Origin of the sequence: Enhygromyxa salina, from assembly GCF_002994615.1 — a bacterium.
GTDB lineage: Bacteria > Myxococcota_A > Polyangia > Nannocystales > Nannocystaceae > Plesiocystis > Plesiocystis salina_A.
Genome location: NZ_PVNK01000279.1, coordinates 1 through 57,671 on the forward strand (window position 1 = coordinate 1; position 57,671 = coordinate 57,671).

46 protein-coding genes and 1 rRNA gene (1 of these 47 running past the window's edge) are annotated in these 57,671 nt (G+C 69.9%); 26 read left to right on the top strand and 21 right to left on the bottom strand.

Translation table 11 applies throughout. The features are described from left to right. Nucleotides 1-103 (bottom strand): 16S ribosomal RNA (locus ENSA5_RS32295); the annotation flags it as partial. A 589-nt stretch (nt 104-692) separates the two neighbouring features. Between ENSA5_RS32295 and ENSA5_RS38655 the strand changes: the two genes are divergently transcribed. From ENSA5_RS38655 to ENSA5_RS32320, 5 genes are all read left to right on the top strand, one after another. Further along, entirely contained in the window at nt 693-1,598 is a 906-nt protein-coding gene (locus tag ENSA5_RS38655) for a DMT family transporter (RefSeq protein WP_258183090.1), read from the top strand. Between the two features lie 56 nt (nt 1,599-1,654). After that, the gene (locus tag ENSA5_RS38660; RefSeq protein WP_181198380.1) at nt 1,655-2,860 is read left to right on the top strand and encodes an aspartate aminotransferase family protein; all 1,206 of its coding nucleotides are present in this window, start codon (nt 1,655-1,657) and stop codon (nt 2,858-2,860) included. 19 nt (nt 2,861-2,879) lie between these two features. Further along, the gene (locus ENSA5_RS32310) at nt 2,880-3,698 is read left to right on the top strand and encodes a redoxin domain-containing protein (RefSeq protein ID WP_106395578.1); all 819 of its coding nucleotides are present in this window, start codon (nt 2,880-2,882) and stop codon (nt 3,696-3,698) included. A 213-nt stretch (nt 3,699-3,911) separates the two neighbouring features. Further along, a complete protein-coding gene (locus tag ENSA5_RS32315; protein ID WP_106395579.1) occupies nt 3,912-5,342 on the top strand; it encodes an MATE family efflux transporter in 1,431 nt (476 codons plus the stop codon). A gap of 83 nt (nt 5,343-5,425) precedes the next feature. Further along, on the top strand, nt 5,426-6,739 hold the full coding sequence (locus ENSA5_RS32320; protein WP_106395580.1) for a hypothetical protein: 1,314 nt from the start codon (nt 5,426-5,428) through the stop codon (nt 6,737-6,739). 37 nt (nt 6,740-6,776) lie between these two features. Here the strand turns inward: ENSA5_RS32320 and ENSA5_RS32325 are convergent, their stop codons facing one another. Together ENSA5_RS32325 and ENSA5_RS32330 are read right to left on the bottom strand one after the other, a co-directional pair. After that, entirely contained in the window at nt 6,777-7,769 is a 993-nt protein-coding gene (locus ENSA5_RS32325) for a helix-turn-helix transcriptional regulator (protein ID WP_106395581.1), read from the bottom strand. A gap of 130 nt (nt 7,770-7,899) precedes the next feature. Beyond that, nucleotides 7,900-8,739: a metallophosphoesterase gene (locus ENSA5_RS32330; protein ID WP_106395582.1), complete on the bottom strand. Its 840-nt coding sequence runs from the start codon at nt 8,737-8,739 to the stop codon at nt 7,900-7,902. Between the two features lie 334 nt (nt 8,740-9,073). On the opposite strand from ENSA5_RS32330, the gene ENSA5_RS32335 reads away from it, so the two are divergent. The 4 genes from ENSA5_RS32335 (at nt 9,074) to ENSA5_RS32350 (ending at nt 12,912) form a co-directional block, all read left to right on the top strand. Further along, nucleotides 9,074-9,550: a hypothetical protein gene (locus ENSA5_RS32335; protein ID WP_146156347.1), complete on the top strand. Its 477-nt coding sequence runs from the start codon at nt 9,074-9,076 to the stop codon at nt 9,548-9,550. 92 nt (nt 9,551-9,642) lie between these two features. Further along, the gene (locus ENSA5_RS32340) at nt 9,643-10,212 is read left to right on the top strand and encodes a thioredoxin domain-containing protein (RefSeq protein ID WP_106395584.1); all 570 of its coding nucleotides are present in this window, start codon (nt 9,643-9,645) and stop codon (nt 10,210-10,212) included. A gap of 255 nt (nt 10,213-10,467) precedes the next feature. Next, a complete protein-coding gene (gene preA / locus ENSA5_RS32345; protein ID WP_106395585.1) occupies nt 10,468-11,568 on the top strand; it encodes an NAD-dependent dihydropyrimidine dehydrogenase subunit PreA in 1,101 nt (366 codons plus the stop codon). 1,107 nt (nt 11,569-12,675) lie between these two features. Further along, nucleotides 12,676-12,912 (top strand): RNA recognition motif domain-containing protein, encoded by a 237-nt coding sequence (locus ENSA5_RS32350; protein WP_106395586.1) that lies wholly within the window; start codon nt 12,676-12,678, stop codon nt 12,910-12,912. 18 nt (nt 12,913-12,930) lie between these two features. On the opposite strand, the gene ENSA5_RS32355 is transcribed toward ENSA5_RS32350, so the two are convergent. The 4 genes from ENSA5_RS32355 to ENSA5_RS32370 all read right to left on the bottom strand — a co-directional run bounded on the left by ENSA5_RS32355 (nt 12,931) and on the right by ENSA5_RS32370 (nt 19,051). Next, nucleotides 12,931-13,815 carry a hypothetical protein gene (locus ENSA5_RS32355; protein WP_106395587.1) on the bottom strand — a complete coding sequence of 295 codons (885 nt, stop codon included), beginning with the start codon at nt 13,813-13,815 and terminating at the stop codon, nt 12,931-12,933. Continuing rightward, nucleotides 13,815-15,311, bottom strand: a complete 1,497-nt coding sequence (locus ENSA5_RS32360) for a sigma-54-dependent transcriptional regulator (RefSeq protein ID WP_258183091.1) — start codon at nt 15,309-15,311, stop codon at nt 13,815-13,817. The genes ENSA5_RS32355 and ENSA5_RS32360 overlap by 1 nt, the downstream gene beginning before the upstream one ends. Nucleotides 15,312-15,519: 208 nt before the next feature. After that, nucleotides 15,520-16,935, bottom strand: coding sequence for a histidine--tRNA ligase (hisS, locus tag ENSA5_RS32365; RefSeq protein WP_106395588.1), 1,416 nt, complete (start codon nt 16,933-16,935; stop codon nt 15,520-15,522). A 49-nt stretch (nt 16,936-16,984) separates the two neighbouring features. Next, complete coding sequence (locus ENSA5_RS32370; RefSeq protein ID WP_146156348.1) at nt 16,985-19,051, bottom strand: M20/M25/M40 family metallo-hydrolase; 2,067 nt, start codon at nt 19,049-19,051, stop codon at nt 16,985-16,987. A 208-nt stretch (nt 19,052-19,259) separates the two neighbouring features. Between ENSA5_RS32370 and ENSA5_RS32375 the strand changes: the two genes are divergently transcribed. Next, nucleotides 19,260-21,647, top strand: coding sequence for a UvrD-helicase domain-containing protein (locus ENSA5_RS32375; RefSeq protein ID WP_146156349.1), 2,388 nt, complete (start codon nt 19,260-19,262; stop codon nt 21,645-21,647). 22 nt (nt 21,648-21,669) lie between these two features. Here ENSA5_RS32375 and ENSA5_RS32380 read toward each other — a convergent pair whose 3' ends face one another. Beyond that, a complete protein-coding gene (locus tag ENSA5_RS32380) occupies nt 21,670-24,219 on the bottom strand; it encodes a chloride channel protein (RefSeq protein ID WP_106395591.1) in 2,550 nt (849 codons plus the stop codon). Between the two features lie 213 nt (nt 24,220-24,432). Next, a complete protein-coding gene (gene speD / locus ENSA5_RS32385) occupies nt 24,433-25,230 on the bottom strand; it encodes an adenosylmethionine decarboxylase (RefSeq protein ID WP_106395592.1) in 798 nt (265 codons plus the stop codon). A 241-nt stretch (nt 25,231-25,471) separates the two neighbouring features. Here speD and ENSA5_RS32390 point away from each other — a divergent pair, with 241 nt between their 5' ends. Further along, nucleotides 25,472-28,447 (top strand): HTTM domain-containing protein, encoded by a 2,976-nt coding sequence (locus tag ENSA5_RS32390; RefSeq protein WP_106395593.1) that lies wholly within the window; start codon nt 25,472-25,474, stop codon nt 28,445-28,447. Nucleotides 28,448-28,537: 90 nt separating this feature from the next. On the opposite strand, the gene ENSA5_RS32395 is transcribed toward ENSA5_RS32390, so the two are convergent. Continuing rightward, a complete protein-coding gene (locus ENSA5_RS32395) occupies nt 28,538-29,395 on the bottom strand; it encodes a 3'-5' exonuclease (RefSeq protein WP_106395594.1) in 858 nt (285 codons plus the stop codon). Nucleotides 29,396-29,645: 250 nt separating this feature from the next. On the opposite strand from ENSA5_RS32395, the gene ENSA5_RS32400 reads away from it, so the two are divergent. Continuing rightward, nucleotides 29,646-30,722, top strand: coding sequence for a choice-of-anchor L domain-containing protein (locus ENSA5_RS32400; RefSeq protein ID WP_106395595.1), 1,077 nt, complete (start codon nt 29,646-29,648; stop codon nt 30,720-30,722). 188 nt (nt 30,723-30,910) lie between these two features. After that, nucleotides 30,911-31,183 (top strand): hypothetical protein, encoded by a 273-nt coding sequence (locus ENSA5_RS32405; protein ID WP_106395596.1) that lies wholly within the window; start codon nt 30,911-30,913, stop codon nt 31,181-31,183. Here ENSA5_RS32405 and ENSA5_RS32410 read toward each other — a convergent pair whose 3' ends face one another. Beyond that, entirely contained in the window at nt 31,184-32,389 is a 1,206-nt protein-coding gene (locus tag ENSA5_RS32410) for a penicillin-insensitive murein endopeptidase (protein WP_181198382.1), read from the bottom strand. Between the two features lie 31 nt (nt 32,390-32,420). On the opposite strand from ENSA5_RS32410, the gene ENSA5_RS32415 reads away from it, so the two are divergent. Continuing rightward, the gene (locus tag ENSA5_RS32415; RefSeq protein WP_258183092.1) at nt 32,421-33,689 is read left to right on the top strand and encodes an aspartate kinase; all 1,269 of its coding nucleotides are present in this window, start codon (nt 32,421-32,423) and stop codon (nt 33,687-33,689) included. Nucleotides 33,690-33,989: 300 nt separating this feature from the next. Then, on the top strand, nt 33,990-34,505 hold the full coding sequence (locus ENSA5_RS38665; protein ID WP_181198383.1) for a hypothetical protein: 516 nt from the start codon (nt 33,990-33,992) through the stop codon (nt 34,503-34,505). A 95-nt stretch (nt 34,506-34,600) separates the two neighbouring features. Here the strand turns inward: ENSA5_RS38665 and ENSA5_RS32430 are convergent, their stop codons facing one another. Next, on the bottom strand, nt 34,601-35,440 hold the full coding sequence (locus tag ENSA5_RS32430; protein WP_181198384.1) for an esterase/lipase family protein: 840 nt from the start codon (nt 35,438-35,440) through the stop codon (nt 34,601-34,603). 261 nt (nt 35,441-35,701) lie between these two features. Between ENSA5_RS32430 and hemE the strand changes: the two genes are divergently transcribed. Together hemE and ENSA5_RS32440 are read left to right on the top strand one after the other, a co-directional pair. After that, nucleotides 35,702-36,757, top strand: coding sequence for a uroporphyrinogen decarboxylase (hemE, locus tag ENSA5_RS32435; protein ID WP_106395600.1), 1,056 nt, complete (start codon nt 35,702-35,704; stop codon nt 36,755-36,757). Between the two features lies 1 nt (nt 36,758). Next, a complete protein-coding gene (locus ENSA5_RS32440; protein WP_106395601.1) occupies nt 36,759-37,310 on the top strand; it encodes a peroxiredoxin family protein in 552 nt (183 codons plus the stop codon). 345 nt (nt 37,311-37,655) lie between these two features. Here ENSA5_RS32440 and ENSA5_RS32445 read toward each other — a convergent pair whose 3' ends face one another. Then, nucleotides 37,656-38,444 carry a class I SAM-dependent methyltransferase gene (locus ENSA5_RS32445; RefSeq protein ID WP_106395602.1) on the bottom strand — a complete coding sequence of 263 codons (789 nt, stop codon included), beginning with the start codon at nt 38,442-38,444 and terminating at the stop codon, nt 37,656-37,658. A 109-nt stretch (nt 38,445-38,553) separates the two neighbouring features. Here ENSA5_RS32445 and ENSA5_RS32450 point away from each other — a divergent pair, with 109 nt between their 5' ends. Next, nucleotides 38,554-39,303 carry a lytic transglycosylase domain-containing protein gene (locus ENSA5_RS32450; protein ID WP_181198385.1) on the top strand — a complete coding sequence of 250 codons (750 nt, stop codon included), beginning with the start codon at nt 38,554-38,556 and terminating at the stop codon, nt 39,301-39,303. Here ENSA5_RS32450 and ENSA5_RS32455 read toward each other — a convergent pair. After that, nucleotides 39,251-41,956 (bottom strand): TonB family protein, encoded by a 2,706-nt coding sequence (locus ENSA5_RS32455; RefSeq protein WP_258183093.1) that lies wholly within the window; start codon nt 41,954-41,956, stop codon nt 39,251-39,253. The genes ENSA5_RS32450 and ENSA5_RS32455 overlap by 53 nt on opposite strands. A gap of 174 nt (nt 41,957-42,130) precedes the next feature. Between ENSA5_RS32455 and ENSA5_RS32460 the strand changes: the two genes are divergently transcribed. Continuing rightward, entirely contained in the window at nt 42,131-43,642 is a 1,512-nt protein-coding gene (locus ENSA5_RS32460) for a cation:proton antiporter domain-containing protein (protein ID WP_106395605.1), read from the top strand. A 124-nt stretch (nt 43,643-43,766) separates the two neighbouring features. Here the strand turns inward: ENSA5_RS32460 and ENSA5_RS32465 are convergent, their stop codons facing one another. Together ENSA5_RS32465 and ENSA5_RS32470 are read right to left on the bottom strand one after the other, a co-directional pair. Continuing rightward, nucleotides 43,767-45,104: a tetratricopeptide repeat protein gene (locus ENSA5_RS32465; protein WP_106395606.1), complete on the bottom strand. Its 1,338-nt coding sequence runs from the start codon at nt 45,102-45,104 to the stop codon at nt 43,767-43,769. Between the two features lie 160 nt (nt 45,105-45,264). Further along, nucleotides 45,265-46,452 (bottom strand): M20 metallopeptidase family protein, encoded by a 1,188-nt coding sequence (locus ENSA5_RS32470; protein ID WP_146156350.1) that lies wholly within the window; start codon nt 46,450-46,452, stop codon nt 45,265-45,267. Here ENSA5_RS32470 and ENSA5_RS32475 point away from each other — a divergent pair. Continuing rightward, nucleotides 46,451-47,026: a C-GCAxxG-C-C family (seleno)protein gene (locus ENSA5_RS32475; protein ID WP_258183094.1), complete on the top strand. Its 576-nt coding sequence runs from the start codon at nt 46,451-46,453 to the stop codon at nt 47,024-47,026. The two genes, ENSA5_RS32470 and ENSA5_RS32475, sit on opposite strands and share 2 nt — an antisense overlap. Here the strand turns inward: ENSA5_RS32475 and ENSA5_RS32480 are convergent, their stop codons facing one another. Continuing rightward, nucleotides 47,027-47,632, bottom strand: coding sequence for a class I SAM-dependent methyltransferase (locus tag ENSA5_RS32480; protein WP_106395608.1), 606 nt, complete (start codon nt 47,630-47,632; stop codon nt 47,027-47,029). It abuts the gene before it with no gap. A 181-nt stretch (nt 47,633-47,813) separates the two neighbouring features. Here ENSA5_RS32480 and ENSA5_RS32485 point away from each other — a divergent pair, with 181 nt between their 5' ends. From ENSA5_RS32485 to ENSA5_RS32500, 5 genes are all read left to right on the top strand, one after another. Further along, nucleotides 47,814-48,725: a LysR family transcriptional regulator gene (locus ENSA5_RS32485; RefSeq protein ID WP_106395609.1), complete on the top strand. Its 912-nt coding sequence runs from the start codon at nt 47,814-47,816 to the stop codon at nt 48,723-48,725. A 75-nt stretch (nt 48,726-48,800) separates the two neighbouring features. Continuing rightward, nucleotides 48,801-50,648, top strand: coding sequence for a serine/threonine-protein kinase (locus tag ENSA5_RS32490; RefSeq protein WP_181198386.1), 1,848 nt, complete (start codon nt 48,801-48,803; stop codon nt 50,646-50,648). Beyond that, nucleotides 50,645-50,812, top strand: a complete 168-nt coding sequence (locus ENSA5_RS38670; RefSeq protein ID WP_181198387.1) for a hypothetical protein — start codon at nt 50,645-50,647, stop codon at nt 50,810-50,812. Before ENSA5_RS32490 ends, ENSA5_RS38670 begins: the two co-directional genes overlap by 4 nt. A 109-nt stretch (nt 50,813-50,921) precedes the next feature. Beyond that, complete coding sequence (locus tag ENSA5_RS32495; RefSeq protein ID WP_146156352.1) at nt 50,922-53,084, top strand: hypothetical protein; 2,163 nt, start codon at nt 50,922-50,924, stop codon at nt 53,082-53,084. 6 nt (nt 53,085-53,090) lie between these two features. Next, nucleotides 53,091-54,224, top strand: a complete 1,134-nt coding sequence (locus tag ENSA5_RS32500; RefSeq protein ID WP_106395612.1) for a multiheme c-type cytochrome — start codon at nt 53,091-53,093, stop codon at nt 54,222-54,224. On the opposite strand, the gene ENSA5_RS32505 is transcribed toward ENSA5_RS32500, so the two are convergent. Both ENSA5_RS32505 and ENSA5_RS32510 read right to left on the bottom strand, forming a co-directional pair. Next, nucleotides 54,221-54,835 carry an RNA polymerase sigma factor gene (locus ENSA5_RS32505; protein WP_106395613.1) on the bottom strand — a complete coding sequence of 205 codons (615 nt, stop codon included), beginning with the start codon at nt 54,833-54,835 and terminating at the stop codon, nt 54,221-54,223. The genes ENSA5_RS32500 and ENSA5_RS32505 overlap by 4 nt on opposite strands. Beyond that, nucleotides 54,832-55,563 carry a YbhB/YbcL family Raf kinase inhibitor-like protein gene (locus tag ENSA5_RS32510; RefSeq protein WP_106395614.1) on the bottom strand — a complete coding sequence of 244 codons (732 nt, stop codon included), beginning with the start codon at nt 55,561-55,563 and terminating at the stop codon, nt 54,832-54,834. The genes ENSA5_RS32505 and ENSA5_RS32510 overlap by 4 nt, the downstream gene beginning before the upstream one ends. A 205-nt stretch (nt 55,564-55,768) precedes the next feature. Here ENSA5_RS32510 and ENSA5_RS32515 point away from each other — a divergent pair, with 205 nt between their 5' ends. Further along, entirely contained in the window at nt 55,769-56,146 is a 378-nt protein-coding gene (locus ENSA5_RS32515; RefSeq protein ID WP_106395615.1) for a ComEA family DNA-binding protein, read from the top strand. 19 nt (nt 56,147-56,165) lie between these two features. On the opposite strand, the gene ENSA5_RS32520 is transcribed toward ENSA5_RS32515, so the two are convergent. Together ENSA5_RS32520 and ENSA5_RS32525 are read right to left on the bottom strand one after the other, a co-directional pair. Then, nucleotides 56,166-57,005, bottom strand: coding sequence for a phosphatase PAP2 family protein (locus tag ENSA5_RS32520; protein WP_146156353.1), 840 nt, complete (start codon nt 57,003-57,005; stop codon nt 56,166-56,168). 22 nt (nt 57,006-57,027) lie between these two features. Further along, a protein-coding gene (locus tag ENSA5_RS32525; RefSeq protein WP_106395617.1) for an NAD-dependent epimerase/dehydratase family protein crosses the window boundary here: on the bottom strand, nt 57,028-57,671 show its 3' portion. 331 nt of this gene lie beyond the right edge of the window; 644 of the gene's 975 nt are visible here — the last part of the coding sequence; the start codon falls outside the window, past its right edge; its stop codon occupies nt 57,028-57,030.

Here is a 57,671-nt window from a genome sequence, read left to right on the forward strand (position 1 = left end):
CACCCGTGCGCCACTGTCCTCTCCGAAGAGATTCTCGTTCGACTTGCATGTGTTAGGCCCGCCGCAAACGTTCGCTCTGAGCCAGGATCAAACTCTCCAGTTTGATGTTATGAGTGAGCCTCGCGGCTCTCTCGAGCTCGACCTTGCGGCCGAGCCTGGCTGCCCCCTGCGGCTGACAGGAGGACTTTGGATTTGTGTCGTTACGAGGCGCCTAGCCAACCCGAAGGCTGACCGACCATCCTCGCACGACGCGGGGTTGACCATTGCTGATCAACTGCCCCGCGGGCGGTCTCGGTTTATGTACGCGAGCGAGTCGCGCACCCACCGGACCGTGCGGTTTCGTGGTCCGTGTTCCTGCTCTCCAGTTTTCAGGCAGCGTCACCGTGACAGGTGAGAGGACTTGGCGGCGTTTCGCCAGGACTCTCTGTCGCGGGGTTGGGATCTCTAGGCCAGTGGCCCGCTTGGGTCAAGGGGTTTTGAGAAAAAAATCCTGATTCTCGTGAGTGGCCGAATTCGGCGTGCAGGGGACGTTTTGAGACGGGCCCAAGCGGGGGGGTCCCGGGCCTCGGTGCCCGGCGCGAACTGCGGACTGAGCAGTTTCGGGCGGCGGCGCGAGGAGTGTGAGCTGGGTCTGGGATTGGACACACACTGGGGGACTGTGGCTGGCGGGCCTTCGAGAGTACTGAGCAAGAGTGGGGGAGAACGGGCGAGCAGGCGAGGGCGCGGCCCGCGGGCGACTCGGGCTGCTTTTCATGTTGTTGGCGACGATCGCGTTCGCGGGCATGGCCGCGTTCGTCAAGGTCCTGCGTGAGGACGGCCTCACGACGAGCGAGGTGATGTTCTGGCGGATGGCGCCGGGTCTGGTCTGGGTCTCGATCGAGCTGCGCCTGCGCAAACAAAAGCTCCGGCCCAACGCGCCGTGGCCCGTGCTCCTGCGCTCGCTCGCGGGGTTGGCGGCCATGTCGGGCTACTTCTATGCCCTGCGCGCGCTGACGCTGATCGAGAACGCGGTCCTGCACCTGCTCCAACCGGTGTTCGTGGCGGTGCTCGCACCCTTGATCCTCGGCGAGCGGCTGCGGCGTGGGGCGGTGCTCGCGCTGCTCCTCGCGCTGCTCGGCGCGCTGGTCGTGGTTCGGCCCGACCTGGCCTGGCGCGCGAACATCCCGATGCTCCCGCTCGCGGCCGGGGCTGGCGCCGCGCTGTGTTCGGCCCTCGCGCACATCATGGTCCGCAAATCGACGGCCCGGGACTCGCCCGAGCTCGTCGTGTTTTGGTTCACGATCGCGGTCAGCGCAGCGGCGGTGGCGGTCGCCCTCGGCCGCGGGGAGCTCGCCAAGCTCCCCGCGGGGCTCGAGCTCGGCGAGGCCGCGTGGAAGATCACCGCGATGGCCGGCTTCGGTCTCGCCGGACAATTATTGATGACCCGGGCCTACGGGCGGGCGGCGGCGCCCCTGGTCGCGATCGTCGCCTACGCGTCGATCCCGGCCTCGATCGTGCTCGACCTCGCGTGGGGTGTGCGCCCGGGCCTCGACGAGGCCCTCGGCTCGGTCTTGCTGGTCGTGGCTGGCGCGCTCCTAGTTCGGGGTCGAAGCATGTGAGACAACCCGAAGCTGTGGAAGATCTGCGCTGGCCGACCTACCCAGGGCGCGGGATCGTGCTCGACGCCGCTGTCCATGACGAGGCCCGCCGCGGCGGCGCGCTGCGGGTCCGCGACACGAAGGGCAAGATCTACCTCGACGCGATCGCGGGGATCGGCTCGGCGGCGCTCGGCCACGCCCACCCGGACTGGGTCGCCGCGATCCACCGTCAGCTCGAGACCCTCAGCGCGGTCGCCAACACCTTCGGCCACGTGCCCCAGCAGCAGCTCGCGGCCCGCCTCGCCGAGCTCTTCCCGCTCGCGCGGTGTCGCAGCTTCTTCGCCAACAGCGGCGCCGAGGCGACCGAGGCGGCGATCAAGCTGGCCCTGCGCGCGACCGGACGCGAGGTGATCGTGGCCTTCGAGCGGGCCTTTCACGGCCGGACCCTCGGGGCGATCTCGCTGACGGCGAACCCCGCCTACCGCGATCCTTACGTGAGCTGCCTCGGCGAGGACCACGCCCGCTTCGCAACCATGAAGGTGCTGCGCCTGCCCTTCGACGACGCCGCCGCCCTCGACCAGGCCTTCGCCGAGCACGGCGAGCGCATCGCCGCGGTCTTCGTCGAGCCGATCCAGGGCGAGGGCGGCGTCTGGCCGGCGAGCAAGGCCTTCTTGCTCCGCGCGCGGGCGCTTTGCGATCGCCACGGCGCGCTGCTCGGGGTCGACGAGATTCAAAGCGGGTGCGGGCGCTCGGGTGACTGGACCGCGTGGCAGACGATCGTCGGCGACGAGGCCGCGCCCGACATCATCTGGCTGGCCAAGGCCCTCGGCGGCAGCTTCCCGATCGGCGCGTGTCTGACCACCGCCGAGCTCGCGCAGCACATGGGCGCGGGCACCCACGGGACGACCTTCGGCGGCAACCCGGTCGCGTGCGCCGCCGCCCTCGCGACCTTGCAGATCATCGAGAGCGAGGGGCTGCGGGAGCGCGCGGCGGCCCAGCTCGGGACCCTCGAGCAGATCGCCGCGCAGGCACCCAATGAAGAGGTCGTCGAGATCCGTGGCGCGGGTGCCATGATCGGGATCCAGCTCGGCGCCATCGACGAGGGTCGCGCAAAGCAGATCGTTCCGGCGTTGATCGAGGCGGGCGTGCTCGCAACCACGCCCGGCGGTCACACCCTGCGCCTGTTGCTACCCTATGCCGCTGGCGAGGCCGAGCTGCGCGAGATCTGGACCGCCCTGGCCCAGGCCTGCGCGGCCACCCCCAAGTGCGCCGGGACCAGCTGATCGGCTACCATCTGCGGCGATGCTCGACCGCGCCTTTGTTCGTCGCCTCAGCCTCCTGTGTCTGGTCGCCACCTTCGGCTGCACGTCCGACCCGGTCGCGCCAACCACAGACCCCGAGTCGACCCCGGACCCGGGCGGTCCGACGGCCGTGAGCCCTGCACCCACCCAGACCTACGCCGACGCCGACCCCGGTCTGGACCCACGCGAGGCCGCCGTGGTCCAGCCCGACCCCGACGTGAGCGAAACCGAGCCCGAGAGCGCGCCCGAGCCCGAGAGCGCGCCCGAGCCCGAGAGCGCGGCCGAGCCGACCACCGTCGTCGCGGCCCCCAAAGAGACCAAGAAGCGCGAGCCGCTGCCCAAGCCGATCCACAAGCTCAGCGGGGCGACCTGTCAAAAGAGCTTCGCGGTCGGCAACAAGGTCAAGAACTTCCGCCTGCCCAGCGTCGACGGCAAGCGGACCGTCTCGCCCGGCAGCTACCGCAACAAGGTCGTCCTGCTCAACTTCTGGGGTACATGGTGCAAGCCCTGCCTCCAGGAGCTGCCGGAGTTCGACCGCCTCTACCGTAAGTACCGCAAGCACGGCATGAGGTTCATCGCCGTGGCGACCGACGAGGAGCCCGAGGCGGTCCAGGAGTTCATCGACAAGCACAAGCTCCGGGCCAAGGTCGCGCTCGCGGGCGAGGAGGCGGCCGGCGCCTACAACCGCCCGAACTTCCCGATCTCGTTCGTGGTCGACGGCGACGGCAAGATCGTCGCCGCCTACGAGTACATCAACGACAACTGCATGGGTGATCTCGAGCAGGTCATTCGCAACGAGCTCGACAAGCTCGACCCCTGAGGCGGAACGCGGCGTCCACGCGGGCCACGGGCGGGCGCGCGCGCCCGCGGCCCCCAACCTGACGAAGAGCCCGCGAGCGGCGAGATCCTCTCGCGCGGGGGTGATCCAGGTTCGGTGACAGACGCGCGGCCAGGATGCGCTACAACCCATCGGGCGCGGCTGGGGTAAGTCGCGACCGCCGCGGCTGCGTGCGGCCATCGCCCGGAACCCGACTTGGTCAAGCTCACCGACTTCTCCGACGATCCGAGCAGGGGGCTGCGCCTGCTTCCGGAGTGGGCCCTGATCCGCAAGGTCCTCTACCTCGGGTCCTTCGTCATGTTGGCGATGCTGACCCAGTACTTCGTCAACGCGGCCGACAACCTCATGGTCGGGCGCCTCGACGACCCGGCCGAGGCCACGGCCTCGCAGGCGGCCCTCGGCCTCGGCATGCCGCTGTACTGGGCGGTCGGCGGGTTCTTCGCCGCGATCTCCTACGGCGCCCAGGCGATGACCGGGCGCCGCTTCGCCGAGGGCGAAGAAGAGCGGGCCGGGCAGGTCTTGTTCAACGCCGTGTTCGTGGCCCTCATCGCCGGCGCTCTCGGCGGGGCGGTCGGGTGGTTCAGCGGCCCCTACGCCGTCGACTTCCTGGCCGAGGCCAGCGAGGAGCAAAAGCAGCTCGGCACGGTCTACGTCCAGCTGCGCGCGCTGGGGATCGGCGCGATGGTCGTGACCTTCGCGTTCAAGGCCTTCTTCGACGGGATCGGCCGCACCTACGTGCACCTGGTCGCGGCCGTCGTGATGAACCTGTTCAACATCGGGCTCAACTACCTGCTGATCTACGGCAACGAGCCCCTGGGTATCCCGCGCATGGGCATCGCCGGGGCCGGCTGGGCCTCGATGATCGCGACCTATCTCGGCCTCGCGATCATGATCGGCGTGAGCCTGGCGCCGCGCTACAGCCGACGGTTCAAGTTCTTTCAGCTGCGCAATTTCGACCCCAAGGTGATCACCAACATCATCAAGCTGATGCTCCCGGCCGGGTCGGCCAGCTTGATCCTGATGTCGGGCTTTTTGCTCTTCTTCAAGTTCGTCGGCCAGATCGACGCCGACATGGGCACGGGCAACACCTACTCGGCCGCGACCAAGGCGCTGATGGACACGGCCGCGCTGTGCTTCATGCCGCTGCTCGCGTTCGGCACCGCGACCGCGACCGCCGTCAGCCAGAGCCTGGGCGCGGGCAAGCCCAACCTCGCGGCGCGCTACGGCTGGGACTCCGTGCGGATCGGCGTCCTCGCGATGATCCCGATTGGCATCGTGTTTTGGGTCTGGCCCGAGCAGATCATCTCGCTGTGGGCACCCAATGACCCCGCGGTCCCCGCGGCTGGGGCGGCGTCCTTGCGCCTGGTCGCAACCTGCCTGCCGATGCTGGTCGTCGCGATCATCCTGTCGCAGTCGCTCTACGGCGCGGGCGCCAACACCTACGTGATGATCGCCGAGGGCGTGCTCCATGTCGGCTGCCTGGTCCCCCTGAGCTGGTTTCTGGGACCCCACCTGGGCTTTGGCATGGAGGGGATGTGGACCGCGGCGATCATCTACGTCAACGGACTCGGCCTGGCGATGGGCGGCAAGTTCCTGGCCAAGGGCTGGCGCTCGATCGAGCTGTGATCCCCAAGAATTGGGACCAGAAGTTGGGTCTCGCATCGCACCGCTTTTTGCGGTCGAGGGAGCGAGGGGCGTATCATGAGACCATGCGCTTGCCCGTGCTCCCCGTCGCGCTCGCCACGGTCCTGGTCATCCCGGCCGTCGCGGAGGCTAGCCCCTTCGCGGTGCCGCTGACCGCCAACGATCTCAACCTGCTCGTCCACGAGCCCCCGGCGAGCAGCTCCGCGCCGAGCATGGATGGCGAGGACGCGCCCGCTGACGACGCGCCCGCTGACGACGCGCCCGCCGACGACGCGCCCGCTGACGACGCGCCCGCTGACGACGCGCCCGCCGACGCCGAACCGGCCGACGCAACCGAGGACGTCCCGACCGGCGACGAGGACGCGATCGATCCCACGACCGGTGACCCAACCGAGGGCGAGGTCCTCGAGGACGACGAGCTCGACGACGAGCTGTCCGGGCCAACCAAAAAGGGCGACTTCAACGCCAACGCGATCGGCCTGCGCGGAGGGATCCACCTGATCCCGTCCTACTTCCTCAACGCCGCGCTCGCGTCCTACAGCAACTCCCTGTGCCGCAACGAGGTCGGCAGCTGGGGCGAGCAAAACGGGCTGGTCAAGGTCGACGGCTGCAACTTCTATGTCGGCGGCGACTACATCCGCCGGATCTCCCGCGCCTTCGACATCTCGGTCGGGCTCGGCTACCTCCACATCCAGCCGCCCGACTCGCTGTGGCTCGACAACAACGAGTGGGACCGCGACAGCTGCACGACCGACGAGGGCCCCGGCAGCGCCTGTAACCTCGGGGCGGCCGACTACACCGAGATCGACCTGCGGATGTTCACGGTCGAGGTCAACTTCATCGGCCGCGGCACGCTGTATCGCAACGAGGACGTCGAGATCCAGCTCGGCGGCGGCGGCGGTGTCGGCGTCGGCGTGCTGATCGGGGACGGCGTGCGTCGGAGCCCGCTCGGCTCGGACCCCGGCTCGCCCAACGACCCCAACTCGTGTCAGACCCTGGCCGACACCGCCGACTTCCGCAAGTGCACGCCGCGCTACTACGACGACCCCGGCATCGACCAGGACGGCGACGGCATGATCGGCGACGTTTCGCGCGAAGATGTCGACGCGGGCGCCCCCCTGCCCAACGGCTCCACGATCCGGGGCGACAGCTGGGCCGACTGTGGCCGCGACAAGTGCAACGGCTCCGACCTCAACGCCTTCGGCACGGTCGAGGACGACGGGACCTGGCCGGTCTACCCGCTCGTCAACCTCCTCGGCAGCTTCCGCGTGATCGTGAAGGACTCGTTCGGGATCAGCATCGAAGGCGGGATCAAGAACGGCTTCTTCTTCGGCGGCGGGATCCAGTACTACTTCGGCGGCGGCGGAAAAGATAAGTAGTGAGCGCGGCCGCTCGCGGCCGTACGTGACCGGACAGTCAAGCGAGGCGCTCGACCATGGTCTTGGCGTGGTCGAGGACGGCCTCGCGCAGCTCCTGAGGCTCGATCGACTCGAGCGCGGCGCCGAGCGAGAGCAGACGTCGGGCGAGCTCGCGGCATGAGCGATAGGCGACGCGGCGCTCGAGCAGCTCGCCGTCCTCGATCCAGGTGTCGTCCTGGCCGGGGTCCCAGACGTTGTGGGCGACCCAGCGCGCGACGGGGGCGCGGATGCGCAAGATCGCGGTGCCCGGGCGGTCCTCGTCGATCCCGAAGGCTGGGTCGTGGTCGCCCCAGATCTTGTCGAGGGTCGGCATCGACTCGCGCGGCTCGAGCCCCTCGATGACCTCGGCGCCCTCGATCTGCGCGACGCGAAAGCTGCGGGGCTCACGGTGGGTCCGCGAGTAGGCGCGCAGGTACATGTTGCCGTCGTGCAGACGCAGCTGCCACGGCTCGACGTCGTGGATCCGCGAGCCGCCAGCGGCGCTCCACGGGCTGGCATAGCGGATCTGCACGACCCGCTTGCCGATCGCGCCGAACAGCTCCGAGAGGACGCTCGGGTCGGTCCGGCTCCCGGTCGTCAAGGTCGCCACCAAGGTCCCGGGCCGGGCGCCCTCGCTCGGGGCCCGGCCGCGCTCGCGCATCTCCGCGTCCATCTGCTCGGCGAGGCGACGCAGGCGCGCGGTGATCTCCTCGTCGGCGAGCGGGGCCAGCAGCGCCTCGGCGAACAGCACCGCCGAGAGATCCTGGGCGTCGGGATCGGTCAGGGGCAGCGTGAAGTGAGGGTCACGCAGGACCCAGCGCCCGGCCGCGCGGTCGAACTCGACCGGCGAGTCGCAGTGATCCCGCAGCCAGGTGAGCGCGCGCTGGATCGAGGGGTGCGAGACATCCGCGACCTTGGCGAGCTCCTCCTTGGTCGCGCCCCCATGCTCGCGCAGGTGCCGAAGCAGCACGCGCGCGGTCTCCTTGACCAACTCCGACGGCCCGTCGCTCATGCAGCGATGCTACTCGTTTTTGACCCCCGCGGGCGTGGGCGAGCTTGCCACGCGCGGCCGCTCTCGCCCGAAACGGAGCCTTGTCTCGACCCCCGCGGGCGTCGGCGAGCTTGCCACGCGGGCGGACGGCTCAGATGTCGCGGTTGTCGACGCTGACGAACTCGCCCTCGGGGTAGCGCAGGGCGACGAGGGGGCCGCCGCGGCCGGAGCGAAAATCGAGGCAGGCTGCGTTGGCGCCGGGGCCAGTCCACGCCGGGGCGGTTGGGGTGTGCTCGGGCCAGGGGAACCAGTAGTGACCGAAGACGACCCTGGGCGCGTCGGCCGGGTAGCTGTTCCACCACGGGACGCGTCGGGTCTCGCGCCAGTGACCGCCGAAGTCGCGGTAGCGCGGACAGCGTCGCTCCGGACCCTTGATGCACAGCTCGAACGCCGCTTCGAGCTCGCCGCCTGGTGCGCTGGCCTCGAGCAGGTCCGGCCGGTCGAGGCGCTCGGGGAGCTGGGCGATGCCGCCGGGGTCCCAGCACGCGTGCACAACCCGCAGACGCCCCTCGTCGAGGAGCAGGTGCGTCGACTGCGACTCGATGAACGCGCGAGCACGATCCCAGCGCGCAGGATCTGCCTCGATCTGAACCAGCGTCGTTGCGAATTGCGCGCGGTTCTTCTCACTGTGCTCGCGCAGACCCTCGACGTAGTGCAGCGCGTTGAGCTCATGATTACCGAGGACCATGTGTGCGCATCCGTCGGCGGCCAGCGCCGCGACGCGCTCGACACACGCGAGCGGATCGGGGCCCCTGTCAATTAGATCACCAAGCGAGATCAACCTCCGGCCCTCCGCCTGCTGCCAGCGCGTACCGCTCTTGGTGTAACCGAGGCGCTCGAGCATCGCGTCGAGGGTGCGAATCATGCCGTGGACGTCTCCGAGCAGATCGAATGGCCCCACCAGCTTTGAGTTCGCTTCGGACGACTGCATACCCACAGCCAAGTGTACTCGACCTGCACTTTAGGCCAAGGCCCGACGAATCGAGCACCTGCGATCGCGCGTTTGCACCGTGACGTTGCGAGGTATGTCGATTGTTTCACAGGCGCGAAACAGCGCCAGACCTGTCCAAAAGACCATATTTTGGACGTTGGTGCATTCGAGATGTTCGCGGTCGCACGTCCATTGTAGGCTGATCTCCGCCAGGCTGTGCGTGGCGCTACGAAACCGTAATCAGCGCACACTGGTGTCCGATTGGACAGTGCGTATCACAAAAATATGTCGACAAGATGTTCGTATAGTCAATTCATTGTGCTATGGTCGCGTCGTGTCTACTTTTGAACGGGAATTCAACTCCGCGGTGGAAGCGGTCGAGCGCGACGTCTTCATCAACCTCGTGTGCGAGAACCCGCAGCTCACGCTCGCAGAGCTGACCAGGCTCGGAAAAGGCAAGTTCGCCAACCTCTTGAGCACCGTGTCCGTGGGCGACATCATCGAGGCGGGTGGCTCGTCACCCACGGCACCCGACGAGGCCGAGGCCAAGCCCAGCCGGACCAAGAACACCGCCAAGGCCAAGCCCAAGGCCAAACCGGTCAACACGCGCACGCCCGAGGGCCGGCGTGCCTACGACGCGGCCGTGCTCTCGATCGTCGGCGAGGCCGATCGCGCGATCAAGGCGCCAGAGATCACCGCGAAGGTCGGGGGGACCGCGCTGCAGGTCCGCAAGTCGCTCGCCCGGCTGATCGAGCTGGGCAAGGTCACCTGGGAAGGCAAGGCCCGCGGCATGAGGTACAGCGCCGTTTGACCTGTGTCCGAGCGCGTCGCGAAGTTGCTTGGCCACGGCTGCGCGCGGCCCCCGGGTTGCCTCGGCTGCCGCGCTCGCGCTATGCACACTCGATGCTAGCGCCCCGCACCCAGCTCGCGCTGTCGCTGATCCTGGTCGCGCTCGGCGGCGCGGCCTGCGGGCCAGCCGAGCCCCCAACCGAGCGGTCCGAAGACGCGAACGCCGACGCCGAGGTCGAGGCCAACCCGCTCGTCGGCTACGACCTGCGCCGGCTCCGACCGCGCGAGGACGAGCCCCTCGCCGAGATGTTCGAGCGCGTCCGCACCCAGGCGCTCGACGAGCACAAGCGCGTCGCGGTCCTGTTCTCGGCCGACTGGTGCGAGCCCTGTCGCCACCTCGACCTCGAGCTCGGCAACATGCACCCGGCCTCGATGATCGGCGACGTCCGCGTGCTCGAGCTCAAAGAAGACGACTGGAACACCGTCGCGCGCATGAACGAGTTCAACGAGCTGCGCCGCCGCTGGGAGCCGGTCCTCAACACCTATCCGCTGCTGGTCCTGCTCGACCGCGAGGGCGCGCGCATCGAAGAGATGAAGGAAGCCAAGCAGCGGCTCGAAGAGGCGGGGTTGGATCCGACCCTCCCGATGTGGTTCGAAGAGACCCAAGCCCGGGCCGAACCATAGGTTTTTGACAAGAGAAGCGCTCGACCGGCGCGCCGTGGCGACGGTCTGCGCGCCGCGATCGAGGCCTCCACCGCGACGGTATCGGGCGGACGCCGGCCGAGTTCGTGAACCGTCGGGGGCGCCGAGGAGCGCATCGCCGCGGTCCGAGCTCCGCTCCCGACCGCGCTCGGGGTCGCGCGAGGGCGCCGAGCAGCTCGATTGGCGCTTCTGGGCGGTGAGCCCACCCATGAGCCTGGGTTTTGGTTACCCTGGCCCATGGCTCCGAGTCTGAACGTCGTCGTCAACGGCATCGAATTCGACAACCCCTTCCTGCTCGGCTCAGGACCACCGGGAACCAACGCCCGCGTGATCATGAAGTCCTTCGAGCTCGGCTGGGGCGGCAACGTGGCCAAGACGATCAGCCTCGATCACTCGAAGGTCATCAACACCAACCCGCGCTACGCCAAGCTCCGCGACCCCGACGACCGCAAGAAGGTCATCGGGTTCGAGAACATCGAGCTGATCTCCGACCGCCCGTTCGAGACCTGGCTCGAGGAGTTCCGCGAGATCAAGAAGCAGTGGCCCAACAAGGTCCTGGTCGCCTCGATCATGGAGGAGTACCGCAAGGAGGCCTGGGTCGAGATCGTCGAGCGGGTCCAGGAGACCGGGGTCGACGCCTTCGAGATGAACCTCTCGTGCCCCCACGGCCTGCCCGAGCGGCGCATGGGCGCGGCCATGGGCTCGAACCCCGACATCGTCCGCGAGGTCGTCGGCTGGGTGAAGTCGGTGTCGAAGATCCCCGTGTGGGCCAAGATGACGCCCAACGTCAGCGACCCGACGGCCTCGCCCACGGCCGCCGTCGAGGCCGGGGCCGACGGGATCGCGGCGATCAACACGATCTTGTCGGTCGTCGGGATCGACCTCGACACGCTCCGGCCGATGCCCACGGTCGAGGGCTACACCACCCCGGGCGGCTACTCGGGCCTCGCGGCCCGGCCGATCGCCCTGCGCCACGTCATGGAGATCGCCAAGGCCGTGCCCGACACCCCGGTCTCCGGCATGGGCGGGATCTACACGGGCAGCGACGCCGCCCAGTTCATCGCGCTCGGCTGCCACACCGTCCAGGTCTGCACCGGGGCGATGCTGCAGGGCTACAAGGTCATCACCAAGCTGAAGGAGGAGCTCGCGGCCGTGCTCGACAAGCACGGCTTCGACAACCTCGAGCAGCTGCGCGGCGTCGCGATGCCCTACTTCACGACCCACTTCGATCTGGTCGAGCGGCAGCGGGCCGCGAAGAAAGACCTCGGCCTCGAGCGCGACGCCTCGACCTGGAAGGGCGAGATCGACAAAGAGACCGACTCCCTCACGGCGAATTGATTTAGGCCCCCCGCGGCCGCTTTCGCACCTTGCCACGCACGGCCGCTTCGCGGCCGGTCGCTCCGTCGCTTCGCTCCTCCGCTCGGTGGGCTGGTATGAGCTTCGCGATCTGGGTGCGTGGCCCCCCCGGAGGGGGGCTCGTCGAGCTGTGGCTGAGCCTCTGGGTGGGAGCGATGGGTCGAGGCGACTCGTTCGGGCTCGTTGAGCCGTCGGCCGAGAAGCTCATACCAGCGACCGGCCGCCCAGCGGCCGTGCATGGCAAGGTCCGAATACGCCTGCGGGGGTCTAAACGAGCCCCCTTCGAGGGGGCCACGCACCCAGATCGCGAAGCTCATCCCAGCCCATCGAGCGAAGGAGCGAAGCGACGGAGCGACCGGCCGTGCATGGCAAAGTGCGAAATCGCCTGCGGGGTCTAAACCAGCCCCCTTCTAGGGGGCCACGCACCCAGATCGCGAAGCTCATCCCAGCCCATCGAGCGAAGCGACGTAGCGACGTAGCGACCGGCCGTGCATGGCAAAGTGCGAAATCGCCTGCGGGGTCTAAACCAGCCCCCTTCTAGGGGGCCACGCACCCAGATCCATCGAGCGGAGGAGCGAAGCGACGGAGCGACCGGCCGCGAAGCGACGGAGCGACCGGCCGCGCAGCGGCCGTGCATGGCAAAGTGCGAAATCGCCTGCGGGGGTTTAAACGAGCCCCCTTCTAGGGGGCCACGCACCCAGATCGCGAAGCTCATACCAGCCCATCGAGCGGAGGAGCGAAGCGACGGAGCGACCGGCCGCGCAGCGGCCGTGCATGGCAAGGTCCGAATGCGCCTGCGGGGGTCTAAAGAAGCGACGGAGCGACCGGCCGCGCAGCGGCCGTGCATGGCAAAGTCCGAAATCGCCTGCGGGGGTTTAAACGAGCCCCCTTCTAGGGGGCCACGCACCCAGATCGCGAAGCTCATACCAGCCCATCGAGCGAAGGAGCGAAGCGACGTAGCGACCGGCCGCGCAGCGGCCGTGCATGGCAAAGTGCGAAATCGCCTGCGGGGGTCTAAAGAACCCCTCCCCAGCCCTCCTTCTCCCGTGACGGGCGGGGGGTGTAGGATGTAAACTTACAAAGGAGCCCATGGTGACGCTGTACATTGGAGGACTTGGACCCGCGCTCCACGAGAGCCAGCTTCGCGCCTTGTTTGGGGATTTTGGGGAGATCACCGAGGCGCGGCTGGTCACCGATGGCGATGGCCAGTGTCGGGGGTTTGCGTATGTGACCTTCGCCAATGACCTCGCGGCGGCCAAGGCACGGGTCGCGCTCAACGGCAAGGAGATCGACGGGCAGGTGTTGCGCGTCGCGCTTGCGACTTGAGCTGAGCCCCGTCCGGGCTCAACCCGGCTGCTGTTTGGGCTCGGCGTCGGGCAGGCGCAGGGTCGGGACGCCCTGGCTGGCGACGACGAGGACCGAGACCTTGCCGTAGGAGCCAGCGGCGATCTCGTCGAGGATCTTGTCGTAGTCGTAGGCGGGGCCAGAGCTGGGAGCGGGCTGGACCTCGGCCTTGGCGGCGGCGCGCGGGAGCAAGAACGCGTCGGCCTCCAGCTTCGCGGCGAGGTCGATCTCGGTCGCCTCGATCGTGAACGCGGAGCCCTCGTAGCGCAGGAGCAGGCCGGTCTCCTCCCACATGCACACGTTCTGGGCGGCGACGCGCGTCTGGAGGCACGAGACGCCCAGGACCTCGGCCCGATCGCCGCGCGACTCCTCGCGCTGCTCGGCGAGCAGGCGATGCCAGGCGCGGATCGACTCGACGACGGGCGCGCGGGCCTCGGGCTCGAGCCGCATGAACGCGCGGGCGAGCTCGGCGAGGTGGTTGTCGCGGATCTCGCCCGCCTCGCCCTCGTTCGCGGTCCAGATCTGCTCGGCGTTGACGATCGTGGTCCCGGCCGCGCGCAGCTCGGTGTCGCCGGCGGTCGAGCGCAAGACCCAGGCGTCGCGGCGCTTGCCGCCCGCGGTGATCGAGGTCGTCATCTCGCCGCTCAGGGCCGGGCCGGTGATCGCGTAGCGGACCTCGATCGCCTCGCTGTCGCCGGGCAGCGGCACGAGCTCGGCGAGGAACTCAGCCTCGCTCGTGGGCATGGCCGCGGCGGCCTCGACCTTGGGCCCGCCCTCGCTCGACTTGTCGTCGGCCTCGCGCCCGAGCTTGCAGCCGAGGACCAGGGCGACGGCGCAGGCGCAGACGGCCGCGCGCCCCCCGAGCCAGGCCCTCCCCCTGGCCACTATCGGCCCCCCCGTTGAATGCCGAGGATCTTGAGCTTGCGATGCAGGTGGGTGCGCTCGATGCCGAGGACCTCGGCCGTGCGCGAGACGTTCCAGTTGTTGTCGCGCAGGCGCTGGAGAATGAAGGCGCGCTCGACCGCCTCGCGAAAGGCCTTGAGCGGCAGCTCCGACTTCTCGCGCAGGAGCTGGGCGAAGCGATCGTCGTCGACCGCCATCGTCCCGGGCGCGGCCTCGGTCTGCGCGGGGCCCTGGTCCGCGCGAAGCTCGGGCGGGACGTCGTCGAGCTCGAGGTCGCCGTCGGACAGCACGACCATCCGCTCGATCACGTTGCGCAGCTCGCGAACGTTGCCCGGCCAGTCGTGGCGGGCGAGGGCGGCGAGGGCCTCGGGGTCGATCTCGCGCCGGGCGAGGCCGTTCTCTTCGCAGGCCTGGTCGATGAAGTGCCGCGCGAGCAAGGTGACGTCGTCGAGGCGCTCACGCAGCGGCGGCATCCGCACGGGCACGACCGCGAGGCGGAAGAAGAGATCTTCGCGGAACTCGCCGGCCCCGGCCATCTCCTGGAGGTTGCGGTGGGTCGCCGCGAGCACGCGGACGTCGACCTGGATCGGCGTGTGCCCGCCGACGCGGGTCAGCTCGCCGCTTTGAAGCACGCGCAAGACCTTGGCCTGGGCGTCGAGATCCATGTCGCCGATCTCGTCGAGGAACAGCGTGCCTTTGTGGGCGACCTCGAACAGGCCCTTCTTTTGCCCGGTCGCGCCCGTGAACGCGCCCTTCTCGTGACCGAAGAGCTCGGACTCGATCAGCTCGCGGGGGATCGCGGCGCAGTTGACCTTGACGAAGGGGTGGTCGTGGCGGTCCGAGGCCTCGTGGATCGCCCGCGCGACCAGCTCCTTGCCCGTGCCGCTCTCGCCGGTGATCAGGACCCGGGCCCGGGTCCGCCCGACCTTGGCGACCATGCGCATGAGCTCGCGCATCGGCGCCGAGGTCCCGATGATCTCGCCGTGGACGCGCTGGCGCAGATCCCGAAGCTCGCGCTCGGCCTTGCTCTGGCGCAGCGCGTTGCGAACCGAGACGATCACGCGGTCGCGCGACAGCGGCTTCTCGAAGAAATCGAAGGCCCCGAGCCGCGTGGCCCGGACCGCGTCGGCGACCGAGGCGTGGCCGGAGATCATGATGACCGGCAGCGGCGGGTGGCCGTCCTCGCCGAGCAGCGAGAGCTTCTCGAGCACCTCGATGCCCGAGATCCCGCCGAGCATGACGTCCATGATGACCGCGTTGGGCAGCTCGCCGGGGCCGCCGGAGTCGGGCTCGGCGGCGTCGGCTGCGAGCGCGCCCTCGAGCAGCGCGAGGGCGCGCTCGCCGGTCTCGGCCTCGACGACGGTCGCGCCCTCGCCCTCGAGGACCATCCGCAGCGTCCGACGGATGTTCTTCTCGTCATCGACGACGAGGACCGTGCCGGTGAAGACGGTGGCCTCGCTGGAGCTCGGATCGGTCAAGAGGTCGCTTCCCCCGGCAGGCACCGTGCACTTTGCCACGCACGGTCGCTGCGCGTCCGGTCGCTCGTTCCTCGCTCGGTTGGCTCGTATGTGTTGCGCATGGACTTGCGTGGCCCCCGGAGGGGCTCGTTGTCCTGTGAACGGGGGCTGGCGTGGACGAGTGTAGCAAGCAACTCAGGCGCGCTTGTCAGGCTGGAGTTGCTGGGGCTCAGGTGGTCGGAGGATCTTGGGCGAGAGCGTCGAGTCGCGCCGGGTCGAGCTCGGCGAGGGGGATCTTTTGTTGGCGGCCCGAGCTGAGGTGCTTGACCGTGAGCGCCCCCGCGGCGAGCTCGGCGTCGCCGAGGATCCCGGCGAAGGCCGCCTTGACGCCCTCGGCGTCGGCGTACGAGAGCTGCTTGCCGAGCTTGGCCTGCTCGGGGAAGACCTCGACCTTCAGACCGCGCGCGCGCAGCTGCGTGGCCACGCGCACGACCTCGGGCTGGGCCACGCCGAGCCAGCACAGCATCAGATCCGGGCCGGCGCTCAGGGCCGGGAACATCTCGCGCTCGGCCATCACGACCAGGATCCGCTCGAGCCCGAGGGAGAACCCGACAGCGGGCACCTGCTTCTTGCCGAACATGCCGACGAGGTCGTCGTAGCGACCGCCGCCGCCGAGCGAGCCCGCGAGGTCCGGGACGGTGATCTCGAAGATCGGCCCGGTGTAGTAGCCGAGGCCGCGGGCGAGATCCGGGCGGACCTCGAGGTGCTGGCCGGCGGGGTTGTGGGCGCACAGCGAGAGCAGCTCCTGCAGCTCGTCGACGGCCCGCTGACCGCGCTCGTCGACCTGAGCCCGGAGCGTGGCGAGCAGCTGCGCCCCGTCGCTGGCGCGCTCACCTGCGCGCTCACCCGCGCTCGTGGGCGCGATGATCGCGAGCAGCGCCCGCCCGGCGGCGCTCGCAATGCCGCGCTGCTCGAGCTCGGCGAGGACCCCGTCCTCACCGATCTTGTCGAGCTTGTCGACGGCGACCAGCGCCGTGCCCTCGAGCGCCTCGTCGATCCCGGCCGCGCGGATCACCGCGCGCAGCAGCTCGCGGTGGTTGACGCGGATCGCGAACTGCTCGAAGCCGAGCTGCTCGAGCACGGTCGCGACCGCCGAGCAGACCTCGGCGTCGGCGAGCAGCGAGCGGGTGCCCGTGATGTCGACGTCGCACTGGTAGAACTCGCGAAAGCGGCCCTTGCCGGGGCGATCGGCCCGCCACACCGGCTGGATCTGGTAGCGCTTGAAGAAGCGCGGCAGCTCGCCGTACTGCGCGACGACGCGGGCGAGCGGCACGGTCAGATCGTAGCGCAGGCCCTGGTCGGCGAGCTCGGCCTCGAGCGCGGGCCGCCCCGCGGCGTGGGCCCGGTCGAGCGGGCGCTGGAGCGCCTCGCGCCGATGAAGCAGGCGGTAGAGCAGCTGGTCGCCCTCGTCGCCGTACTTGCCCAGCAAGGTCGAGAGGTTCTCGATCGAGGGGGTCTCGAGCGGGACGAAGCCGTGGGCCTCGTAGACGCGCTGGACGAGCTCGATCACGTGGCGCCGACGCAGCACCTCCGTCGGTAGGAAGTCCCGCATCCCGCTCGGTGGCTTGGTGCTCGGCTTGCTCACGAGGGCCCGAGCATAGCCGGGACGACCTCGAGGTCAATCCGCGAGCGCGTCAGGGCGCGGCGGCGATCGGGTTGCCGTCTTCGTCGACCCTCACGCCCTGCTCATCGACGCGCATGATCACGGTGCTCGGATCGCTGCCCGGGAGGCCGCGACCGATGCCGTCGCCGTGGGCGGGCTCGGTCCACGCGATCGCGCGGCCGCTGGCGAGCTCCCAGACCACGTCGCTGACGAGCTGCCCGACCTTGGCGAGGCCCTCGACGTTGATCTCGTCGATCTCGTCCCCCGCGCGGTGGTAGTCGCCGTGGATCCCGGTGAAGAAGAACAGCACCGGGATCTGGCGGTGGAACCACCACGCGTGATCGCTGCGCGTGGTCGTGCTGCCCTCGTAGAGGATCTTCATGCCGTGGTTGCCGAGCTCGTCGAGCAGCGGCAGCCAGTCGGCGCTGCTGCCGAGCCCGCCGATCGCTAGCCCGCTCGGGCCGAGGCGCCCGACCATGTCGAGGTTGACCATCGCGACCACGCGGCTCTGGTCGAAGGGCGAGTCTCCGATCAGCGCCTGCGAGCCGAGCAGGCCGAGCTCTTCGCCGGAGAAGTGGGCGAACACGATCGTGCGCTCGGGCGTGACCCCGGCGTCCTCGTAGGCCCGGGCGAGGTCGAGCAGCATCGCGGTGCCCGAGGCGTTGTCGTCGGCGCCGTTGCAGATCGCGTCGCGCTCGTCGCGACGGACGATCGCCCGGCAGTTGCCGGTCTCGTCGTTGCCGATGTGATCGAAGTGGGCCCCGAGCATGATGATCTCGTCGGTCTTGCCGGGCAGCTGCGCGAGCACGTTGGGGACCTCGACCCGCTCGCTGATCAGCTCGGTCTCGAGCTCCGCGCTGACACCCAGCGCCTGCGAGCGCGGCTGATAGTCGGCGTCGATCGCCGCCTGGAGCTTGGACAGACGCTGGCCGCCGATCGAGAACAGCTTGTCGGCCTGCTTCCAGCTCAGCTGGACCACGGGGATCGCGACCGACTCGGGGATCACCCGGCCGTGGCCGCCGCGCCTGCCCTCGTCGAGGACGCCGGGCAGGGCGTCGGCGTCGCGGGCCTCACGGCCGACGAAGCTGCGCGGGCCCTGGACGAAGATGACCCCCGCGGCCCCGGCCTCGGCCAGGCGCGCGGCCTTCTTGGCCATGCTGAACTCGCGCAGATCGAACTGCGGGCGGGCCTTGGTCCGCGAGATGAACTCGCTCGCGAGGGCCATGATGTCGAGCCTCGCCTTGGGGTCCTCGACCTTCCAGTAGGCGTCACTGAGGTCCTTGGTCTCGGCGAAGGGCTCGACGAGCGCGAGCAGATCCTCGCGGGCCTTTCGGTGGAGTCGCTGGAGCTTGGCCCTGGCGTCAGCCTCACGCAGCGGCGCGGCGGCCCGCTCGAAGGTCTCGGCCAGGTCCTGCATGGCCCCGAACAGCGCCGCGAGATCCGGCGTGTTGGGGGCGTGGGTCAGGGCCAGGACGATCTTCCCGTCGAGGTCGACGCCCGCGAGATCGTCGTAGCTGTCGATCGCCGGGTCCGAGTCCTGGGCGCCCTCGGGCCGGGTCCAGCTGACGCCGTAGCCGACGAACACGACCTCGCCCTTGGCGGTCCCCGACGCGCCCTCGGCCCGCGGCGTGAAGCGCTCGGCGGCGACCTCGACCGGCTCGCCGCGGCGCTCGACGATCAGCGTCTGGCTGGCGCCGGCCTCGACCTTGGTGCGCAGCTCGTAGCCGACGCGGAGGCCAGCGGCGCCGCTGACCGGCTCGAGCCCGAGCGCCTCGTAGCGCCCGGCGATCCAGCTCGCGACCTCCTCGATCTGCGGGTCGAAGGTGAAGCGGCCCTGGCGTTCGTCGCTCGCCAGCCACTCGATCGACGCCATCATCGCCTCGGCGTCGACCGCCGGTCGCGCCGGCAGCTCAATCGTGACCTCGCTCCCAGCTTGGCCCTCGTCGGGCGTGATCGTCGGCTGGCCCGGCCGACACGCGAGCAGGCCGAGGCCGAGCATCAAGGCCAGGGCTGGTTTGGTCGTCTCCGGACTCGGGCCTGCGGCCCGACACCCTCGCTGCGCTCGGGCCCGAAGGTTCTGGGAGACCATCTTGGGCATGAAGCGTGCAATAGCGCGTGGAGCGTAAAAGGGGAATCCGCGTCCTGTGCGCCTGGCGCCGCGTCTGACGCCCGCGGCCGCGTCTGCGTCCGAAAACCTGCGCAGCTGAAATTCTGCGGCGCCGGGCCGCGAGGGGTGTCAAGCGCTCCGGGTTTTGCTAACCACGGCGATCGTGTCCAAACAGGCCACAATCCCGACTGATGCGGTGGTGAGCGAGGCTCCCCCGTCACCGCCCTCGCCGCCCCTCGCCGGGCCTGATCAGGCGATCGTCGATGAGGAGCTCGGGATCCTCGAGCGGGTCAGCGCCCGGATCCAGCGCCAGCTCGAGACCGAGGTCCACCAGTTCGAGGATCTCGACAGCCAGATGATCGAGCTGCGCGATGAGATCGCCTCCGCCAAGGAGGAGGACCTCCCCTCGCTGATGGATCAGATGCACCAGCTCGCGGCGCTCAACGCCAAGCGCGGCTCGGGTCGCGACCTGCCCGTCGATCCCAACAACCCCTACTTCGGCCACCTGCGCCTGCGCGAGGCCCGGGCCGGCAAGCAGCGCGACGTGCTGATCGGCAAGCGGACGATGCTCGACAGCGGCGACGGCCTCGCGATCGTCGACTGGCGCAACGCCCCGGTCTCGCGCCTGTACTACCGCTACGACGAGACCGACGAATACGACGAGGAGTTCGACGACCGCACGATCGAGGGCACGGTCCTGGTCCGCCGCAGCGTCGTCGTGTCGAGCGCGCAGCTGCGCCGGATCGACGCGCCCCAGGGCAGCTGGGTCCGGACCCGGTCGGGCGACTGGAGGGCGCTCGGTCACGAGGCTCGCCCGACCCTCGCGGGCGGCACCGGGGCCGCGGTCCGGATCCCCCGCGGGCACCTCGGCGTTCAGACCGAGGATCTCGGCCGGGCCGACAAGCGCCTCCAAGAGATCACGGCGCTGATCGACAAGGAGCAGTTCGACCTGATCACCAAGCCCGAGTCGGGCGTCGTCCTGATCCAAGGCGGCGCGGGCTCGGGCAAGACCACCGTCGCGCTCCATCGCGTGGCCTACCTCGCGTTCCAGGACCACCGCCGCTTCGCGCCCGGGCGCATGCTGATCGTGGTCTTCAACGAGGCGCTCGTCGAGTACATCCGCCACGTTTTGCCCTCGCTCGGGGTCGAGGGCGTGACCGTCACGACCTACCGACGCTGGAGCGCGGCGATGCTCAAGCGCCTGCGCCTCGACATCCCGGCGAGGCGGTCCGAGTCGACGCCCGAGGCCGTCGTGCGCTTCAAGAAGCACCCGGTCGTGATCGCAATGATCGACGAGCTCGTCGCCGAGGATCTGCGCAACGTCGAGACCTCGCTGGTCGAGCGCCTCGGCGACCGGCCCGGCGCCGCCGAGGTGATCGCCCACTGGCGCAGCCTCGCCAAGCTGCCGCCGAGCATCCGCGCTCGGCGGGCGCTGCGTTGGCTGGTCGAGGACGAGGGCCGCGCCATCCCGGCCAAGACCCGCGCGGCCGCCGAGACCAGCTTGCGAGCGTTCCGCGAGGAGGTCGACGACGTGCTCGCCGACTGGGTCGAGCTCCTGGGTGAGCCGGCTCGGATCCGCGCGGGCGTCCAACGCCACGCCCCCGACGCCTTCAGCGACAACGAGCTGACGACGATCACGCGCTGGTGCGGCAAGCAGGCCGCGGCGGTCAGCGAGTGGCGCGAGTCCCAAGACGAGGATCTGCGCGACCACAACGACGACGACGGGCCCAAGCCCAAGCGCAGCAGCCCGCCGCGCCTCGACAGCGAAGACGACGCCGTGCTCATGCGCCTGATCCAGGCCAAGCGCGGCGGCCTGTTCATCAAGGGCAAGCGCTTCGAGTACGAGCACATCGTGATCGACGAGGCCCAGGATCTGTGTCCGCTCGAGGTCCGCGTGCTGCTCGACACCGCCTCGGCCGGACGCAGCGTGACGATCGCCGGCGACAAGGCCCAGAAGATGATCTTCGACAACGGCTTCGTCGACTGGCCGCAGCTGCTCGACGACGCCGGGCTGCCCCACGTAGCGATCCAGCCGCTCAAGATCACCTACCGCTCGACCCGCCAGGTCATGGCCCTCGCCCAGCACGTGCTCGGCCACCTCCACGACCCCGACGACGACCTCATCGCCCGCGACGGCGCGCCGGTCAGCTACTTCGGGTTCTCGGACATGGGCGAGGCGGTCGCCTTCCTCGGCGAGGCCCTGCGCAACCTGATGCAGCGCGAGCCGACCGCCTCGGTCGCCCTGATCACCCGCTACCCCCAGCAGGCCGAGGCCTACTACGAGGCCCTGCGCATCGCCGAGGTCCCGCGCCTGCGCCTGGTCGCGCGCCAGGACTTCACCTTCTTGTCAGGCATCGACGTGACCGACGTCCGCCAGGTCAAGGGGCTCGAATTCGACTACGTCGTCGTGCTCGATCCGACCCGGCAAAACTACCCCGCCCGCGACGAGGCCCGGCACCTGCTCCACATCGCGACCACGCGCACGGCCTATCAGCTGTGGATGGTCTGCTCCGGCGAGCCGAGCAAGCTCGTGCCGCAAAAGCTGATCGACGAGTCCGCCAACGCCGAAGTCGTCAAGAGTGTTTAGGACCAGCCGCTCTTAGACCCCCTCACTCGACCCAGCGGGCGGCGAGGAGGCTGTCGCGGCTGCCCGCGAGCGCGAGCACGTCGCCTTCACGCAGCGGCCGCCTCGGATCCAGGGTCTGGAGCTGGTCGTCGCGGCGCCACTCGAGCACCTGCACGTTCACCCGCCCGCGCAGGTCGAGCTCGCTCAAGGTCTGCCCGGCCCAGCTCCGGCCCACGACCACGCGCTCGAGGGTCACGCCGCTGCCGAGGTTGACCTCGTGATCGAGGCCGCTGCCGCCGTGGACCTGGAGCTCGGCGCGCTGCTCGAGCACGTGCTCGCTGTAGTGGGCCATGAGCACGGTCCGCTCGATCAACCCGAGCAGGCGGCGATCGGCGTCGACGACCGGGAGCACGTCGCGACCCGAGCGCGCGAACGCCAGCATCGCGCCCGCGAGGGTGTCGCCGGGCACGAGCAGGGTCGGGCGCTCGGCGGTCGTGAGCTCGCCGGCGGTCGCCTCGGGGCTGATCTCCCCGCGCAGGACCCGGGCCGCGAGCGCGCGGCTGTCGATGACCCCGGCCACGCGCTCGTGCTCGTCGAGCAGGTACAGGGTCGGCGTGTCCTCGACGAGGGCCGCGCGCTGGAGCTCCTCGAAGCTCGAGCTCAGGCGCAGCATGTGATCGGGCAAGACCATGAGGTCCCCGACCTGGCCGCGGTACATGACGCCGATGTCGTCACCGGCGTCGAGCACCCGCGAGCTGCCGCGGCGGCGCAAGCTCAGATCGAAGAGGGTGTCCTTCTCGACCCGCCCGGCCACGAAGGCCGACAAGATGCAGGCGAACATCAAGGGCAGGATCAGGCCGTAGTCGCCAGTCAGCTCGAAGATCATGACGATCGGCGTGAGCGGAGCGCGGAGCGTGGCGCCGAGGTACGCGCCCATGCCGACGAGCGCGTAGGCGGCCGGCTGGCTCACGCCCTCGCCGAGGACGACGCTGGCGAGGGCGTGGACGACGGTCCCGACGCAGGCGCCGATCACGAGCGAGGGCATGAACACGCCGCCCATCCCGCCCGAGCCGATCGTGACCGCGGTCGCGACGATCTTGAGGACCACGAGCGCGAGCGCGATCTGCCAGACGAGCTCGCTGTTGAGCGCGTCGAACACGATCCCGCGACCGGGGCCGAGCAGCTGCGAGAACAACAGCGCCCCGAGCAGGCCGACGCCGAGGCCGCCGAGCGCGGGCTTGGCCCAGACGGGCAGCCGCTTCATGCCCTCGAAGAGATCGCTGGAGAAGATGATCACCCGGCTCATCGCCGGGCTCAGGAGCCCCGCGATCACGGCCAGGGCGAGGAAGAAGATCATCTCGAGCAGCAGCCGGTCCCCGGCCACGTCGCCCGGGGCGATCAGCTCGGACCGGGCCCCGAAGATCGCGTACGAGGTGAAGGTCCCCGCGACCGCGGCCACGATCAGCGGGGTGAACACCGACATCGTCCCGACGTTGCCGCCGACGCTGCGCTTGAACACGACCTCGACCGTGAAGATGACCCCAGCGAGCGGGGCGTTGAAGGCCGAGGCCAGGCCCGCGGCGCAGCCAGCCCCGATCATCGTGGTCTGCCTGCGCATCCGCAGACCGAAGAAGCGCCCGACGACCGAGCCGACCGTGGCCCCGATCGCGACGGTCGGACCCTCGTGCCCGACCGAGCCCCCCGAGGCGATCGTGAGCCCGGTCCCGACCCCGAGCATCGCGCCCGAGCTGCCCTTGAGCCGGCCCTGCTGGCCGACGGTCTCGATCACCGCCGGGATGCCCTCGGCGATGTCGCCGAACCACCGCCGCGCGACGACCCGCAGACCGCCGACCATCAGGCCGCCGAGCGCCGGGGCCAGGACCACGTAGATCCAGCCGAAGCTGGGAAAGGCCTTCCCGACGGCCGGGAACAGCTCGAGGGCGCGGGCGATCCACAGCAGCAGCAGCCCGGCGGTCGCCCCGCTGGCCACCCCGACGAGCGTGGCCATCAGCAGCAGGTAGACGTGATCGTCGCCGACGGTCTCGGCGATCCGCTGACCGACGCGCAGGCCGAGCTCCTCCCACAGTCGGACGATTCGCCCCGGGGCCGACAGCGGCTTGTAAAACCCGGTCTTGCTCGTGTCCCAGACCCCCGTGTGCACGCCCGTCGGCGGCCCGGCGCCCGAGCCCGCCGAGTCGCGCGCAGCGGCGCCGACCGAGGAGAAGGTCCCCGTCTTCTGGACCGGCGGCCTCGGCTCGCGCCTCTCGGGCCGGGCCGAGCCCGCCGCCTTCGCCGCCACGCTCACGTAGCTGTCGGTCTCGACCTGCGGGTAGGCGCCCGTGTCCTGGCGCATCTCGACCCCGGCCAGAGACGGGTGGACCCCGGCGGCCTGACGCTTGCGCCGCGGGCCCGACTCGGACGGCGGCTCCGCACTCGAGGTCGCCGCCGGGATCTCGTAGGTCCCCGAGGCCGCGGGGCTCTCGCTGCTCGTGATCGGCTGGCGCGGGCTCTCCTCGAGCTCGATGTCCAGCTCGAGGCTGGGCTCGAAGGGGAGGTCATCGACCGCTTCGTCCGGAAGCGGCGGGAAGCTCATCGGCTGGGTGTCGTGACGGGCCGCAGGGTCCGGCGCGAGCGCCTCCTCCCCCTCCAGCTCATCCCCCCGAGGCTCCCCACTGTCGTCGTCAACAGCCAAGGCTCGTCCGTCAGCGTTGAAGCTACCACGACCCCATGTGCAACATCAGCCCGCCCGAGACCGGCCGCTTGCGGCCGTGCGTAGCAGAGTCGCTGACGCCTGTGGGGGTCTAAGCTAATTCGGCAAGTTGTTGAAGATGCCGGCCATCTCGCGCTTGATCAGACCCAGCAGCTCGCGACTCTCGGGCGCGAAGGGGTCGATGCCCGGGGCAAAGTACTCCTTGGGGTCGAGGTCGGTCCGCATCATCTTGGTCTGCCAGATGTTCTGGCTCGGGAGCGCGAGGTCCTCGCATTCGTAGTCGGCGAGCACGCCCGGGTCGATGAAGTCCTGGATCGACCGCACGCTGTGATCCATGTACACGCGGTTGCCCTGGGTGTCCCGGGTGAACCCGCGGACCACGTAGTCGATGATCACGACGTCGTTCTCGAAGCTCTCGAACATGTAGTCCAGGGCCCGCAGCGGCACGATCGTGCCGCAGGTCGCGATGTCGATGTCGACGCGGAATGAGCAGATCCCGCGGGGATCCAGGACATCCGGGTAGGTGTGGGCGCACAGGTGACTCTTGGTCAGGTGCGCCCCGACGCTGGCCGCGATCTTGCCTGCGCCCTCGCCATCCGCCTCGCGCTCGACGACCTGCCCGTGGCCGAGGTCGCTCATCAACACCAGCGAGCTCGCGCCGTAGGGATCGTAGTCCTGGGCTGAGACGCTGAGGACCTCGGCGTCGATGATCTGCGCGATCTTGGCGAGGATCTTGGTGATCCGCGGGCCGCTGAAGTTGTCGTGGAGGTACTTTACGTAGCTGTCCCGCTCTGCCTCGGTCCGGGCGACGACGAAGTCGTAGAGGTTGAAGCTGACGACCTTGGTCAGGTTGTTGAACCCCTCGAGGCGGATCGGCTCGCGCGACAACGGCATCGCCCCGCATTCTCGGTAGGCGGGGAATTTTTGCAAGCGCCCGGGCCTCGCCTGACCGCGGGACTCAACGCATGGACCCACCGCGGAGAGTCCGGGCACCGCGCGATCGCAAAAATTCGAGCGTTGGGTCACACGACGTAAAGCGAAGCGCGTGCGGCTCGCCGGGTTGGCGCCGGCAATTCTCGCGCGCTGGTCGGAGCGTCGCTACCGGCGGCCGCCCGCCGTGCGATGATCCGCGCCGATGCAGCCCCCGTTGCTCGCGCTCGCAGACGAACTCCCCAACTACGACGCCATCGCCCTGTCGCCCGGTGTCGGATGGCTGCTGTTGGCGGCCGTGACCTGCCTGGCGATGTTCTTCATCGCCCACCGCGACGCGTGGCGGAAGCTGTGGCTGCGGACCGAGGACCCGCGCCCGATCGCCGCCGTGCGCATCGTGTTCGGGTTCTGTGCGCTGTGCAATGTCAACGGTCTGTGGGAGCTGTTCGAGTACCTGTTCATGGACGAGGGCCTGTTCACGACGGACCTCGCCCAGCACTACCGCGCCCGCTCGCAGTTCGCGGGCTTCGGCGACGGCACGGCCGAGACCGAGCCCTGGGGCTTTTTCACCTGGGGCGCGTTCGTCGAGTGGCTCAAGGGCTCGAACTACTCGCCGCTGCTGTTCAACAGCTCGCCGACCTTCTTCTGGACCTACCTGGTGTTCTTCGAGATCGCCATGGTCATGTTCATCGTCGGGTTCCAGACCAAGTGGATCAAGTGGGTCGCGTGGTTCCTCTACATGGGGATCATCCTGCGCAACACCTTGTTCTGGGAGGCGACCGAGAACGTCTATCGGGTGTTCTTCTTCTACCTGCTGATGTCGCGCTGCGGCGAGGGCTGGAGCGTGGACAACTGGCTGCGCTGCCGCCGACTCCGCAAGCAGGGCCGGCTGTCGACGCCCGGCGGACCCGGCGGCGGCGCCGGGGCGATCGTCGAGACCGAGGCCGAGCCCGAGGCCCAAACCAAAACCAAAACCAAAAAATTCCTCGAGCCGATCTACCGGGCGATCCCGGCCTGGCCGCGGGTGTTCGTGATCCTCAACGTCGCGGTGATCTACTGCGCGACCGGCACGCTCAAGAACGGCCCGGTCTGGAACCGGGGCGACGCGTTCTACTACGCCTTCAACCTCGATCACTTCTACCGCCTGCCGCCGCAGCAGCTGTCGTCCTACTTCGGAACCACGCTGTTTCGGCTCAACACCTGGGTCGTGCACTGGTGGGAGGCCCTGTTCCCGCTGCTCGTGTTCGGGCTGATCTTGCGCTGGCATCGGCGCGAGAAGATCCCGCGCCTCGACGGCTGGCGGCTGTGGACGGCGCGGATCGGGCTCGGCGGGTTCGTCGCGTGGTTCTACGGGATCATCCTCTACAGCTACCCGGTCCACTACCGCGCGCCAGCCCAGGGGGTGCGCCTGTTCGGCAAGGTCTACCTCGGCGACGAGGCGATCCCGGTGATCCAGACGATCGTCGGGGTCGCGGTGCCGATCCTCGCGGCGCTGGTCGTGTTCGGCTACCGCAAGCTCCGCGACCGCCAGGACATCCCGCGCGCGGACCGGGGCGCGCTGCCCTGGCTCGACCTCGACTGGGTCTGTCGCTGGCTGTTTGGCCGCCGCGTGTGGCTGATGCTCGGGATGATCTTTCACGGCCACCTGATCCTGACCATGAACGTCGGGTGGTTCTCGCCCGGGCTGCTCGCGCTCTACCCCGCGTTCCTCAACGGCGACGAGCTCGCGCTCCTGAGCACCAAGACCGGTCAGTTCCTCAACAAGAAGCTCAAGCTGCCGATGCCCGCGCACGTCCGCGCGGGTGAGCCGGTGCCCTCGGCCGACCCCACGCTCCGGCCCGAGCTGCTCCCCGACGGACCCAAGCGCCGCTGGGCCGGGTACCGCGACGGCTACCAGCAGCCCTGGGCCGTGCTCTTCACCGGCCTCGGCCTCGCGCTGATCGGCGTCATTCGGCGGTTCCAGACCGACGAGGACATGTGGGTGCGCCTGGCCAAGCTGACAAAGAACGCGGCCAAGTTCGACCTGCCGCCCGGGCTCACCGACCAAGCGACCCTGATCCAGGCCAACTGGTTCGTGCTCATGATCGCCGTGATGGCGCTGATCGTCATCACCCGGCGCGTGCGCGGGCTCGACTTCAACCCGTGGTTCTCACCGGTGATCTTGCTGACCGCGTGGCTCGGCAGCGTGCTCGCCGAGCGCGAGTTCCTCGGGATGATCTGGGTCGTGCTCGCGGTCGGCGTGCTCAGCTTCGGGGCCTGCCGGGTCAAGGCCGAGGCGCCCAAGCCGACGCCGACGCGCGACCCCGAGACCGGCCGCCCGACGCGGCCGTGGGCCTACGGACCGGTCGGGCGCACGCTGGTCACGCTGGTCAGCGTCTATCACATCAGCGCCGTGGCCTCGACGCAGTTCCCCGACAAGGACTCGTGGTCAACCTTCCACAGCGACGTCGACAACACCTTCAAGCACTGGCTGCGCAACACCCAGACCACCCAGGGCTGGGGCATGTTCGCGCCCAACCCCCCGCGCAGCAACGTGTTCTTGCGCGTGACCGTGACCAACACCGAGGGCGAGATCTACGACCTCAACACCGACGTCTACGCCTGCTTCATGCCCGACGCGAGCGAGGCGACCTGCGACGCCGTCTACCCGATCCCGTGGATCTCGTACACGCGCCAGCGCAAGATCAACCGCCGGATCGCGGGCAGCGAGGGCGGCCACGGCTCGTGGTACCAAAAGTGGCACGCGCGCTGGGTCTGTCGCCAGTGGGAGCTCGAGCACGGCGAGCTGCCGCGCAGGGTCGAGCTCTACAAGGTCACCTACCCGATCCCCTCGCCCAAGGAAGTGTTCCTCAACCCCTACGACGCCAAGGCCCAATACAACGCCAAGGGCAGCCACAAGAAGGTCCACACGACCGAGTGCAAGGGCGCCGTCTCGGGTCAGCTCAGCAACGAGATGCGTCGTCGTCACGGGCTCCCGGAGATCGACGAGGACAAGATCCGCACGTGGAACAAGCAACGCTGCCGCAAGTGGGAGGAGAAGCTGATCGAGGAGGCGCGCGAGCGCGGTGAGGAGGTCGACGTGCTCGACCCCCGCTTCGACGTGTGCCCGGCGGTGCCCAAGGAGGTCCGCAAGGCCAAGTTCGCCCGCGGCGACGACGAGCTCATGCTCGACGAGGACTGAGAGCGACACAGAGCGACCGCCCGCGCAGCGGCCCTGCCTGGCCGAGCGCAGGGCGGCTGCGGGGAGGCTGCGGGGAGGTGGAGTACTCCGCTAGCCCTTGCGGCGGATCTTGCCCTGGAGGGCCTCGACGACCACGTCGTGGGCCTCGCCCTCGAGCGTGCCCTGGAGCAGCCGACGCAGGTAGGCGCGGTGCTCGGGGTCGCCCGCGGCCCAGCGCAGCGGCTTGCCCTTGAGCTTGCCAAAGTTGAAAGCCGGCTCGCCGTCCTTCCACATGAAGCGGCGGGCGTCGTCGACGTAGGCGGCGTTGACGGCGGTGCTGAGCTCGTCGAGATCGCGGACCCCCGTCGGTAGATCGTCGTAGCGCGCGAGCTGGCCGGCGAAGACCTTGAGGCTGGCGATCGTGTCGGCCTCGGCACCGTGGGCGCCCTCGAGCTCCTCGCCGCAGTAGAAGCCGACGGCGGCCGCGAGGTTGCGCGGCTCTCGGCTGTGAAAGATGACCTGCGAGTCGACCAGGCGCGGGGCCGAGAGGTCGAGCTCGACCTCGGTCCGCCCGAACTCGGCCTTGAGCAGGCGGATGTCGAGGCGCCCGATCGCAAAGCCCGCCAGGTCCGCGCCCCGGAGCAGCTCGGCCAGCTCACCCGCGAGCTCAGCGAAGCTCGGACAACCCTCGAGATCCTCGTTGTAGATCCCGTGGATCTCGCTCGCCTCTTGCGGAATCCGCTGCTTGGGATCGATCCTCCAGGTCCGCGGCGCCTCGATCGCCACGGGGTCCGAGGACACGCGCAGCAGCGAGATCTCGATGATCCGATCGCGCATGGCGTCGGTCCCGGTCGCCTCGATGTCGAGGAACACGATCGGGCGGTCGAGGCTCTGGACAAACTCGAAAAAGCGAGGGCCGAGATCCTTGATCTGGGGGACTCGGGTGGCGGTGGCGGTCTCTTCGCTCATGCGGGCGCGGTTATATACCCGCGCCCGCGTGACCCGGCAGCCGGCCGAGCACAGCGCCGGAGGTAGCTGCGCCCCTCCAGAAGCCGTAGCGGATGTAAGCTCGAAGACTGCAAATTGCGCTATGAATTAGCCTTTATTTGAGAACCAAGCACATCGTTTGTTTTGTGCCCACCCGATCGCTGGTACGTTTGCGCTCATGCTACTGGGTTCCTGTCGATCGGTTGGTGCGCGGTTCACGGCGGTTGCGGCGTTGAGCTTGCTGGCGCTCGGATGTGGCAAAGACTCGGGCGCCGACGCCAGCTCGGGCGCCGACGGCATCAGCAGCGGCATCGGCGGTGACGGCGACAGCGACAGCGAGGGCGGCGACAGCGACCCGGACACCGGCTCGCCCAAGCTCGACATGGACAGCGAGGACACCGACATGCTGCCCTGCGGCGAGGGCGAGCTGTGCGAGTGCGACATCCCGCCTCACACCCCCTGCGATGGGCCCGCCAACACGCCCGTCGTCCAGGCGCTCGGGCTCAACTGCCCGGGCGATCCCACCGTCACCTTCGCAACCACCGGGGCCGCGGCCGGCATCGGCACGCGCAGCTCGTTCGGCAACCTCGGCGCGTTCCCCCCGCAAGAGGGCAGCCAGTACGTGGTCATCGGCTCGGGTGCCGTCGCGGAGCTCGACGACAATTCGGGCCTCGGGGCCTGCAACTCCGACCTCGGCGCCTACGATCCGGGCTCGCTCCCGGCCCCGCTCGTCGGGGCCGACGTCGGCGCCCAGACCTGCGCCGAGAACCCCGCCCTCGTCGGCATGGGCGACTGCTCGAACACGATCGAGGCCCAGCTCGCGGGCTCCGTCAATGACTACACCGAGCTGCGCATCACCGCGACGGTCCCCGACTTCGTCAACTCGTTCAGCTACAACCTCGCGTACTTCAGCTACGAGTACCCCGAGTACTACCAGTCGGTATTCAACGACATGTACATCGGCTGGCTCGAGTCCGAGGTCTGGACCGGCAACGTGTCCTTCGACGAGTTCGGCGCCCCGATCTCGCTCAACGCGGGCTTCCTCGACTACCGCGACGCCAACTCGGACAACGATCCGGACTGCCAAGGGGGCTGCTCCGCGCCCGAGCTCCACGGGACCTGCATGGAGGGCCACGCGGGCACCAAGTGGCTGACGACGACCGCGGGCGTCAAGCCGGGCGAGACGATCACCCTCGTGCTCGCGATCTTCGACATGAGCGACTCGGTCCTCGACAGCTACGCGTTCATCGACAACTTCCAGTGGGGCTGCGACGGCGACCAGCCGCCCTCGACCACCCCGATCGAGTGAGCGCGTACAGCGTGCTAGCAGCCCGGGGTGCAATGCCTCGCGCCGCCTCGCTTGGCCTCTTCGCCGAGGGCTTTGTCGCCAAAACTTGCAGTACGCCCGGTACAGCGGCGTTTTGGCTTCGCGCCCTCGGCGAAGATTCCGGCGCGAGGCGACACGATGCATTGCACCCCGGGCTGCTAGCGTCGGGCATGTCGAAGCCTGGCGCCCTCGCCCTCGCCCTCGTGGTTGCAGCGCTGCTCGGCGGCTGCAAGGACGACTACGCGACCAAGATGTGTCTGTCCGAGGAGGGCACGCCCCAGGACTGCGGGATCGCGTGCACGATCAGCCAGTCCGAGGACGCGTGCAAGAAGTGGGAGAAGCTGACGATCGAGCTGTGCGACGAGCACGGCAAAGAGGCGTGCCAGGAGATCTGCGAGGCCGACAAGAACGACTACGCCTGCACCAAAGCCAAGTCGATGTAGTCACAAGTCCGCGCACTCGGGCTCGGCCGGGCCGCAGGGGAAGCGCACGTGGATGTGGCCCTCGTGCCCGGGCGAGTGCCGGATCAGCCCGAGGCTGGCCTTCGACCCCCGCGGGTATTGGATCATCGCGTCGAGCTGCTCCTCGCTCGCGCCCGCGGCCTTGGCCGCCTTGTAGAGCCGCCGCTGGCTGCCGTAGTCCAAGAAGATCACCTGGACGATCGCCGCGCTCGCGAACGCGCTGACCAGCGTCCAGGTCGTGGCCCAGTCGACCCGGCGCATGCTCGGCTTGAGGCCCTGGGGCACCTCGGCGCGCAGCGGCAAGCGGATGTCGAGGTCGCGCCCGGTCTGGTGCGAGATGTGGCCGCCGATCTTCCCGCCGCGCTGGCGGCTCATGGTCCCGACCTTGATCGGGTGGGGGTAGTCGCTGGTCGCGGCGAAGCAGTCGAGCGCGGCCACGGTCTGGCGCACGGCCCAGGTCGTGCCGTAGGCCGACTTGGGGTAGCTCAGCCGGTAGCGCTCGCCCGGCGGGATCTGGACCCCGGCGACGAGCGCCCCCGCTCGCGGGACGCCGACGCCGTGGGCCCCCGGCCGGACCAGCGCCGCGCGATCGGAGGTCGGCTGATCGTTGACGATCGCGTTGAACACGATCGGGTCGATCCAGATCTGCACGCGCTCCCCGAGCTCGAGCGAGCGCCCGAGCTCGCGCACGTTCCAGGCTCGCAAGCGGCGATAGTCGACGCCGTAGCGCCGCGCGATCGTGCCCCAGCTGTCGCCCTCGATGACCTCGTGCTCGACGAGCTGACGCGGGGGCGGGTAGCGTCGCGCGTGGATCCGCAGGGCCTTGGGCCGCCACGGGTGCGGCTGCGCGTCGGCGGCCATGTCGTTCCACTCGCGGATGCTGTGGGCGCGGACGTCGTAGCGCAGCGCGAGCTCCTCGATCGTCTCGCGCGGGAGGGTCGGGTGCCGGATCCACGTGGGCAGCGGGCCGGGCTCGTGGGCGGGCATGCGCCAGCTGGGAGCGAAGGCCACGACCTCGTCGACCGCGGGCTCGAGCGCCTCGTCGAGGACCGAGATCTCGCGCATCTCGAGCGCCTGGGCCCGCCCGAGCTCGACGCTGTGCGCGGGCGGGAGGCGCTCGACCGGCGCCGCCGCGACCGCCTCGCACGCGCTCAACAAGGCGCTCAGGCACAGCAGCTCGACCCGCACAGCCCAAGAGTACCCGTGATATGACCGCGCCGTGAGCGAGCGCGAGCAGCCCGTGGTCATGAAGTTCGGCGGCAGCAGCGTGGCCGACTTCGAGCGCCTGCGCAGGGTCGCCGAGATCATTGCGACGCGAGCACGCGAGCGTCCGACGGTCGTGGTCGTGTCGGCGATGGGCAAGACCACGGACCGCCTGGTCCGCGAGGCCCGCTCGCTGTGCGAGCCCCCCGCCCCGCGCGAGCTCGACATGCTGCTGACGACCGGCGAGCGCACGAGCATGGCGCTGCTGGCCCTGACGCTGTGTGGCCGGGGGATCTCGGCGATCAGCCTGACGGGCTCGCAGTGCGGGGTGATCACGGATCATCAGCACGGGCGCGCGCGGATCGTCGAGGTCCGCCCCTTTCGGATCCTCGACGAGCTCGCCGCCGGCCACGTCGTCGTGGTCGGTGGGTTTCAGGGCGTGTCCTACAAGCGCGAGGTCACGACCCTCGGGCGCGGAGGCTCGGACACCAGCGCGGTCGCGCTCGCGGCCGCGCTCGGGGCCGACTGCGAGATCTACAGCGACGTCGACGGCGTCTACGACGGCGATCCGCGCAAGCTCGGCGGCGCCGCGCGGATCGACGAGATCGGCTACGAGCAGATGGCCGCGCTGTCGCGCGCGGGCGCCCAGGTCCTCCACGCGCGCGCGGTCGAGCTCGCGGCCGAGCGCGGTATTGCGATCTACGCCCGCGCGAGCTTCCCGGTCGACGGCAAGCGCGGCCAGACCGTGATCCGCAACAACCCCGCCGCGCCGACGGGGGTCCGGGCCGTGACCTGTGATCGCGCCGTGATCGAGGTCCGGCTGCGGCTCGCCCGGCCGGTCGGCGGCGAGGAGACAGTCGCGGTCATCGCGGAGCTCGGGCGGGCGCTCGGCGGGCTCGGGCTCGCCTACCTGCAGATCGACGAGCGCGGCATCACCGGGCTGCTCTCGGCCAGCTTGCGCGACGACCTCGAGAGCTTCGAGGCCGAGCTCGGGCGGCTGATCTCGCGCCTCGCCCACAGGTCGCCGCCCGTGACCGTGGACGCCCTCGAGTATCGGGGTGATCTGGCCGTCTTGACCCTCGTCGGCGCCGGCCTCGAGGAGCGCCGCGACACGAGCGAGCGCGCGCTCTCGGTCCTCGCCGAGGCCGGGGTTCGGCTCCGCGGCATGCGAACAGATGGTCAGTCCCTCGCGCTGCTGATCGCCCAAGACGAGGCCGAGCTGGCGACCGCGCGCATGCACCGGGCCATGCTCGAGCGCAGCGAGCCGCCCCGCGGGTCGGTCTGATGAGCCCGACCTCCGCAACTCCAGGGCATCGTCGCGATCGCCCCTGACATGGATGTCGCAGTCGAGGTCCCGCGACCTCACCTCGTCAACTCACTTCGTCGAGATCCTTGGGGATTTGGTCCTTGGCACCGTGACTGCTATGTGTGCCAGCCGTTCGCGGTCCTGTCTCCGCGATGCTCTCCCCGGTCTCCGCGAACAGTTCGAACGCTGACGACCTCATGAATCGACCGACGAGGCAATCGTCGGTCGCTAGCCCCCGGCCACTGTCGTGGCCCCCGACAAAACCCTACTGGAGACGACATGTTCAAGAACCTTTCCTTCCTCGCACTCGCCGGCACGATGACCCTCGCCGCTTCCATGACGACTGGCTGCATCCTGAGCGTCGGCGACGACACCTTGAGCACCGGCGACGGCGACGGCGACGGCGACGGCGACACCACCGGTGACGGCGACGACACCACTGGCGACGGCGACGACACCACTGGTGACGGCGACGGCGACCCCGGCGACGGCGACGGCGACCCCGGCGACGGCGACGGCGACGACACCACTGGTGACGGCGACGGCGACGGCGACGGCGACACCGGTGCCCTGTGCGGCTGGGTCTCGGACGTGGATCCGGTCGGCTACTACTGCGGCGGCGAGGGTGAAGACCCCGACGGCGTCAACCCCATCGGATGCCCCGAGGGTCTGGTCGATGGCGATCCCTGCCCCGAGGGTCTGACCGGCGCCGGCTGCTGCGACGCCGATGGCAACAACTGGTACTGCGGCACGGTGGACGACACCGACATCACTGTCCTGGAACTCTGCGGCTGAGCCAGCGACCCTGGTCCCTGCGACAACTAAAGAGCGCGAGCCTGGCTGGGCTCGCGCTCTTTCTCGTTGCGCCGTCTGCTCGGCGGCTTGCGGGGCTACTCGGCCGCGCTGTGTGCGAGCTCGTCGGGCCCGACGACGTGCAGGTGCGCGGGGACCGGCTCGAACGCGTACTCGATCTCGTCGAGCTCATCGGGCTCGTCCGGGTCCGTTTCGGCCTCGAAGAACTCGCAGCACGCCCGATAGGGCGCCCCGGCGACGACCAACGAGGCGTGACCGCCCGGGAGCATGATGTAGTCGCGCGCCGCGACCCCGTCGATCGGGCCCGGCGGCGGACACAGGACATCGGACGCGGCGTGGATCTGGCGCAGGCGCACGTTCTCGGGGACCGGCGCGGCGAGCAGATCTTCGAGGAAGGCCGAGCCCGGCAGCACCTGCCAGACCGAGGGGCTCACGACGCCGACCGCCGCGACACCGGCGAGACCCATCCAGGTCCCGCTCAGGGGCGAGCCCATCATCACGAGGTTGCGGACGTAGCGGTGGCCCTGGAGGAATTTGATCGAGTGGAGCCCGATCAGCCCGCCCATGCTGTATCCAATCAGATCCACGCGCTCGACCCCGAGCTTCTCGCACAGGGTCCGCAGGTGGTTGGTCAGATCTTCGGCCGAGCGCCGGATCGAGCCGAGGTTGAAGGTGCCGTAGGCGTAGCTGAACACCACCCGGCCGTCACGCTGGAAGCGACGGGTCAGCGGCAACATGGTTCCGCGGGTGCCGAGGAAGCCGTGGACCAACACGACCGGCGGCAGCTCGGGCCGCGTCCACGACATGTCCGTGCTGACCTTGTTGCCACGGACGAGGTGGCGGCTGTACTCGATCACGTGGGTCGCGATCTTGACCGCTCCACGGACGTGGTTCTCGAGCCGCTCCGGGACACTCATTCGTACGTAAGTGTACCCCATGACATCCTGACAGTAGCCATTTTGGTCCCAATTCAGACCCCCGGCGGGACCCGCGAACGCGCCTGCACGGCGCCGTGGGAGCAAATTTTACCTGTACAGGTGATCTGCGCCCGATTCGTGATGGTCACATTTCCCATTTGCGATAGCCATGATCGGACAAACCGCGATACGCGCATTTGGTCGATCGTTGCCGCCGCCGCCGACCCGCCCACCTTCGGCAGACTATAGTCCGGCCGACTCATGCCGATCCACAACACCAGCTTCCTCGACGCATGCCGCGGCCAGCGGCCGGCGCGAACGCCCGTGTGGCTGATGCGACAGGCCGGGCGTTACCTGCCCGAGTACCGCGCGATCCGCAAGAAGGTCTCGTTCCTCGAGCTGTGTCGGACGCCCGAGCTCGCCGCCGAGGTCACGGTTCAGCCGGTCGACCGGCTCGGGGTCGACGCCGCGATCCTGTTCAGCGACATCCTGGTCGTGTTCGACGCCATGGGCGTGGCGGTCGAATTCAACCCGGGGCCGCAGCTGCCCTCACCCGTGCGCACAAACGCCGACATCGAGGCCCTGCGCTGGGGGGATCCGGGCGAGGACGTCGGCTACGTGATGAACGCGGTCCGAGCGTGCAAGTCGGCGCTCGCCGATCGCGTGCCGCTGATCGGTTTTTGCGGGGCGCCGTTCACGACCGTCAGCTACCTGATCGAGGGCGGCGGCAGCCGAGATTTTCTCGAGGTCAAGAAGCTGATGTTCTGCGAGCCGGTGATGTTCGGCCAGCTGATGGCGAACATGAGCGAGCTGCTCGCCCGCTACCTGATCGGGCAGATCGACGCCGGGGTCGACGCCGTGCAGATCTTCGACAGCTGGGCCGGCGCCGTCGGCCCCCGCGACTACGAGACCCACGTGCTGCCCCACACGATCGCGCTCGTCGAGGCCGTCCGCGCCCACACCCCCGCGGGCCGCGATCCGGTCCCGGTCATCTTGTTCGCGCGCGGCAACGCCAACACCCTCGCGCTCACGGCCCGGGCGCCAGCCGACGTGATCGGCATCGACTGGAGCATCGAGCTCGACGCCGCGATCGAGGTTGTCGGCCACGATCGCGTGGTCCAGGGCAACCTCGATCCGGGCGTGCTGCTCGGTCCGCCCGAGCTGATCCAGTCCCGGGTCCGGGCCACGCTCGCCGACGCCCGCGCGGCCAAGGCCCACGTGTTCAACCTCGGCCACGGGATCTCCCGCTTCACCGACCCCGAGCACGCCAAGCTCATGGTCGACACGGTCCACGCCGGGCTGAGCGAGGGGGCCTGAGGTGCGGCTGCGCTCGAGCGTCTCGCCCCTGTGCCTGGTGCTGCTCACCGGCTGTCCAACAACTCCCACGACCACGCCGCCGCCGTCCGACGACGGCGCGATCGAGGAGCCGAGCACCCCGATCATCCCAGCCGAGCCCGCCAACCACACCGAGGGTGACGAGCTCGAGGCCACGATCCCGGTCATCGGCGGCGACTCGATCGAGCTGTCGAGCCTCCGCGGGCGCCCGGTCTTGCTCGAGATCTCGGCCAGCTGGGAGCCGGGCTTCGCCGAGGCCCACGCGCTCTACGCCGAGCTGCTCGCCGAGCACGGCGAGCTCGCGGTCATCGTCGTCGTCGCCGATCCCGAAGACGCGGGCCTGAGCGGGCTGCCGCCGGAGTTCACCCTCGCCTGGGATCCGGCCGGGGCGCTCGCGGCCAAGTTCTCCGTCGCGACCTTCCCGACGATGTTCGTGATCGACCGCGGCGGCCGGATCTCCGCGGTCGTCAACGGCTGGGACGCCGGGGTCCACGACGCGCTGCGCGAGTCGGTCGCCAGGGCCTCAAGCTCCTGACCGGCGCAGGCACTAGACCTCAATCAAGCGCTGAATTGAACAAGCTGAATAATTTAGGGCTAGCAGCCCGGGGTGCAATGCATCGTGTCGCCTCGCGCCGGAATTTTCGCCGAAGGCGCGAAGCCAAAACGCCGCTGTACCGGGCGTACTGCAAGTTTTGGCGACAAAGCCCTCGGCGAAGAGGCCAAGCGAGGCGGCGCGAGGCATTGCACCCCGGGCTGCTAGTACGAGCCGAAAGGCGAGCGTTTGGGGGGAGCGGAGGGGGCTTCGCCGCCGCAGCGAGCGGCCGTGCGTGGCGACGTCGCTGACCCCTGCGGGGGTCTCGGGGAGCTCCCGACTCGGGGTCTAAGATGCGCCTGCGGGGGCGACGGAAAACTCGAGCACGTACTGGTGCTCGAGCAGCTCGAGGTCCTCGCGCGCGAGCGTGTATCCGGCGGCCTCCATGCTCGCGCGGATGTCCGCGGGGCTCATGCGCATGGCCGCAGGCGGGCCGGGGGCGTCCTCGGCCGCGTCCTTGCGAAAGTCGACGATGATCACCCGCGCGCCCGGGCGCAGGCTCGCGGCGACCGCCTCGAAGTAGACTTGGGGCTCGGCGAGGTGGTGGAACACGTTGCACATGAACACGACGTCGACGGGCTCGGGCAGCTTGGGGTCCTCGGCCTCGCCCTGGACCGCCACGAGGTTGGCGAGGCCCTCGTCCTTGGCCCGCGTCGTCAGCCACTCGACCATCCCCGGCTCGATGTCGACGGCGAACACCTGGCCGTCGGGAGCGGCGGCGGCGAAGCGGACGGAGAAGTAGCCCGTGCCCGCGCCGAGGTCGGCGATCTTGGCGTCGGGCGGGAGCTCGAGGCTCGCGACGAGCGCGTCGGGGCGCTGCCACGCCGTGCGCTCGGCTGACTCGAAGTGCTCCATCCAGTCCTTGGGATCGTCGAAGCGATGACCCTTGTAGCCGTGGCCGTTGTCCCCGTCCGGGTGAGCGCCGCCGTCGGGGTCGTGACCGTGACCGTGACCGTGACCGTGACCGTGATCGTGTTGGTGTTCGGGCTCGTGGGTCACGTCGTGATCCTGGTTGCGCTTGGTGCAGCCGAGGCACAAGACCAGCGCGGCCGTGAGCGTGAGGCGTGAGGTGGGCATGGCTCGCGCAGGATAACCGCGGGTATTTGTCGTCGGGAGGCTCACCGCGATGTCCGGCGCCCGGCGCTCGGTTGACAGGGCCGCGAGGGTCGACGAACGATCCCCGCTCGTGTCGTTCGCGCGCAGACCACGGTGGTGGCCGCCCCCGACCTGGATCGCGCCAGGGCTGGTCCTGCTCGGTCTGGCGGTGGCCTGCGCCACCGGATCGCGCGCAAACGACACCTCGGCGCCGAGCCCAGCGAGCTCGAGCGCGCCCAAGCTCACGCCGACGCCCGCGCCCACGCCCACGCCGCTCGCGGAGGTCGACGTCGACGCCGCGGCGGCCGAGGCGAGCGCGCCCACGCCGGAGCCCGAGCCGCTGCCCTTCGACGACGAGCAGCTCGCGCGGATCATGGCGGTCCAGAGCATCGTCGCCGCCGCCGCCGCCGAGCACGAGGTCGACCCGGCCCTGATCAACGCGCTGATCTGGGTCGAGAGCAAGTTCCAGCGCCGCGCCCGGGGGCCGGCGGGCGCCCAGGGCCTGATGCAGCTGATGCCCAAGACCGCGGGCGCGATGGCCAAGCGCCTCGGTCGCAAGCGCAACTCCTACGACCCCGACTTCAACATCCACGCGGGCACGCTGCTGCTCTCGCGCCTGCTCGACCGCTTCGAGGGCGACGTCGGCCTCGCGCTCGCGGGCTACAACCGCGGCGGCGGGACCGTGTCCAAGTGGGTCGCGACCGGAGCTCCGCTGCCCGAGGGCGTGCAGGGCTTCATCGCGCGCGTGCTCGAGGCCCACGCGTGGTTCGAGCGCATGCCACCCGCGCCTACCACTCGAACTTCAGCCCGACCGAGGGCAGGATCGGCAAGCCCGCGATGATCCGCTTGTCGGTGAAGTTGTAGGCGTAGAGCAGGCCCTCGACGTTGCGCCGGTTGTAGATGTTCTGGATGTCGACGTAGGCCGTGAGCCCGACGTAGCGCCAGGTCCAGCGCTTGTCGACGCGGACGTCGAGCTGGTGGAAGGCCGGCTGCCGGGCCGCGTTGCGCGGGCCCTGAAGCGAGAAGAAGCCGTTGTCCGAGGCGTCGTAGACGCCGTTGTAGACCGGGGTGTAGGGGTTGCCGCTGACGAGGCGATAGCGGCCGCCGATGCTCCACCCGCGCGGGAGCTTGTAGACCGCGACCGCCGTGAGGATGTGGGGCTGATCGAAGTCGAAGCGCGCGAGGCCCTCGCCGTCGTCGAGGTCATAGAACGCGCGGCTGAAGGTGTAGCTGACCCAGCCGAACAGGTTCTTGCTCAGGTTCTTGCGCACGAGCAGCTCGACGCCGCCGACGTGGCCGAAGCCGGCGTTGTCGAAGCGCTCGGGCACGATGACCTGGCCGCTGCTGGAGTTGAGCACGAGCGCTTCGGTCGGGACCGCGAGCGAGTACACGTACTTGTAAAACAGCGTGGCCTCGACGAAGAGGTCGAGGCTCTCGAACATGTGCGCGACCCCGAGGCTGTTGTGGACCGACTTCTCGAGCGCGATGTTGGGGTTGCCCCAGACCTCGTTGAACTCGAAGATGTCGGGGTACTGCGAGTAGAGCCCGACGCCGCCCTTGAGCGTGGTGTCGTCTCCGACCTTCCACGCGAAGCGCACGCGCGGGTCGAGACCCGCGCGCTCGAGCACGACGCCGTTGTAGGTGAAGCGCAGGCCCGGGTAGATCGCGAAGCGCTCGCTCGCGGCGACGGTCCCGGTCGCGTAGAGGGCGACGCTCGCAAAGGCCCCGCCGAGCTCGGCGGCGGTGTACACCCCGGTGCCCCCGGCCCCGAGCGCCGGGAACCCGGGCGCGCGGGCCTCGAGCTCGTAGGCGCCCGCGCGGACCTCGGTCCCGAGCCGGAGCGCGGCCCGCTTGCTGATCCGGTAGCCGAGCTCGCCGCGGAAGCTGAGCTGATCTTGGGTGACCCGAAACGAGAAGATGTCGCCGCCGACGCCCGAGAGCAGGTCGTGGCGAAACGAGGGGGTCAAGAGCACGGTCCAGCGCCCATGCTGGGCCTCCCAGACCAGGTCGGCCCGGTGAAAGGAGATCTGGGTCTCGAACCCGTCGTTTGGGTCGGGGTCGGTGTCGTTGATGTCGGGGTTGACGACGGCGAGCTGGTCGTCGGACCCGAACACCCGGACGCTGAGATCCCCGTCGCCGAGGGGGTAGTCGAACAGGGCCTGGTAGTCCCAGTAGCGCGGCGCGACGTTGAAGTCGATGCCGGCGTCTTTCGGGATGACCGCGAGCAAGATCGCGTCGACGTAGCTGCGCCGGGCCGAGACCGCGAAGCTGCCCTTGCCGACCGGACCCTCGACGAGCGCCCCGGCGTCGAACAGGTCGGCGTCGATGTAGCCGTGGTGACCGTCGCGGCGACCCCGGCGGGGCTGGACGTTGATGATGCCGCCGATCGCGTTGCCGAAGCGGCTGTCGAAGTTGCCGGGGATGAAGTCGATCTGCGCGAGGATGTCGGAGTTGAACACCGAGGTGATCGCGCCAAAGTGAAACAGCTGCGGGATCTCGTGGTAGCCGAGGTAGGTCTTGGTGTCGCTCGGGGCCGAGCCGCGGACCACGAGCAAGCCGGCGCCGAAGGGCGGCCGGGCGACGCCAGGGAAATTCTGCAGGCTCTTGAGCGCGTCGCCCTGGGTGCCCGGGAGCAGGTTGATCTCCTCGGGGGTGATCGTCCGGCGCGTGACCTCGGGCATCTCCTGCTCGGTCGAGACCACGGTTCGGTAGGGGTTGCTCTCGAGCCGCCGCTCGAAGTACTTGAGCTCGAGGATCGACTCGGGCGCGAGCGCTTCGACGTAGTCGAGGCGCTCGTAGCCGGGGGAGAGCACGACCACCCGCACGCGGCCCGGAGGCACTCCGCGCAGCTCGAAGCGACCCTCGGCGTCGGTCCGGGCCTCGACCTGCCACGCGGGCTCCTCGGGCGCCTCGTAGCGGCGGCCCTTGACCTCGCCGAGCGGCCAGCCCTCGGGGGCCGGGACCGCGAGGACCGAGGCCCCGCGGATCGGCGTGCGCTGACCGGCCTCGCGCACGCGGCCGCGCATCGCCACGGGCAGCTCGGCGGGCTCGAGCTCGGCCTCGCCCGCGCCCGCGCCCGCGCCCTCACCCGCGCCCTCGCCCGCGCCCTCGCCCTCGCCCCCACCCTCGCCCCCGCCCGCGGGCTCGGGCGCCGTCGGCGGCCCGAGCTCGATCCCAACCGAGAGCACGACCTCGACGGCCTCGCCCTGGTAGGTCGCGGGCTCGAACTCGACGGCCGCGACGGCGTCGAGCGCGATCTGATCGAGGACCGGATCGACCGACTGCAGGACCTCGAGCTCCTTGGTCTGGCCGTCGACGCCGACGACGTACTGCACGACCACGGTCCCGGCCGGGGGATCCTCGCGCTCGAGCAGCGACTCGGGGTAACGGACCGAGATCGTCGACTTGGGCGTGGGCGGGGCCAGCTCCTCGGCCGGACCGGCGCTGGCCTCCGGAGGTGCGGCATCGACCGGCCGGGGGAGGCTCACGAACACGACGGCGAGCACGAGAGCCGCGGCACGTGCCAGGCCCCCCGCAAATGTGCGTCGCCGCGGGCCCAGACCTCCAGGCACGAGCGAAGCATCGCCCTTCGACGCCGACTTGTCACCCCGCGTATGCCGCACTGACGTCGTGGAGGGTCGCGGCCGGCCCTGTTAGGGTCGCGTCGCATGGGACGCCGGCTCGACGGTCGCTTAATTCGACGCTTCATCCCGGTGCTCCTGGTCGCGCTCTCGCTTGGATGCGAGGTCGACGAGACCGGGCGCCACCTGGTGATGATCGCCTCGCTGTTCGTGCTCGGTGCGGTCGGTGAGGTCATCTTCGCGCGGACCCAGATCCCCGACGTCGTGTGGTTGATCCTCGCCGGGGTCATCCTCAACACGACCGGGCTCGTCGACCCGAGCGCCCTCGATCCGATCCTGCCGCTGTTCTCGGCCCTGACCCTGATCATCGTGCTGTTCGACGGCGGCAGGCAGATCGTGATCAACGATCTGATCAAGGCCGCGCCCAAGGCCTCGGCGATGGCCGTGCTCAGCTTCACGCTGAGCACCTTGGGGGTCGCGCTGATCCTCCAGCTCGCGGCCCTGACCGGGCTGCTGCCCGAGACCTGGACCTTCCTCCATAGCCTCATGGTCGGGGCCATGGTCGGCGGCTCGAGCTCGCTGGTGATCATGCCCTCGATGAACCTGGCCAAGGTCGAGCCCAAGGTCTCGAACCTCGTCGGGCTCGAGTCGGCCCTGACCGACGCGCTGTGCGTGGTCGTGGCCGTGGTCCTGATGAACATCATCAAGTCCGGCGAGGCCAGCGGCGGCGGGGCGGTGCTCGAGCTCGGCGAGAACTTTGGCTTCGCCCTGCTGATCGGCCTGATCGCCGGGTGGATGTGGATGCCCGTGCTCCGCGCGCTCTCGGGCAACCCCTACGCCTACCCGGTCACGCTCGCGGCGCTCTTGTTCCTCTACGTCGTCGTCGACAACACCGGCGGCAACCCGGCGATGGCGGTCCTGACCTTCTCGGTCATCGTCGGCAACGCCGAGGCTCTGATGAAGATGGTCGGCTTCTCGCTCGGCGACAAGCCGCTCGCGCTCGACGACACCGTGGTCACGGTCCACACCCAGGCCGCGTTCATCATCAAGTCGTTCTTCTTCACCTACATCGGGCTGATGCTCTCGCGCCCGATCTACCTGCTGCTGCTCGGCTTCGTCGTCGGGCTCTCGCTGTTCGTGACCCGGATCCCCGCGGTCATGCTGGTCGCGCGCAAGGGCTTCACCGACAGCCAGCGCAAGATGATAGCGATCTCGCTCCCGCGCGGGATGGCGGCCGGCGTGCTCGCGACCTTGCCGGCCTCGCCGAAGTACCGGATCGCCGGGACCGAGGACCTGCCCTCGATGGTCTTCGCCTCGGTCGTGACCAGCATCGCGATCTTCGCCTATGGCTTTCGCAAGGTCCGGTCCGAGGCCCCCGCCGACGAGGCCGCGGCGCCCGAGACCGAGGCGACCGAGACCGAGGCGACCGAGGCGACCGAGGCCGAGGCCGCGCCCGGCGAGGCCGGCCCCGGGACCGTCGAGCAGCTCCCGGCAGCGCAGCCTCCGGCGCCCATGCCCGACGGCCTCCTGCCGCCCGACCACCAGCTTCCGCCCGCGCCCGCGCCCGCGCCGACGCCCAGGGACGACGACGAGAGCTAGTACTCGCCGCAAGGCGAGCGTTTGGGGTGAGCGGAGGGGGCTTCGCCGCCGCAGCGAGGGGCCTTTTTGAAAGACCCCTCGAGGACGAGAAGACCTGAGTCGAGCGCGCAGCGGCTGCTAGAGCTCAGCGGGCGGCCTTGGGCGCGGCCTCGGATCCAAAGTAGGCCCGCGAGCCGTCGACCCGCGCCACCCCTCGGGCCCGGGCCCCGTCAAAGCTCTCGGCGCCCCGGCTGACCACGTCGACGTCGAACTGAACCTCGACGGTGGGCTCGAGCTGCTCGAGGTAGCGCAGCGTGAGCTCGCGGGCCTCGTCCTCGTCGCTCGCGATCACGGTGAGGTCGGTGGTGTAGCCGCCGGCGCCGTCGGGCCAGTCGTCGGGCGTGCTGTCGAGCTCGGCGCGCACGCGGACCCGAAAGGCGTCGGCGCGCGTCGACCCCGGCGCGGTCGTGCCGTGATCGACCCGGTTGATCGTGTCGAACATGTGCGGGGTGATCCAGTCGCGGCGGCCCGCGAGGCGCGCGACCTCGCGGGCCTCGGTCCGGCGGCCGTTTTGCCACAGCGACTCGAACACCTCTTCGGCGACCAGGCTCGCGTAGCCGCTGCCGAACTCGCCGCGGTCGTGAAAGGTCGCGACCAGATCGAGGGCCCAGTAGAGCAGGCGCAGGGCGACGTCGAGATCGCCGTTGGGATCGGCGAGGGTCCACGCGCCGAGGACCGCGAGGGTCAGGGGGTTGTCGCGCTCGGCCACGTGGGCCCGCTCCATGGTCTCGCGCGCGGCGTCGTGGCGGCCGAGGCGGTAGAGCGTGATCGCCTCGTTGTAGAGCGCGCTGCCGTGGAGGGGCTCGAGCGAGAGCGCGGTCTCGAACCGCTCGATCGCTTCTTCGAGGCGGTCGAGATCGGACAGACAGATGCCGTGCTCGACGAGCATCTCGACGTCGAGGGGATCCTCTTGGAGGTACCTGTCGTAGACCTCTTCGGCCTCTTCGAGCCGGGCCTGGCGACGCAGCAGGGCGCCGAGCGCCGCGTTGGCCTCGACCATGGTCGGCGCGTTCTCGTCGAGGGCGAGCGCCTCGCGGTAGCAGTCCTCGGCGCGGGCCTCATCGCCGAGGCGCTCGAGCACGGCGCCGAGGTTGTAGTGCTGGAGCACGCCGCCGGGGTCGAGGGCGACGGCGACCTCGAAGGCCTCGCGGGCCTGGTCGAGCTCGCCGTAGAGATCCAGCACGTTGCCGAGCGCGGTCAGGATATCGGGCTTGCGCGGAAACTCTCCGGCCGCGCGGCGAGCCAGGGTCAGGGCGTGCTCGTAGTCGCCGATGTCACACAGCCCGCGAATCCACATGCAGTAGATCGGGATGCGGTCGTGCTCGGGCAGCTCCGGCTCCCACGAGCTCCGGAGTAGGCGAACCGCCGAGTCGGCGGCACCTTGATCGAGCAAGGTTGCGATGGCATCGAGTTGGGGGCGCATAAATCCCAAAGCTCGACGTTTTTTTGCATGAGCGCGGAGCCGTGGCAATCGTTATTCCAGTGCCTGGAGCCACGGTGCCATCGGCGCCGCGAAACTGGCGCAAGTGAAGTGACGGCGGTGAATTCGCGGGCGACGATCGCGAAGGATCGAGAACGCGCGATCAGGCCGGAGCCGAGAGGCGATCGCGAACCAGCCCCAAGAAAATCTGCATCCCAGTTGGGATCAGCTCGTCATCAAAGTCGAAGTCCGGGTGATGACACCCCGGTGTATCCTCGCCTTCACGCCCCGCACCCAAGAAGAAATACGCGCCGGGCACCTCGGCGGCGAAGTAGGCAAAATCCTCGCCACCGGCCATCGGGAGGTCGCGCTCGCTCAGCGACAGCCCGTCGAGACCGCCGGCCACGCGCAGGACGGCTGACACGCAGCGCGCGTCGTTGACGAGCACGGGGTAGCCCGTCTCGAGCGCGACATCGACCGCCACGCCGTAGGCCGCGCCGATCCCCTTCGCGATCTCGCGCATGCGCGAGAGTACCCGCTCGCTCGTCGCGTCGGAGAAGCTCCGGATCGTGCCGGTCATGCGCGCGAAGTCGGGGATCACGTTGTGCGTCTCGCCGGACTCGAAGGTGCACACGCTGACGACCGCGCCGCCGGCGGAGCCGAGCCCGCGCGAGACCACGGTTTGCAACCCGGTGACCAAGGCGGCCGCGGCCACGATCGGATCGCGGCAGTCCTGCGGTTGGCTCGCGTGCCCACCCCGACCGCGGACGGTGATCTCGAAGCTCGAGACCTGAGCCATGATCGGCCCGGGCACGGTGCGGAGCTCGCCGCGGGGATAGCCGGGCCAGTTGTGCAGACCGTAGATCTCGTCGACGCCGTCGAGCGCACCCTCGGCGACCATGACCTTCGCGCCACCGCCCTCGACGCCCTCTTCGGCCGGCTGGAACACGAGCCGGACGTTGCCGGCGATGCGCTCGCGGTGGCGAGCGAGGACCGCGGCGGTCCCGAGCAAGATCGCGGTGTGACCGTCGTGGCCGCACTTGTGCGCGCGGCCGTCGTGGATCGAGCGCCAGTCGAGCTCGGTGAGCTCGGTCATCGGCAGACAGTCGATGTCCGCCCGCAGCGCGACGGTTCGCCCGCGCTCGTGCAGATCCGGGCGCAGATCCGCGATCAGGCCGGTCCGGGCGCACTCGCGCGGCTCGTAGCCGAGTTTGGTCAGCCAACCCTTGATCAGCCGCTGGGTCCGCACCTCCTCGAAGCCGAGCTCCGGGTGCTTGTGGATGTCGCGCCGGATCCCTGTGAGCGTCGGTAAGAGGGCCTCGATCTCGCTGACGGGGTCGTCCCACGACATGCGCCGCACCCTATATCAATTCAAGCTCGCAACCTACCGAGCGCCGGGCGACACTCGGGTGATGAGCGGCGAGGGCGTGCATGGACGAGGACCGATCCGGAGCAAGGCCTTGCTGCTCTACGCCGGCGAGCGCACGGCCCACCGCTCATGTGGGATCGCCCTGGCCGAGGCCTTCGACCGCCCGAGCGCGGCCTACCAGAGCCTGCGTCGCGGCGGGATCACGGGCCAGGGCACCTGCGGGGCGGTGGTCGCCGGGCAGCTGCTGCTCGGCGAGCTCCTCGGTGATCCAGATCCGACCGGCTCGGTCACGCCGCCGCTGCGCTCGGCGATGACCCGCTACCTCGAGCGGGTCGAGTCGGAGCTCGATCGCGGCCCGAGCCCGACGCTGATCTGCAACGACATGACCGCGGCCCACGGCCCCTTTCGGGGCGAGGCCCGCCACCGCTTTTGCACCGCGGTCGTGGCCCAGGTCGCGCAGCTCGTCGACGAGCTGGCCCGCGAGCACGGGGTCGAGCACCACCCGCAGCCGGTCACCCTCGACGACGGCAGCGTGTTCGATCCATCGGCGGAGTGATCACCTGACCCGCGCGTAGACGTGGACCTTGGTCCGGCGCTTCCAGCTCGCGTCGAGCTTGTAGATCTCGCGCAGCTCGAAGGCCGGGTGGGGGTCGAAGTCCTGCAAGCTCGCGAGTCTGCGCAGACGCGGGAGGGTTGCGAGGCGTCGCTGCAGCCGGGCCATGAACGCGGCCGAGAACGCCGTCGAGCAGGTGTAGATCACCGTGGCCTCGTCGAGATCGCAGCGGAGCATGTCGTCCTCGACGAACGCGGCTCGGCTCACGCCGGGGATCCGCTCGCGTTTGGCCCGCGCGAGGGCCTGCTCGGCGATGGCGACCCGCGCGGGCGAGAGCTCGACGCCGCGCGCCCGCCCGACCTTGGTCGTCATCGCGGCGAGCAACACGACCTTGCCGAGGCCCGCGCCGAGATCGACGAAGTGATCTCGACGCCCGAGCTCGAGCTGGGCGAGGAGCCGGATCGTCGCCGTCGGCATCAGCTCGCCGTAGGTCGAAGAGCCCCGCGAGCGCGCGACCTTGCGCTCGTCCTCGCGCGGAATCTCGAACCCGTCGAGCCCGCGGTAGAGTCGCCGCAGCTGCGCGCGCGCGTCGTGGCCAGGACCGCTCACCGGCCAAAGTCTACCCCCTCGGCCGTCAGCGACTCTGCCACGCACGGCCACGAGCGGCCGGTCGCTGCGGGGGCTTCAACGCAGTCTGTTGGGTCCATGGGACGCGCTGTACGCGGACGAACCCAGCCCCAGGTCAATCGGTTTCGTAGATGGCAGAATCGTGGTCTCATCTAGATATGAGATGAGCAAAGAGCCCGTGACCTTCGACCAGCTGGCGGTTTTCTTGGCGATCGTCGAGACCGGCAGCTTCTCCGGCGCGGCCCGGAGGCTCAGCCGCGCGCAGTCCGCCGTCAGCTACGCGATCGCCAACCTCGAGCGCCTGCTCGAGCTCGAGCTCTTCGATCGGACCGGTCGCAAGCCGGTCCTGACCGAGGCCGGCCACGCGCTGGTCGAGGAGGCGCGAGCGGTCAACGGGCAGGTCGACAAGCTGCTCGCCCGCGCAGGGCAGATGCGCGGGGGCGTCGAGCCGAGGCTGGCGCTGGCCGTCGACGTGTTCTTTCCGATGCCGATCGTGCTCGACGCGCTCGCGGCCTTTCGTGATCACTATCCGTCGATCCCGGTTCACCTGCGGGTCGAGGCCCTCGGCGCCGTGGCCCAGCTCGTCGTCGACGGGACGGTGCAGTTCGGCGTCAGCGCGCCCCTCGACGAGTTTCCCGCCGGGATCGAGCGCAAGCCGCTGATGCCGATCGAGCTGGTCACGGTCTGCGCGGCCGCTCACCCCCTCGCGCAGATAGAGGGCCCGCTGACGATGACCCACCTGCGCGAGCACACCCAGCTGGTCCTCACCGACCGCTCGGCGCTGACGGCCGGGCGCGACAACGCGGTCGCCGGCGACGACAATTGGCGCCTCGCGGACCTCCCGGCCAAGCTCGCGTGTCTGCTCGCGGGTTTCGGGTGGGGCAACATGCCAACTCACATGGTCGCCGACGATCTCGCCGCCGGCCGCTTGGTCCGGCTGCAGGTGAGCGAGTGGGGGCTCGAGCCCTACTCGGTCCAGATCTCGGTCATCCACCGGGCGTCGTCACCCCCGGGCCCGGCCGGGCGCTGGCTGATCGAGGTCCTCGAGCGTCAGGACGCCCCGGACGCGCGCTGAGAATTTATTTGGTTTTGGTGCAATCCCGATCGGGTCGGCCGGGTACTACCGCGCCGATTCGTGATGACGTCCCTCGTGACCCTTCCCCCTCATGAAATCGACGCCGAGCGGACCGCCCCCGCGGCGCCGCCGGTCCCCGCCCTCGAGCTCGAGCGTCTGCGGCGCGAGGTCAAGTCGAGGCTGTTCGGCTCCGACCACGCGCCCCTGACGATCGACCGCTACCAGATCCTCGGCTGCATCGGCCAGGGCGGCATGGGCATCGTCTACGCCGCGCGCGACCAGCGGCTCGGGCGAACCGTGGCCCTCAAGCTGCTCCGGCCCGAGTTCAGCCGACCCGAGCCCCCGGACCCCGCTCGCCCGCCGACGCCCGGTCGCCGCGAGATGGACCTGACCAAGGAGGCCCGCTCGCTCGCGCGGCTCGCCCACCCCAACGTCGTCGCGGTGTTCGACGTGGGTGAGCACGAGGGCCAGCTGTTCGTGGCCATGGAGTACGTCGAGGGTCAGAGCCTGCGCCGCTGGCTCGAGACCCCGCGCTCGCTCGCGGCGACCCTCGACGTCTACCTCGCGGCCGGCGAGGGCCTGGCCGCGGCCCACCGCGCCGGGCTCGTCCACCGCGACTTCAAGCCCGACAACGTGCTCGTCGGCGCCGACGGCCGCCCGCGGATCCTCGACTTCGGGCTCGCGCGGGCGCCCAACCACCCGCGCGACCCTCAGCCCCCGGTCTTCGCCGGCGACGCCCAAGCCACGGCCACGAGCCTCTCGCAGCACGGCGTGCTGCTCGGGACGCCGGCCTACATGGCGCCCGAGCAGCACCTCGGCGAGCGGGCCGACGCGCGCAGCGATCAATTTGGGTTTTGCGTCGCGCTCTATCAGGCCCTGTATCGCAGCCTCCCCTTCCCGACCGAAGATCTGCGCGCGCTGTCGCTGGCGATCGTGTCCGGCCGGGTCACGCCGCCGCCGGTCGTGCCCGGGCTGCCCGATCGCCTCCGTCGGCTCGTCGCTCGGGGTCTTCGCGTCGACCCCGACGCGCGCTTCCCCAGCATGGACGCGCTCTTGACCGAGCTCCGCGACATTCGGACCGCGCTCGAGCACGGCGTCGCCCAGCGCCCCGCGGCCGCGCCCGAGCCCGAGCCCGCGCCCGCGCCCGCGCCCGCGCCCGCGCCCGAGCCCGAGCCGCCGAGCTACGACACCCGGGCGATCGAGCGCGCCTTCGGGCTCAGCGAGGGGCGCCCCGCCGACGAGAGCGGCGGCCGCCCGGGCCTGAGCGAGTCCGAGGTCGCCGAGATCGCCGACGAGGTCGGGCTGGATCTGCACGCGCCGAGCTCGAGCGAGTTACGGCCGCAGCCAGGCCCGCAGCCAGCCCCGCAGCCGAGCGAGCCCCTGCGCTTCGGCGAGCGGACTCACTTCGGCCTCCCGTCGACGATCCTCGCCGAGCGCGAGCTCGCAGCGCTGCCGACCACGGAGACCCAGCGCCGCATCGTCCGCGAGCTCGAGCGCAACCTCGGCGGGACCGGGATCGTCGAGCAGTTCGAGGCCGGGATGACCTGGGCCAACCACGAGGCCGAAGCGAGCATCGATCGTCAGCCCGGGGGCGCGCGCCTGACCCTGCGCCGCAGCTTCGCCCGGCTCGCCCGCAAGCGGCGGCGGCGGGGCATGCTCCTCGGCTTCTTCGCCGGCAGCATCGGCGGCGGGGTCCTGATCGATCTGATCCCCGCAGTCATCGGCGCGATCGAGCCGGTGATCGTGTTCGGGGGCATGGGCCTGGGCGTGCTCGCCGGCCTCGAGGTGGCCAAGAAGATCCACGCGCGCCAGATGAACGAAGAGCGAGCGCTGCTCGAGTGGGTCGGCGAGCGCGTCGAGGCTCTGATCGAAGCCTCGGGCGAACCCCGAGCGCTGCGGCCGAGCCCGGAGGACCGACGATGAAGCGACGAGTCAGCGCCCTCACCAAGCACGTCGCCGGGACCGTCGACCTCGCGAGCGCCGGCCTCGGCTTCGCGCTGGTTGGGATCGTGATCGCGACCTTGGCCTTCGGCCTCGCCCCGAGCGCGCTGGCCCTCGGCCTCCTCGCGCTGCTCGTCGTCGACTGATCCCTCACCCCCGACCTGCGCTTCGGTTGCTCGGCGGGCAGCTCGATGCCTGCGCGGCCCCAACCGGCGATCGGCCGTCCCCCCCGCGACGAGTGCGATAGGGTTAACCATGTCTGATCGCATGCGCACGACGGCGCTGTCTTTCGCGTGGGCCCTCGTCGCGTGCCACCGCGGCGGGCAGGTGAGCACCGATCCTGTCCCAACGCCGAGCCCGCTCGCCGAGGCCGAGGCCGCGGAGGTGGCCACGATCCCGATCACCGTCGTTTTCCAGCTCGAGGCCTTCACCGTCGAGGACTGGAGCTTCGGGCCCGGGGGCGCTCGGCTCGCGTCGACCGAGCACGGCGACTGCTCGGTCTGGGATGTCGACAGCGGTCGCCTGATCCGCACGTTCGAGGATGAGGACTCGGGCCCCTGCGAGGAGTGGCCGGCCGTCGTCAGCTTCCACGACCTCCAGGCCAGCGAGCAGTCCGCCGACAAGGAGCTCGAGCTCGACACGACCAAGGGCGTCGCGATCGTCGACGCCAGCTCGGGTCAAAAGCTGCGCGACCTCAACTGCCCCGACTGCGCGAGCGTCGACGACATCAGCTGGTCGCGCGAGGGCCACCTGCTCGCGCTGGCCTGGCGCGACGCGGCTCGGCTCGAGGTCTGGGACGCGGACTCGGGCACCCAGCAGCGGGTCGAGTCGATCCCGATCAGCGGTGAGATCGACGAGCTCGAGCTCGGCTGGACCGCGGGCGGCGCGACCGTGGCATGGGTCGAGTCGAGCCAGACCGAGTGCGATGAAGAGTACGACTACGACTGCGAGAGAGACGAGGCCACCCAGACCTACGTGCACCGGTCCTACGACCGAAAGATACTCGTCGCGGCCGAGGCTGGCGTGGAGCTCAGTCACACCGGCGGTGAGGGGAGCATCGCGGACCTGAAGTTCGACGCCGAGGGCCAGTGGGCGATCTGGACCACGTCCTACAGCGTGCGCCGGATGGGAACCCGGACTCAGCTCTACGTCGCTGGAATCGCCGGGCGCAAGAGCGGACTCGGCTGGACTTACGACGAAGAGGACTACAACTACAGCGGGACGGCCGAGCACGAGGGCCGTTGGCGCAGCGACGGCGTGACCCACTGGGCCGTCTCGAGCTGCTACTACGACAACATCGGCTACATCAGCGAGCTCGGCTGGGGGACCTTCATCGTCGAGCCAGCGCTCGGCTGGCGCCCAGGCGAGGTCGTCGATGACCTGAGCTACAGCAGCGAGTTCGAGCTCGAGCTGTTTGGCTTCGTCGGCGACGCGCTGCGCTTCTCCGGGGAGTACTGCGGCGAGAGCTGCACCCCGATCGGGACGCCGCCCCCCCCGAACTGTCAGCTCCTCGACGTGGCCTCGGGCCACGGCAGCGAGCTGCTCGACTGCGCCGGGGCGGCGTTCCTGCGCAACACTGGCGGCCTGGTCCCGCTGCCGATCGACAGTGACACGATGGACTGGTGGTGGTCTCGCGGCGGCGCCCTCGTCCTCGACGACGGCGACAACTTCATGATCCTCGACGCGGTCACCGGGACCGGCGCGCAGCCCCGGACCGACGTCGTCAGCGTCTTCGACGGGAAGCTCGGGCCCGAGCTCGACCGCGTGGTCGTGGTCAGCGCGGGCGGGGTCGAGCTGATCGACCTCGGCAGCGGCGCCGCGATCCTCACGCTGGCCAAGGCCCAGGCCGAACAAGCCGCGCTGTCTCCGACGGGCGACCGCCTCGCGCTCCTCGACCGGGGCCAGCTCCAAGTCGTCGACGTGGCGAGCGGCGAGGTCCTCGCTCGCGCCGCCGTCGCGGGCGAGGACCTCGCGTTTCGCCAAGATGGCGACGCGCTCTTCGTCGGCACCGGCGAACCCGAGCAGCTGGTCGACGCGCGCACCGGTGAGCTGCTCTCCGATGAACTCCTGGCCAAGATCTCCGAGGCGAGGGGCGATCTCGATCCGAGCTGGCGGTGGATCATGGACATCGAGACCGATGAGCTGGTGCGGACGCTCGACGGGCGCGAGCTCAGGCTGGCGGAGAGTGGGTCATGGCTGCCAGACACGGGTCAGTACTCCGGCGATGCTCCGGGCTCCGAGGTCACGTTTCGGGTCGGCGAGGATCCCTGGGCCCTGCCCCGGTACCACGCAGAGGACCTCGCCGAGTGGCTCGAGCGGCCGGATCTGTTCGAGGCCTTCGTCACCGGGGAGCCGATCCCCCCGCCCAATTTCAGCGCGGCGGACCTCGCCCGCTTGGAGACGAAAGCGGAGGACTGAGCCGAGATGGGCCGCGCTGCTGGAGTCGCGCTCGCGATCGCGGGCCTGGTCGTGGCCTTGGCCACGACCGCGACCGCGAGCCTCGCCCGCGAGGACGAGAGCTCGGGCGAGAGCTCGGGCGCGAGCCAGAGCGCGGCGACGCGAGCGTTCATGCCGCGCCCGGCCCGGGGCCCTCGCCGCGCTGGCGCCGATCGACTCGACCGCAACGACGAGTGCGTCAATTGCCACGCGGACATCGCCGGCGAGTGGAGCGACTCACTGCACCGCCGCGCCTTCGAAGATCCCATGGTCCAGGCCGCCTTCGCCCAGGAGCGCGATCCGAGCTTTTGTCGCAGCTGTCACGCGCCCGAGGCCGACCCTCGCCGCGAGCCCTCGCCGCGGGAGGCCGCGCTTGGGGTCGCCTGCGTGACCTGCCACCTCGACGGTCACGACGACGTGGTCCTCGCCGGGCCCGAGGAGCCGAGCAGGCGCGCCGGCCCGGCGCCCCACCCCCTGCGCCGGACCCCGGCCTTCGCCTCGCCCGACGCCTGCGCGGGCTGCCATGAATTTTGGTTCCCCCACGCCGGCCGTGGCGGCCACAAGCTCAAGATGCAGCGGACCGTGACCGAGCACGCGCGCTCGGACCACGCGGACGACAGCTGCCAGACCTGTCACATGCCGCCGCGAGGCTCGGGCGCCGCGCGTCACCTCGATCACGGGTTCGCGGTCGCCGGCCAGGTCCAGGTGCTGCGTTCCGCGGTCACCGTCGACGCGAGCCGACCGGAGCCGGGTCGCGTCGTGCTCGAGCTCTCGCCGGGGCGGGTCGGGCACGCGGTCCCGACCGGGGATCTCTTTCGTCGCCTCAGCGTCGAGCTGCGCAGCGACGACGACGGGCCGAGCTGGTCCGAGCAGCGCGTGCTCACGCGCCACTTCGCCGCGATGAAGACCGAGCACGGCCACGTCACCCGGGTCGAGCGCAGCGACGACCGGGTCGGCGTGGGCTCGGGTCCTCGCGTCGTCGAGTTCACCCTCCCGCCCGCGCTGCACGATCGTCCGCTGCGCTGGGAGCTGGTGCTCGAGCGTGCCCTCGACGCCTCGACGGGCCGCGAGCTGCGGGCCACGGTTTGGGACCGGACCTCGTTTGCGAGCGGCGAGCTCTAAGTCGGGTCCTCGAACAGCGCGTCCTTGAGCTCTCGGGCCCAGGTGTCGAGGCGGGTCCCGGTCGGCTCCACTCGCAGCCCGCCGTCGAGGGCGCGCAGCTCGGCCTCGAGCAGCTGCTTGGCCCGGCGCAGGCGGGTCTTCGCGGTCCCGAGCGGGACCCCGAGGACCTCACCGATCTCGGCCGCGGTCATCGCCTCCCAGTAGTGCAGCTCGAGGGCGACCTGGCTGTCGAGGGGGATCCGGCGCAGGGCGAGCAGGAGCTGGTGTTGATCTTGATCCCGGGCCAGCGCGGCGCTCGGCGAGGGATCCAGATCGAAGGCGGAGACGGACTTTAGATCCACGCGATCGCGGCTGCGCGAGCGCCAGTGCTTGGCGAGCTGGTTGTGGGCGATCGCGTACAGGAAGCTGCGAAAGCTCGAGTCACCGCGGAAGCGATCGCGGGCCTCGACGCAGCCGAGGAAGGTCTGCTGGATCAGATCTTCATGCTGAGTGTCGGCCGGCAGCTTGTTGCGAAAGAAGCGAGCGATCGCCTCGAAGTGCCGCTCGAACAGCTGCTCGCCAGCGCGCTTGTCGCCGTCGGCCCAGGCTCGCAGCAGCTGTGCGTCGCTCACGGCGTATACACGCCCTCGAGGGTCGCCTGCGCGATCGCGTGGGCCTCGAAGGCGAGCCGCGCGTCGCCGAGCATCACGCTGGTGTCGATCTCGTCGTCGAGGGTCGCTACGTCGAGGGCGAAGACGGTGAACTCGTAGGTGTGGGGCTCGGGCGGGCAGGGGCCCGCGTAGCCGGGCCAGCCCGCGTAGGAGCTCGCCTGCGAGGCCCCGGGCACGTTGGCGGGCATGAATTCGAGCTCGACCGCCTCGGGCAGGCCCGTGAGCTCGGTCGAGATGTTCCAGATCGCCGCGTGATCGAAGTTGAAGTCGAGGTCGGTGAAGAACACCGCGAGGCTCATGGTCTCGGGCGGCACGCCAGCCCAGTCGAGCTGGGGCGAGACGTTCTCGCCCTCGCAGCTGTGCGCGACGGGGATCGCCCCGCCGAACTCGAAGGCCGGGCTCGTGAGCGTGAACTCGACGGGATCGCCGTCGCCGTCCCCGTCTCCGTCGCCGTCGCCGTCCCCGTCGCCGTCTCCATCCCCGTCTCCGTCTCCGTCCCCGTCCCCGTCTCCGTCCCCGGGATCTCCGTCGCCGTCCCCATCCCCATCGCCGTCCCCGTCGCCGTCCCCGTCTCCGGTGCTGGTCTCGGTCGCGTTGGTGTCCCCGCCGCCGTCATCACCGCTGCATCCGGCGAGGCAAAGGGGCGCGAGCGAGGCGAAGGTGCAGATCAGTCGAGCAAGTCGTGGCATGCGGGGGCCAAGCTACCTAACTGCCGCCCGGCCCGGCAACGAGTCACCGCCCGTGGCCCGTGCGCGGGCCGGCGTCCCGGGAGCGGGCCACCTCGAGTTCACCAAATTCCCCCAAGCCCTGGAGATCATTGATCTTCGGTCTGTGGCAGGCCCCGTGCTTTGTCCCTGGTCGTCGCAACGACGCGACCCACAAGGAGAAACGAAGATGACCAAGTCCATCCGCACCATCGCCACCACCCTCGCCTTCGCCATCGCCACCCTCGTCGGCGGCACGGCCCTCGCCGCCGCGCCCGGCGACGTCGGAGCCCACAGCCAAGACGAGGTCCACGAGTCGACCCGCTTCGACGCCGCCGTGACCCTCGAGGGGGAGATCAACATCAACACCGCGAGCGCGGCCGAGCTCGAGCTGTTGCCGGGCATCGGCCCCTCGATCGCCGCGCGGATCGTCAGCTACCGCAAGGACCGCCCCTTCAAGCAGCGCAACAACATCATGCGCATCCGGGGCGTCGGCCAAAAGACCTTCGCCAAGATCAAGGACTACTTGATCGTCGAGGGTCAGACCACGCTGCGCGTCGCCAAGTGAGCTCGGCGCCCAGCCCGTCCTACGAGGGCGCCCCCGTCACCGACTCGGTGGCGCGGGCGCCTTCGTCGGTGATCCGCTCGACCAGCCAGCGGATGACCACGAAGCACAGCAGGCCCAGGCCCATGCCGACCAGCGCGCCCACGGACACGTCGAGCGGCCGGTGAACCCGAAGCAGCGGGCGCGAGTAGGCCACGCACAGCGCCCAGACCGGCAGCGCCGTGGTGATCCGCTGACGCCAGCCCCCGAGCCAGCACAGGCCGAGGGCGAGCATCATCGTTGCGAAGGTCATCGACGCGGTCGCGTGGCCCGAGGGGAAGGTGTAGCCGGTCTCCTCGATCCAGTGCTCGCGGACCAGGGGCGCGAGCGCGGGTTCGTCGAGCTCGGGGAGCTGCTCGCGCAGGAGCTCACGGCGGACGTCCTTGTCGCCGAGCTCGTAGAAGGCGTCGGCGTCGGGGACCTCGGGCCCGAGCGCGCCCGCGTCCGCGAGCGTGACGATGTTGGGCCGCGGCGCGTGCACCGCGGGCTTGAGCACGTGCTCGTTGAACTGAGCCACCCCGGCCAGACCGAGGCCCATGGCCACGAACACGACCACGCCCTCGACCGCCCGCCGACGGGCGCTCAGCCCCGGCCGCGAGACCAGCACGATCACCCCGGCCGCGCACAGCAGCGGCAGCTGCTGCCAGGTCGACGAGTCGGTCAGCCGAACCACGAGCTCGGCGAAGCTGCTGTCGAGCGCGATCTCGGGCAGCACGAAGCTCATCAGCACCAGCACGTAGATCGGGATCAGCACGACCGCGATCCGCCGACCAAGGGGGACTTCGGCAGCGGCTCCCGGGGGTTCTTCGACGACGCCAGACACCTTTGAAGATGCTACCAGCTTGCTACGCGGGCGTGATCAAAGCAGCGTGCTCGCGGAACGCGGTCTCGAAGCGGGCGTCGTCGAGGACCAGCGAGTAGAACAGGCGCTTGGGCTGGTACTCGGCGTGGTAGCGGGTCTGACCGACCAGCCGCTGCAGCCGGTTGGCCTGGCGCAGCAGCGGCCCCGGGACGCGCATCGGGGTGATCCCGCGCTCCTCGAGGAAGTGCGTCAGCGGCCCGGCCGAGGGCCCGGCGATGTTGTAGACGCCCTTGCCCCGGAGCATCAGCGCGAGCTGGATGTCGCGAGCGAGGCGCTCGACGGTCGTCGGGTTGATCATCGGGTCGAAGCCGATCGGCAAGACCGGGGGGTTGCTCTCGAACAGCAGGTTGAAGCCCGACATCACCCCGCCACCGATGACCCCCGCCGGCCGCAGGACCATGACCTCGCAGGCGAGGTGGTCCATCTTGGCCCGGCAGATGAACTCGGCGTCGATGATGTCGCGGACGGCCTTGGGCGAGCCGGGGTGGAGGCTGAGCTCGGCGTCTTCGGCGACCTTGTAGTCGCCGCGCGGGCCCACGGCGTAGACCGCGTCGCTCGACAAGAACACGTACTTGCCGACGCCGTGGCGCAAGCTGGCGTCGAGCAGGTGGCGGGCGGCGTTGACGT

What these genes read in the sequence shown, in the direction of transcription:
- ENSA5_RS38670 (WP_181198387.1), top strand. Translation starts at nt 50,645, where the DNA reads ATGAAGCGACGAGTCAGCGCCCTCACCAAGCACGTCGCCGGGACCGTC.
- ENSA5_RS32350 (WP_106395586.1), top strand. Translation starts at nt 12,676, where the DNA reads ATGGTGACGCTGTACATTGGAGGACTTGGACCCGCGCTCCACGAGAGC.
- ENSA5_RS32515 (WP_106395615.1), top strand. Translation starts at nt 55,769, where the DNA reads ATGACCAAGTCCATCCGCACCATCGCCACCACCCTCGCCTTCGCCATC.
- ENSA5_RS32430 (WP_181198384.1), bottom strand. Translation starts at nt 35,440, where the DNA reads ATGAGTGTCCCGGAGCGGCTCGAGAACCACGTCCGTGGAGCGGTCAAG.
- ENSA5_RS38665 (WP_181198383.1), top strand. Translation starts at nt 33,990, where the DNA reads ATGTTCAAGAACCTTTCCTTCCTCGCACTCGCCGGCACGATGACCCTC.
- ENSA5_RS32330 (WP_106395582.1), bottom strand. Translation starts at nt 8,739, where the DNA reads ATGCAGTCGTCCGAAGCGAACTCAAAGCTGGTGGGGCCATTCGATCTG.
- ENSA5_RS32395 (WP_106395594.1), bottom strand. Translation starts at nt 29,395, where the DNA reads ATGAGCGAAGAGACCGCCACCGCCACCCGAGTCCCCCAGATCAAGGAT.
- ENSA5_RS32445 (WP_106395602.1), bottom strand. Translation starts at nt 38,444, where the DNA reads ATGCCCACCTCACGCCTCACGCTCACGGCCGCGCTGGTCTTGTGCCTC.
- ENSA5_RS32475 (WP_258183094.1), top strand. Translation starts at nt 46,451, where the DNA reads ATGCGCCGCACCCTATATCAATTCAAGCTCGCAACCTACCGAGCGCCG.
- speD (WP_106395592.1), bottom strand. Translation starts at nt 25,230, where the DNA reads ATGCCGTTGTCGCGCGAGCCGATCCGCCTCGAGGGGTTCAACAACCTG.
- ENSA5_RS32310 (WP_106395578.1), top strand. Translation starts at nt 2,880, where the DNA reads ATGCTCGACCGCGCCTTTGTTCGTCGCCTCAGCCTCCTGTGTCTGGTC.
- ENSA5_RS32470 (WP_146156350.1), bottom strand. Translation starts at nt 46,452, where the DNA reads ATGTCGTGGGACGACCCCGTCAGCGAGATCGAGGCCCTCTTACCGACG.
- ENSA5_RS32485 (WP_106395609.1), top strand. Translation starts at nt 47,814, where the DNA reads ATGAGCAAAGAGCCCGTGACCTTCGACCAGCTGGCGGTTTTCTTGGCG.
- ENSA5_RS32320 (WP_106395580.1), top strand. Translation starts at nt 5,426, where the DNA reads ATGCGCTTGCCCGTGCTCCCCGTCGCGCTCGCCACGGTCCTGGTCATC.
- ENSA5_RS32405 (WP_106395596.1), top strand. Translation starts at nt 30,911, where the DNA reads ATGTCGAAGCCTGGCGCCCTCGCCCTCGCCCTCGTGGTTGCAGCGCTG.
- ENSA5_RS32460 (WP_106395605.1), top strand. Translation starts at nt 42,131, where the DNA reads ATGGGACGCCGGCTCGACGGTCGCTTAATTCGACGCTTCATCCCGGTG.
- ENSA5_RS32465 (WP_106395606.1), bottom strand. Translation starts at nt 45,104, where the DNA reads ATGCGCCCCCAACTCGATGCCATCGCAACCTTGCTCGATCAAGGTGCC.
- preA (WP_106395585.1), top strand. Translation starts at nt 10,468, where the DNA reads ATGGCTCCGAGTCTGAACGTCGTCGTCAACGGCATCGAATTCGACAAC.
- ENSA5_RS32390 (WP_106395593.1), top strand. Translation starts at nt 25,472, where the DNA reads ATGCAGCCCCCGTTGCTCGCGCTCGCAGACGAACTCCCCAACTACGAC.
- ENSA5_RS32380 (WP_106395591.1), bottom strand. Translation starts at nt 24,219, where the DNA reads ATGAGCTTCCCGCCGCTTCCGGACGAAGCGGTCGATGACCTCCCCTTC.
- ENSA5_RS32495 (WP_146156352.1), top strand. Translation starts at nt 50,922, where the DNA reads ATGTCTGATCGCATGCGCACGACGGCGCTGTCTTTCGCGTGGGCCCTC.
- ENSA5_RS32510 (WP_106395614.1), bottom strand. Translation starts at nt 55,563, where the DNA reads ATGCCACGACTTGCTCGACTGATCTGCACCTTCGCCTCGCTCGCGCCC.
- hemE (WP_106395600.1), top strand. Translation starts at nt 35,702, where the DNA reads ATGCCGATCCACAACACCAGCTTCCTCGACGCATGCCGCGGCCAGCGG.
- ENSA5_RS32370 (WP_146156348.1), bottom strand. Translation starts at nt 19,051, where the DNA reads ATGCCCAAGATGGTCTCCCAGAACCTTCGGGCCCGAGCGCAGCGAGGG.
- ENSA5_RS32340 (WP_106395584.1), top strand. Translation starts at nt 9,643, where the DNA reads ATGCTAGCGCCCCGCACCCAGCTCGCGCTGTCGCTGATCCTGGTCGCG.
- ENSA5_RS32325 (WP_106395581.1), bottom strand. Translation starts at nt 7,769, where the DNA reads ATGAGCGACGGGCCGTCGGAGTTGGTCAAGGAGACCGCGCGCGTGCTG.
- ENSA5_RS32500 (WP_106395612.1), top strand. Translation starts at nt 53,091, where the DNA reads ATGGGCCGCGCTGCTGGAGTCGCGCTCGCGATCGCGGGCCTGGTCGTG.